Here is a 55206-nt window from a genome sequence, read left to right as displayed (position 1 = left end):
TGAGCGTAGCGTTGTGCAATGAGGTTGCGACCAGTGCCGCGGCGACGCCCATGGCGGACAAGGCCCTGATGTCGTTCTCGTCGCGGACACCGCCGGCCGCAATGACAGCGCGATTTCCGGCCTTGGCCTTGACCTCCTGCAACCGCCCGAAGTCGGGACCGGCGGCCGCACCGACCTTGGCCAGCGTCATGACAATCACCTTTTGCGGCCAAAGCTCGGGCTCATCGAGAAGAGAACGCGGCCCGCAAAAACTATCGCCGACGAAATCAAGGGACAGGATGAGATCGGGATGATCGCGAAAACGCCGCAGCAACATGTCGTCTCGCTGCGATTCAGAGCCCAGAACAGGAGACAGCGAGCGTTCGGCAAGCGCCGCCAAAAGTGTCTTTTCGTCGGCCACGCCGGCATCGACCCAAAGTTTCGGCGGCTCCGCCATCGTCCTCAGCCGGGCGAGTGCGTCGCTGTTTGGCGCTCCGCCTTCGATAGCGTCCAGATCTGCGATGTAGAAGGTGGAAAAAGGATAAAGCCCACGCAGTCCTTCAGCGACCGCGACCACATCAGGGCTTCGGCTGAGCGGCGTAACGATCGGCCTGTAGCGATCGCGTTTTCCCTGCTGGGCGCGAACCACCACGCCGTCTTTCAGGTCGAGAACCGGAATGATACGCAACGCTTTTTCACCGACCAATTGCCCCCGTCATGAAAGCTTGAAGCGTGGAAAAAAGAAAGGGCATCATTGCCGGTTTCGACATTGGCGGCGCGCATCTGAAGGTGACCCGCGCACAAGACGGTCGCATCGTCGAGGCGGTAACGATCGCAACGCCGCTCTGGCAAGGGCTGGACAAGCTGGCTTCAGCCCTCGACGAAACGGCTCCGATCTACGCGGGTGCGGATCTCAACGCATTCACCATGACGGGCGAACTGTCGGACATCTTTCCGTCCCGCGATGCCGGCGTGGCGGCTCTGCTGGGTCAGATTTCCACCCATTTCCCCGCAGACAAAAAGCTGGTCTATGCCGGACCATCCGGTTTCGTCGGAGTCGAACGGGCAGCGCAGCTGACCGCCGATGTGGCTTCCGCCAATTGGCACGCGACAGCCTTGTTGGTGGCAAAACTCGCCGGCGATGCCCTGTTCGTCGACATGGGCTCCACCACCACCGATATTATCGCCATCAAGAACGGCGCCGTGGCCAATGACGGCTACACCGATGCCGGACGGCTTCTAACCGGCGAATTGGTCTATACCGGCTTTACCAGGACATTCCTGTTCGGCGTAGCCTCGTCGGCTCCCGTCCGTGGCAGGCTAACGCCGCTGATGAACGAATATTTCGCCTCGATCGCCGACGCTCACCGCATCCTGGGCGTGCTCGACGAGGACGACGACAGGCACCCTCCCGCCGACGGCAAGGAAAAGACTGTGGACGGCTCGATCGCGCGGCTGGCGCGCATGGTGGGGCGCGACGCCACCGACCTCACCCCGCCGGAATGGGGTGACGTCGCGCGCTGGTTCAGCGAGCAGCAACTGCGCAAAGTGCACGATGCAGCGGCGCTGGTTGCCGGAACCCTGTCTCGGGATATCCCGATCGTCGGCGCCGGAAGCGGTCGCTGGCAGATCAGGCGGCTGGCCGAACGCATGGAACGCAGTTATATCGATTTCGCCGACATCATCCCCGCCGATGACACTGTTCGCGGGCAAGCGAGCAGCGCGGCACCCGCGTCCGCAGTGGCGCTTTTGGCGGGATATCCTTCGTAAGCAGGTTGCGGCGCTCGCGCCTATGCTCGCGGGTCCTCGCTATCCGAACCTTTGGCGGTCAAGTGATCGCTGACACGCTGCATCAGCCAGCCCCAGGCTTCCTTTTCACCGTCGCCTGCCGTCTTTTCGATGGCGATCGAAAGGTAGGCGATTTCCGCCTCGATCTTGTTGCGCGGCAGCATGCCGAGCCGGCTGACCAGGATGGCCAGCTCAAGCACCGCCGCCTTGGCTCGGTTGAGGCCGGTGAACGGCGCGAGCGTTTCCTCCCGCACCACGCGGCAGAAATGGCGGGGGCGCACACCATTGTCATCGACCGCCTGGACTTCGAGGCCCGAATACGCCAGCGCCGCCTCGAGCCTCGGCACCGGGAACCCGTCAACCGGAACGGTTGGCCAATGCTTGCGGCCTGTCAGGCAGCCGGCAAAGACACGCACGTCGTCAGTATAATTGGCGATGGCAAACGGCACTTCGGCGAGATTGTCGAGCGTGACCGACGGCCGGAACGGCGCGATAACCCAACCGTCATTCTCGGCAATGATGCCGATCGGCGCGATGTGGACGTTGCCTGCCTTGTTGACCGTCGTGATGATCGATTCGCGAATATAGGGCATGGTCCTAGTGCTCTTTCCTTGCGCGGAGCGTCTTGCCCGGCTCGGCAAGACGGGTACGGTCGGTTTCGGGTGCCGGCGCGGCAACGCCCCATGCGAGCGGCTCGTCCTGCACATAACGCTTGCCGAGGCGCCACGCGATCTCCGCCTTCATCAGTTCCGCGCCGAGGTAAAAAGCGTGTGCGCCATCGGCGTTGACGTCCAGCCCGGCAAAAAGTTCGAACGCATCCGTGGCAACCGCATGCCCTTTGCTATTGAAAACATGGATGCCGTCCTCCGCTACCGCGATCCGGAAGTTGGCATCGCGCACCTGGGCCGCCAATGCCTCGATATCGTCGGTTGAGGCTGTGAAAGGCTTGCGATCGTGGACCTGCAACAGGCCTGGGTGATAGCCGCGCGGCAACGCGCCGTCCGTGCAAGCAGCCAACATGACGCGGCGGGCGATATCGTGCTCCTCGATCGTGCGCACCGTGTGTGGGCTGACATGCACCGCCAGCACGTTCCGGATCCGGAGTTCCGAGCAGAGCCCCGCTAGCACGGCTGTAACGCCGGAACTGTCGGCGTCGGTCAATTCGGTGAGATTGCCGGTGCCCATCAGCAATTCGACGTCCGGCCAACGGCGCCGCGCCTCGATGAAGCGCCCGAGTGAAACGGCGAAGCCGAAATGGATCGGGTCGAGCACGGGATCGGCAATGAAGGCGACGCCGGCCTTTTGTGCCGCGGTAATCGCCCGGCCGAGCGAATCCAGATCGCCGGGGATGGAGGGTATCAACACTGCCGTAGCCCGATGGTCGAAGATCAACGGCAGCGTGTTCTCATCGAGGCTGAGAAGATAGTCCGCGCCGGCGTGCGCACCGATCGACAGTTCGTCTGCGCTGGCCGAATCGACGCTGACCACAAACCCCTGTGCCTTGAGTGCCCGCACTGCCTCAGCCAGCAACGGAAACGGCGTCTCCGGCAGGCAGCCCAGATCGATGACATCCGCGCCGGTCGCAGCCAGCATCGAGGCCCTCGCCATCAGGGCCTCGACCGACAGCATCGGCGCATCGACGATCTCGGCGAAGATGCGCATATCGTGACGCGTCAGATCCGGCGGTTTGCCCACCCGGCCAAGGAAGGCCGGAAGGTCGGCGATCTCGTCGGGGCCGCGCACAAAGGGCACGCCGAAATGCTCCGACAGGTGTTCGATGTTTCCCCGATAGCGTCCGGGCAGGATGACGCGGTCGACGTCTCCTGTCAGAGTGAGCCGACGCTTCACGATGTCCTCGCTCATCAGCGCGGCGACCTTGACGCCGACGTCGACGATTTCCCACGCGAATTCGGTTCTGCCCAGCCCGGTCAGCAGCCGTTCCAGCCGCGCCTTGGCCAGATGGCCGGTAAGAAAAACCAGCCGCTCAGCCATCGCTTGCGAGTTCGGCCTGGCGCCGTGTGAGCGAGGCTTCGAGATCAGCGAGCGACTCGACCACCAGGGTCCGCTCGAAACTCTTCAACTGTTTGGTATTTTCCAGGTCGATCCTGCGCGGATAGACCTTGACCAGCCCGTGCGGTGCCTGGGTTTCGAGTTCCGGCGCGGTGTCGCAAGCAAAGACGATGGCTGGCACACGGCACTTTCCCGCTTGAGCAAAGACATTGGTGGCGAGCGTGTCGGAAATGCCATGCACGCATTTGGCGACCGTGTTGGAAGTGGCCGGCGCCACCACGACCGTGTGATAGACACCGTGGTAGAATTCGCCGACCGGGATCGCGCTTGCGGTCTTGTCGTGCAGCACGCGCGTCGTCTCCGGGAAATCAAGTTTAAGCTTGTACATGCGCAGGACTTCGTTGGCGGCCTTAGACACGAAGACATCGCAATGTTCGAGCTGGCGAACAAGTGCGAAGCTCTCCGTAAAAAAATGCCCGGAACCCGTCAAAACCCACGCCCAGCGCGGCACATGCAGCTTCACCATCGGCTATCCCGCCTTCTTTGCCGACGACCCTGTTGAAGCCACTATCCGGATGCCGGGCAGCTTGCCCGACGCGAGCATCGCGCCGGCCCCGGCAGCATCCTTCGGACCGGCGAGATGGAAATCGATGCCGTCGGGCAGCATGGCGGCAAAGCCTGGGTCGACAATGCCTCGGGCCCTCAGGCTGTCAGCGGTATCGCTGTCGAAGAATGCACCGGTCTGCTTGACAAGCAACAGCGCGTTTGCGCCAAGCTTGCCGGCAAGCCAGGCGGACAGAGAATCGGAGGTAATGTCCCAGGAGGCCGGAACATCCAGCGCCGCCAGTGCCAGTGACGACGGCAGCCACACCGGAATCTTCCCCGCCTCCAACACTCGCCCGATCTCGTCCAGCGACCGTGCCGGCGCCAGCCTTTCGTCCCGGTCGAGGATGACATGGCCGAACTGCTCCATGGCCAGGATCGCCATGGCATGAGCGGCGGTGTCGGAAAACTCCATGCTGGTCTGCGTCTCGCGCACATGATCGGCAAAGAGCCCGCCGCCGGGCACGATGACGATCGGCAGCCTGGAACCCGCCAGCGCTGCGATCCAGCTCTTCATCTCCGCCGCATGGGCCGTGCTGCCGCCAAGCTTGACGATGGCCCGTCGAAGCATTTCGGGGCGCTCCTGGCGCGGCCGGAAAACAACGCTTCGGTCTTTTCGGCCAGCAATGCCGGAGGCAGCACCGCGTCCCGCCGATTGGCGCTTGCGTTCGATCTCAACGCCGACGCCGCCAGGGCCGAGCTCGAGCTTTTCGACCCTAACCGTGACGCGCACGACACGCTGGTTCTCCAGCACGTGCGCTGCCACCTGCTCGGCCAAAGCCTCGCTGAGCTGGATATGGCCCCGCGCGACGATGGTGCGAATGCCGTCCATGATGATGTCGTAGGAGAACACATGGCGCATGTCCTCGGGATGGTCGGTGATTTGCAGCACGTCGGCGATCACATCAAAGCGCACTTTTTGAGTATGGCCATGCTCGAAGCTGTAGGCACCGATCTGGACCGGCAGAACAAAATCCCGCACAAAAATCCTGTCCGTGCCCAGTGTCGGGTCGGTGTCCGGCGAATAGCCTCTCGCTGCCAACAGGCGATAGTCGATACTCGATTGATCGCCGGTCCCGGATTCCGCTGGGATCAACTCGCGAATCCGCGAGACCGCCTCGGCGCTGATCGAACTCGTGCGACCGGAATGGCCACACAGCGCCCCCCGAAAGCCGAGAAAATCGGGAGCGAAAGGCAATAGGCGCGGAATGTCCGGAGCTTCCAGCGATCCACTCAGGCCGACCATCAGACCGAGCGATTTCGTTCGATCGACGAATCCCGGAATACGCTCCGGCGGCAGATGATCGAGCAGCCGGCCCTTCCCCTTTTGCGCGGTATCAACCATCACGCCGTGGAAGCGATGCCTGGCGAACATCGGCAGAAGCTCGAAGTCCGGCGCCAGATCGGCAAACAGCACGGCAATCAGCTTCGTTCGTGCGGCGAGCGGTTCAAGCGCCTGTGCGCAGGCAGAGATATTTGCCGAAGGAAAAAATCCGATCTTCACATAGTCGACGCCGGTCGCCGCGATCTCTTCGGCCTTGATGCGGATCGTTTCGGGTTCCATCGGCAGGTCGCCGCAGACAGCGCTGACCGGAGCCCGACCCGCGATGAAAGAGATCGTTCGGAGCATGGTTTCCATGGACACCGCGCCCAGGGCTCCCGCCTTCGGGTCCTTCAGGTCGACGATATCGACACCTCCAGAAAGAGCGATCTCCGCCTCTTCGATGCCGGTGACGCTTGCCAGCATTCTGGTCATTTGAACAGTTTCTCCAGTTTGGAGGACAAGACGCTTTTATAGAGGCGGTCGATCCCCCTGCGCCACGTCTCGCCGGTGTTGCCATGCGAATCGACGCTGGCGACCTTCCGCACCGTTCTGGCAGGCGCGAAAAGTCGTCCTATAGGGTTTGATAAATTTTGCGGGTCGGCTAAGTTGATCATGGGCACCTTGACTTGGCGCGGGTCCGGCAACCGTCGAACCTCTGCGCAAGAATGGGTAATTACTATCGATGACGAGCGCGGTGCCAGGCACTCTCGCTGCCTTTTTGTGCTTTTTTTCCCTGACCGTCAACGTTTCCGACGCGACAGGCCAGGAAACGGTGGCGAAGCCGGAAAAAAAGATAACTGAAATCAAGATAGGCTATTTGCGGGCCTACGCACCGCAATTGACGCTTTCCATGCTCGACCTGCCGCCACGTGACGAAGGTGTCGCCGGTGCCGAGGTAGCGATCGGCGACAACAACACGACGGGAAAGTTCACCGACCAGAAATTCAGCCTCGACGTGACCGAGGTCAAGCCCGACGGCGACGCGGTTCAGGCATTCGAAGGCATGATCGCCAAGGGCGACCGCTATGTGGTCGCCGATCTTTCAGCCAAACAATTGCTGTCGATCGCCGACATCGCCCGCGACAAAGGCGTGCTGATCTTCAACGTCGGCGCCACCGACGACAGCCTTCGCGAGGAGGACTGCCGCATCAACGTTTTCCATATCGCGCCGACGCGCAGCATGCTGGCCGACGCGCTGGCGCAGTATCTCATGGTGAAGAAGTGGCCGAATTGGGTGCTGCTCTATGGATCACATGAGCAGGACCATCTCTACGCCGATGCGCTGCGCCGCGCGGCAACCCGCTTCGGCGGCCAGATCGTCGCCGAGAAGGAATTCAAGGATACCGGCACAGCCAGGCGCACCGACACCGGCGCCACGCAGATACAGCAGCAGATTTCCGTGTTCACGCAAGACCTCCCGGAGCACGACGTGGTGCTTGTCGCCGACGAAAGCGAGGTTTTCGGCACCTACGTGCCCTACCGCACCTGGACGCCGCGGCTGGTCGCCGGCACGGCCGGTCTGGTTGCATCGTCATGGCATCCCGCCAGCGAACAATGGGGCGGCATCCAGATGCAGAGCCGCTTCCTGAAGACGACGAGCCGGCGGATGCTCTCCAAAGACATGTCGGCCTGGACCGCGGTGCGTGCGGTCGGCGAGGCCACCACGCGCACCAAGGGCGACGATGCGAAAAGGATCAGCGACTATATACGCTCTGACGATTTTTCGGTTGCTGCTTTCAAGGGGCAGAAGCTGACCTTCCGCAAATGGAACCTCCAGCTTCGCCAGCCGATCTTGCTTGGCGACACCAAGTCGGTCGTCTCGACATCGCCACAGGAGGGCTATCTTCACCAGGTCTCCGAACTCGACACTCTCGGTGTCGATCAGCCGGAAACGAAATGCGCTCTCAAGTAGAGTCAATCGGGAGGAATTTGCGTGCAGAAACGAGCTTGCGCATTCGCCATTCTCGCGGCCGGCTTCACGGCCAGCCCGGCATCGGCCTATACGGCTTACGTGTCCAACGAGAAGGACAACACGATGACCGTCGTCGACACGGCGACGATGCAGGTGGTGAAGACCGTCGAAGTCGGCCAGAGACCTCGCGGCATCACCATCTCGCATGACGGCAAATTCGTCTATCTATGCGCCAGCGATGACGACACGATCCAAATCATCGACACCGCGACACTTGAAATCATCGGTACGCTGCCTTCCGGCCCCGATCCCGAATTGTTCGTCCTCTCGCCCGACGGCAAGACGCTTTATGTCGCCAATGAGGACGACAATCTCGTCACCGCCATCGACGTCGAAAGCAAGCAGGTCCTGGCCGAGATACCAGTCGGCGTGGAGCCGGAAGGCATGGGTGTCAGCCCCGACGGCAAGACCATGGTCAACACCTCGGAAACCACCAGCATGGCGCATTTCATCGACACCGGCACGCATGAGGTGACGGACAATGTGCTGGTCGACACGCGCCCTCGCTTCGCCGAATTCAAGCCCGACGGCTCGCAGGTCTGGGTCAGCGCCGAGGTCGGCGGCACCGTCAGCGTCATCGACAACGCCAAACGCGAAGTGGTGAAGAAGATCCAGTTCGCGATTCAGGGACTGCGGGCCGAAACCATCCAGCCGGTAGGCATCGCCATCAGCGCCGATGGCAAGAAAGCCTATGTCGCGCTCGGCCCGGCGAACCATGTCGCGGTGATCAATACCGACACTTATGAGGTGGAAAAATACATCCTCGTCGGCCAGCGCGTCTGGCATCTGGCCTTCACGCCCGACCAGAAAACGCTGATCACCACGAATGGCAATTCCAACGATATCACCTTCATCGACACGGCCACCGACGAGCCGGTCCAATCGCTCACTGTGGGCCAGCAGCCCTGGGGTGTGGTCATTTCGCCCAAATAGCAGACATTGATCATCGGGAGGCTCAAGACATGAAACTTTGCCGTAGGTTTTTCTTCGCCGCGCTCGCCGGATTTGTCCTTGCTCCGATCGTAGCAAACGCCGACGATGCGACGTCAAAACCGTCGCGTGCCAGCAAGAACCTGCCGGAATTGATTATCGGTTCGGCCGATTCCACCTATGCGGTCAATCAGAAGGACTTCGAGCTGATCGCCGGCCAGGGCTATCGCTGGAAGATCACGTCCAAGGGCGGTTTCGAGTACAAGTTCGTGACCGATCTCTTCCGCAATGTCTGGATGGACCAGATCGTCATCAACGATTTGGAAGTGCATATGGACGGCGGACCGGCCTGGCTGGAATTCGACGACGCGGGAACGATCCAGGTGCAGTTCCATACCGTTCGCCCGGGCGAATATACCTGGTCGGTTCCCGACCTTGCCGACAAGGGACTGAAGGGCAAGATTACGATCAAGTAAGACAAAAGGCGATCAGGGGCGCCAATAGGCCAACGCGTCCTGAAGGAGCGATCCGGTATGCAGCATATGAGGACAAGCGGACCGGGAGACGAGGTGGCGGCGCTCGATGTCCGAGCCGTCAGCCATTCCTATGGCCAGAAGCGGGCGCTCAACGACGTCTCCTTCTCGATCGCGCCGGCGACTTTCACCGTTCTGCTCGGCCTCAACGGGGCCGGCAAGACGACGCTGTTCTCACTGATAAGCCACCTCTACGACACGCGTCACGGATCGATCCGCATCTTCAGCCATGACATTCGCCGCGCGTCCGGCGAAGCACTCAGGCGGGTCGGCATCGTGTTCCAGGCACGCACGCTCGATCTCGACCTCAGCGTCTACCAGAATCTCTCCTACCATGCCTCGTTGCATGGCATTGGCGGACGCGAAGCTCGCCAGCGCATTGCCGCGCTGCTGGAAACGGTCGACATGCAGGGCCGCCAGCATGACAAGGCACGCAGCCTCTCCGGCGGTCAGATGCGGCGCATCGAAATCGCCAGGGCGCTGCTGCACCGACCTTCCCTGCTCCTGCTTGACGAGGCGACCGTCGGCCTGGATATCGAATCTCGTGCGGGCATCCTCGCCACCATCCGCAAGCTCGTCCAAGCAGAGGGCATCGGCGTGCTCTGGGCTACGCATCTGATCGACGAAGTCGAAGACGCCGACCATGTCGTCATACTGCGGCGGGGTGACCTGGTCGCCAGCGGCAAGGTGTCGGATGTGATCCGTGCGAACGGCGGAAGTTCGATTCGCGAAACCTTTTCGAAGCTCAGCCGCGTCGATGCGGCGGGCATGACGGAGACGTCGCCATGAGCGCTCCTGCGATGCCCGGAAAAGTCGCCGGCATCATGCCGGTGCGGTCCGAGCCATTCGGCCTGCGCCACTATCTCATTTGCCTGAAAGGCGTCGTCCTGCGCGAGTGCCTGCGCTTCCTGCACCAGCGCGAACGCTTCATTTCCTCGCTGGTCCGGCCGCTGGTCTGGCTGTTCATCTTCGCGGCCGGCTTTCGCCAGGTGCTTGGCGTGTCGATCATCCCGCCCTACAAGACCTATGTGCTCTACGAGGTCTATATCACGCCGGGCCTTTGCGGCATGATCCTGCTGTTTTCCGGCATGCAGTCTTCACTGTCGATGGTCTACGACCGCGAGATGGGCAACATGCGCATCCTGCTGGTCAGCCCGTTTCCGCGCTGGTTCCTGCTGGTGTCGAAGATGCTGGCCGGTGTGGCCGTATCGATCGTGCAGGTCTACGCGTTCCTGATCGTTGCCTGGTTGTGGGGCGTCAAAGCGCCGCCACTCGGCTATCTCTATGTTCTGCCGGCACTGTTCCTGTCGGGCATGATGCTTTGCGCGCTCGGCATGCTCTTGTCTTCGCTGATCAAGCAGCTTGAAAACTTCGCCGGCATCATGAACTTCGTCATCTTTCCCGGCTATTTCGCGTCTCCGGCGCTGTATCCCTTGTGGCGCATCCAGGAGGCGAGCCCCCTGCTCTACAAGATCTGCCTCTGCAACCCGTTCACCTATGCCGTCGAACTGATCCGTTTTGCCTTCTACGGGCAGATCGAATGGCTGTCGCTGGGCGTCGTCGCCGGCTGCACGCTGCTGTTCCTGGGCGGCGCCATCATCGCATACGACCCTTCGCGCGGTTTGGTGATCCGCAAACAGGACATGGGAGGAAACGCCTGATGGCGCGAATGAGACTTGTTCACACTCTGGTTCTGGTCACCACGCTTGCGTCGATGGAGGGCGCCGCCGCGGCAAACACCGATCCCGACTGGCCCTGCATGCAGCGTAAGGTGCCACAGCTCTCGCTTGGCCAGATCTGGAATGGGCCGGAGCTTCCGGCGACCGCGAAGGATTGGGCGAAGGATCCAGGCGTGTCGGCGCTTGTCGATGCTGTGGCGGCCCGGCGGACGCCGATTGCACAAGCCCAGAAGGAGATCAAGGATTTCGCGACTTCCCTACCGCCCGAGCAGGTCGCAACCAAAATGACGATGCTGGTGCAGGGAATGTTCGATCACATGGACGCCGAGCGTTCGCACGTGATCTCCGGCATCTCCCGCTATGCCCACAAACAGCTGGAAATGGCGGCACAGTTGCGCAAGGAAGCATCCGAAGTGGACGCGCTGCGCGCCAAGGCCGATGCGGATCCGGACGAAGTAGAACGGCGAACCGATCAACTGAATTTCGCGACGCGAATTTTCAACGAACGCGTCCAGTCGCTGACTTATGTCTGCGATGTGCCGACGATAATCGAGCAGCGGCTTTACCAGTTGTCGAAGACTGTCTCGGAAACGCTCATCGTGAAGAAATAGACCTTGGCCGCCTGTCTCACGACTCTCTGCCAGGCAGCACACGCCAGCGCTGCACGAAATAACCGGGATGCGTCTCGATCCACCTTGCCACCAGCGGCTGCGCCTGCATGAAGGCAGTCCCGGGATTCATCGCCAGACCGTCTACCATTTCCTCGCGTTGTTCGCAGGTCCGCGGTCCATCCGTCAGGCAGACCATCATAACGAGTGTGTAAAGCATTACCCCTTTTCCCCATCGAATTCCCGAACCCATACCCGGGAGAGTTCCGAACAGTCTGCAGGGGTTGCACATACAGATCGCTTACGGTGTGAAAGGACGTGGCCCCCGCTCTTTCGCACTGCAACATAACATATCGCTTATATAATACCAACGAGCGCGGGCGTTCTCCACCGGACTTTCATCCGTTGCGCTCGTGCAGTGTCATCCAGCCTTGTCTGGATACAGCTTTCCGAAAAGGGGCAGGTACATTGCGCCCTTGCGCATCAGGAAATCGTTGAATGTGGCCATCGCCGGCGAGATTGCGTGATCGGTTCGCATCACCGAGAACCATTGTCGGCGGATCGGCATGCCGACAACGTCGAGGATGACAAGCCGGCCTGCCTCGGTTTCCGCAGCGATGGTGTGAGCAGAGATGAAGGCGATGCCCAGACCAGCCATCACCGCCTGCTTGATCGTTTCGTTCGAGGCCATCTCGACACCGAGGTCGTCGATGCGCCCAGGCACGTCGCTCAGGAATATTTCCAACGAGATACGGGTTCCGGAGCCGGGCTCGCGAATAAGGAAATGCTCCTCGGCAATCCGCTCCTTGGAGATATCGCGCGCCGCCACCAAGGGATGGTCGGGCGGCGCGATGATGACCAGCGGGTGATCACCGAAGACCGAAGCACGCACCGGAACCTCTTTCGCCGGACGCCCCATCAGCGCGATATCGATGTCGTGGTTCCTGAGGTTGTCGATCGTCTGGGCACGATTGCCGATGGCAAGCCGCATGTCGATGTCGGGATGGTCCTTCATGAACGCAGCCATCAGCCGCGGCGCGAAATATTTGGCTGTGGAAACGACGCCGAGCCTCAAGCTGCCGGTGCGTACGCCCTTGATGGCATCCATCTTGTCTTCGAGCAAACCGAGATGCTCCTCGATAACCTGCGCTGTCTCGACGAAAGCCAGACCTGCGGCAGTGGGACGCATGCCGTCCGACGTTCGGTCGAACAGAGCCAGCTGGAATTCTTCCTCCACTTGTCGCAGTTGGATTGTCAGCGCTGGAGGAGACAGGCCTAACATCTTGGCTGCGCTGACAATTTTGCCGCACTTGATGATTGCCTGGACGGTCTTGAAATGCTTGAGCGTGAGGTTTCTCATGTCGCATACTAAATTGTTTTTACTGACTAGGTAAAGTTATTGAATTTTACTTATCGTGCGACGTTTGTTTCCATTCCTCCAGTCCAGCCGCTCCGAGGAGATGCGGCGGGAGGGGAGGTTACGATGCCAGCGGCAACGCTCGACGCTTTTCTGAACTCCTATCTCGGCCAGCCAGACGAATTCCGCTCGGCCGTTGTGACGACCGTTCGTCAGTTGACACAGGCCGCCATCAAGGTCCGCAACACCATCAACCAAGGGGTGCTCGGCGCCGCCTTTGCCGAGACCCGTGGCGCCAATGCCGACGGCGACGTCCAGAAGGATCTCGACGTCTTCTCCGACGACATCTTCCTCGACGCCATGCGCCGTGCGCCGGTGGCGCTTTACGCCTCCGAGGAGCTGGAGCAGCCAGTCCTGCTCGACAGGCAAGCGCCACTCGCCATTGCGATCGACCCGCTCGACGGCTCTTCCAACATCGACACCAACGTGTCGATCGGAACGATCTTCTCGCTCCTGACCGCAACTGGCGCGCCGGACGCTGATCCGGCCGCCTCTTTCTTGCAGGCGGGCGTGAACCAGCTAGGCGCCGGTTTCTTCATCTATGGGCCGCAGTTGGCACTCGTCCTGTCGCTCGGCAGCGGCACGCATGTCTTCGTCTTCTCGACAAGGCTCGGCACCTTCGTCCAGGCCTATGAAAGCCGGATCATTCCGCAACGCACTCAGGAGTTCGCCATCAACGCCGCCAACTACCGGCACTGGGACGAGGCTGTGCGGCTCTATGTCGACGACTGCCTGGAGGGCACCGAGGGACCGCGCGAGAAGGATTTCAACATGCGCTGGATCGCCTCTCTGGTCGCCGACTGTTACCGCATATTGATGCGCGGCGGCGTTTTTCTCTACCCCGGCGATCGGCGCAAGGGCTATGGTCAGGGACGGCTGCGCCTCGTCTACGAGGCCAACCCGATCGCCTATCTCATAGAGCAGGCTGGCGGTGCCGCCACCGACGCGATCACCCGCATCCTAGAAATCGAGCCGGAGAGCCTGCATCAGCGCGTGCCGATGATCTTCGGGTCGGCGCGGGAAGTCGCGCGCATCACGCGCTACCACACAGAGCCGAGCAACATCGGTGAGCGTGCGCCGCTGTTCAGCCGCCGCGGCCTGTTCAGAGCCTGAGCAGCACCATGTCAGCCAAGCACCCCATCATCACCATCACCGGGTCGTCGGGCGCCGGCACGACCTCGGTCAAGCGCATCTTCGAGCTGATTTTCCGGCGCGAGAACATCGAGGCCGCTTTCATCGAAGGCGACGCATTTCACCGCTACGACCGCGCGGCGATGAAGGCAAAGGTGGCCGAGGAGGAAAAGGCCGGCAACCCGAACTTCACCCATTTCAATGCCGCGGCCAACGAACTCGGAATTCTCGAAGAGGTGTTCGCGGAATATGGCCGCCGCGGAACCGGCAAGACCCGCACCTACATTCATGATGAGGAAGAGGAAAAGCAGCACGGCACGCCACCGGGAACCTTTACCGAATGGCGCGAATTCGCTCCCAGCGACCTGCTCTTCTACGAGGGGCTGCACGGCTGTGTCGTCACCGACACGATCAATCTGGCCAAGCATGCGGATCTCAAGATCGGCGTCGTGCCGGTCATCAATCTCGAATGGATCCAGAAGATCCATCGCGACCGTTCGACACGCGGCTATTCCACCGAGGCGGTGATGGACGTGATCCTGCGCCGGATGCCCGACTATGTCCGCTACATTGTCCCGCAATTCTCGCAGACCGCCATCAACTTCCAGCGCGTGCCGATCGTCGATACGTCCAACCCGTTCATCGCGCGCTGGATTCCGACACCCGACGAATCGATGCTGGTTATCCGCTTCGCCAATCCGCGCGGCATCGATTTTCCGTATCTGCTGTCGATGATCCACGACTCGTTCATGTCGCGGCCAAATTCCATCGTGGTGCCAGGCAACAAGCTCGATCTTGCCATGCAGCTGATCCTGACGCCGCTCATCCTGCAATTGGTTGAACGCAAGAGCCGTGTGTCGTGAGGAGGATGCAATGACCAGCCAAACAGCACTGAAGCCCGTCACCACAACCGCTCCCGTCTCGGAGCGCGACATGGCGAACGCCATTCGCGCGCTGGCGATGGACAGCGTCCAAAAGGCGAATTCGGGTCATCCTGGCATGCCGATGGGCATGGCCGATGTCGCAACGGTGCTGTTCAACCGCTTCATCAATATCGATCCGTCGAGACCGGACTGGCCCGACCGTGACCGTTTCGTGCTTTCAGCCGGCCACGGCTCGATGCTGCAATACGCACTGCATCATCTGCTCGGCTACGAAGACATGCAGGTCGAGGAATTGCAGCGATTTCGGCAGCTGGGCAGCCGCACCGCCGGACATCCGGAATACGGCCATGCGCTTGGCGTGGAGACCACCACCGGACCGCTTGGACAGGGCATTTCCACGGCGGTCGGCATGGCGCTGGCGGAACGCATGCTTGCCGCCCGCTACGGTGCCGATCTGGTCGATCATCATACCTATGTGATTGCGGGCGACGGCTGCCTTCAGGAGGGAATCAGTCACGAGGCGATAGACCTCGCTGGTCACCTGAAGCTTTCCCGCCTGATTGTCTTCTGGGACGACAATGCGATTTCCATTGACGGGCCGACCTCCCTCTCCACGTCGATGGACCAGCCGGCGCGCTTCAAGGCCGCCGGCTGGGATGTCCAAAGTGTCGCCGGGCACGACATGGCAGCAGTCGCCGCGGCAATCGAGGCGGCGCGACGGTCGGATCGGCCATCGCTGATTGCCTGCCGCACAGTGATCGGCATGGGTGCCCCCAATCTCGGCGGTTCGGAAAAGACGCACGGCGCACCGCTGGGTGAAGCAGAGATCGCCGCGACACGCGAAAACATCGGCTGGGCCCACGCGCCGTTCGAGGTGCCGGATGATATCCTTTTCGCCTGGCGCGAGATTGCCGGTCGCGGCGAAGCGATGCGGCGCGCCTGGGAGCAGCGGCTTGCCGCCTCGCCGCGACGCGAGGCTTTTGAAAACGCCGTCGCCGCCGAACTGGCCGACACGGTCTTCGACGCGCTCGAAGCCTTTCGTCGCGAACATGTCGAGAAGGCAACCAAGGTGGCGACGCGAAAAGCCTCCGAAATGGCGCTGGAGGCCATCAACGGCGCAACGGAATTGACCGTCGGCGGCTCGGCCGATCTGACGCACTCGAATCTGACGATCACCAAGGGCATGAACCGCATTGCGCCGAGTGACTATGCCGGCCGCTACATTCACTACGGCATTCGTGAGCACGGCATGGCGGCCGCCATGAACGGCATCGCGCTGCATGGAGGTTTCGTGCCCTATGGCGGTACGTTCCTGTGCTTCGCCGATTATGCGCGCGGCGCGATGCGGCTCTCGGCGCTCATGGGCCAGCGCGTCATCTATGTGATGACACACGATTCCATCGGCCTCGGCGAGGACGGCCCGACGCACCAGCCGGTCGAGCACCTTGCGATGCTGCGTGCGACGCCTAATCTCAACGTCTTCCGTCCGGCGGATGTCATCGAAACGGCGGAGTGCTGGGAACTCGCGCTGAAGAGCAAGGATCGGCCGAGCGTCCTGGTGCTGTCGCGCCAGAACCTGCCGATGCTGCGTCGGTCGCACAGTGACGAGAACCGCTCCCGCCAAGGTGGCTACGTCCTGCGCGAACCAGCCGAGCACCGTGCCGTCACCCTGATCGCCACCGGCTCGGAGGTCGAGATCGCGGTTGCTGCCGCCGAAAGGCTGGAGACCGAGCATGGTGTCGCCGCCGCCGTCGTGTCGATGCCGTGCTGGGAGCTTTTCGAGGAGCAGGAAAGCGCCACCCGCAAGGCCGTCCTCGGCTCGGCGCCGCGCGTCGCGGTCGAAGCGGCAGCCCGGCTGGGCTGGGACCGCTGGATCGGCGAGACCGGCGCTTTCGTCGGCATGACCGGCTTCGGCGCCAGCGCCCCTGCCCCCGACCTCTACCGGCATTTCAACATCACGTCCGAAGCGGTTGCTGCAGCGGCGCTGAAGCTCATCATCTAGGAGGATTCACAATGGCTCGCATCACCCTTCGCCAGCTTCTCGACCATGCCGCCGAGCACGGCTACGGCGTACCGGCATTCAACATCAACAACATGGAACAGGGCCTCGCCATCATGGAAGCGGCCAAGGCCTGCGACGCGCCTGTCATCATCCAGGCTTCGCGTGGCGCCCGATCCTATGCCAACGACATCATGCTGGCCAAGATGATGGAGGCGCTGACCGAAATCCACCCAACCATCCCGCTATGCATCCATCAAGACCACGGCAACAGCGAGGCCACCTGCCTTTCCGCGATCCGCCACGGCTTCACCTCGGTGATGATGGACGGATCCTTGATGGCGGACGCCAAGACGCCGGCAAGCTACGACTACAACGTCGCCATAACCGAACGCGTCGCACGTATGGCGCATTGGGTCGGCGCTTCCGTCGAAGGCGAACTGGGCGTGCTCGGCTCGCTGGAAACCGGCCAAGGCGAGGCCGAGGATGGCCACGGCGCCGAGGGCGCGCTCTCCCACGACCAGCTCCTGACCGATCCCGATCAGGCGGTCGACTTCGTGACCGCAACCCAGGTCGACGCGCTGGCGATTGCCTGCGGCACCTCGCACGGTGCCTACAAATTCACCCGCAAGCCGGACGGCGACATCCTGGCCATGCAGGTGATCGAGGCGATCCACGAGAAGCTGCCCAACACGCATCTGGTCATGCACGGCTCTTCCTCTGTGCCGCAGGAGTTGCAGGACATCATCAACAGATACGGCGGCGAGATGCCCCAGACTTTTGGCGTCCCGGTCGAGGAGATCGAGCGCGGCATCCGCTACGGCGTGCGCAAGGTCAATATCGACACCGATTGCCGCATGGCCATGGCCGGGCAGTTCCGCCGCGTCGCGACGGAAGACCCGCGCGAGTTCGATCCCCGCAAATTCCTGAAGCCCGCCATGGATGCCTTGCGCGACCTTTGCCGGGACCGCTTCGAGCGTTTCGGTACGGCGTCCAACGCCTCGAAGATCAAGGTCATCGCCATGGACGAGATGGCGAAACGTTACGCCGCGGGAAAACTCGACCCCCAAATCGCAACCGCGAAAGCCGCCTGAGCAACAAACAGGAGACCTGTCATGAACAAGATCGACATACTGCCAGCGGGGACGCTCAAGGAAGGCAAGGAGCGCTACAAGTCAGGGGTCATCCCCTACAAGAAGATGGGCTACTGGGAGCCTGACTACAGGCCCAAGGAAACCGATCTGATCGCCATGTTCCGGATCACGCCGCAACCCGGTGTCGACCACGAGGAGGCGGCAGCCGCCATCGCCGGTGAATCCTCCACCGCGACGTGGACCGTGGTGTGGACCGACCGGCTGACAGCTTGCGAGCTCTATCGCGCCAAGGCGTTCAGATCCGAGCCGGTGCCGAACACCGGTCCCGGAACCAAGACCGAGCAACAGTACTTCGCCTACATGGCCTACGACCTCGACCTGTTCGAGCCGGGCTCGATCGCCAACCTGACCGCATCGATCATCGGCAATGTGTTCGGCTTCAAGGCAGTCAAGGCGTTGCGGCTGGAAGACATGCGTATCCCGGTGGCGTATCTCAAAACTTTCCAGGGGCCGGCGACCGGCATCGTGGTGGAGCGTGAGCGGCTCGACAAGTTCGGCCGGCCGCTGCTCGGCGCAACGACGAAGCCGAAGCTCGGCCTGTCGGGACGCAATTACGGGCGCGTCGTTTATGAAGCGCTGAAGGGCGGCCTCGACTTCGTCAAGGACGACGAGAACATCAACTCGCAGCCCTTCATGCATTGGCGCGACCGCTTCCTCTACTGCATGGAGGCCGTGAACAAGGCGTCGGCCGCCACCGGCGAGGTCAAAGGCCATTATCTCAACGTCACCGCCGGCACGATGGAGGAGATGTACGAGCGCGCCGAATTCGCCAAGCAACTTGGCTCCTGCATCGTCATGATCGACCTCGTCATCGGCTACACGGCGATCCAGTCGATGGCCAAGTGGGCACGCCGCAACGACATGATCCTGCACCTGCACCGTGCCGGCAACTCGACCTATTCGCGCCAGAAGAACCACGGCATGAATTTCCGCGTCATCTGCAAATGGATGCGCATGGCCGGCGTCGACCATATCCATGCCGGCACGGTGGTCGGCAAGCTGGAAGGCGACCCGCTCATGATCAAGGGATTTTATGACACGCTGCGCGAGGAGCGCACGCCTCAGAACCTCGAAACCGGGCTGTTCTTCGATCAGGAATGGGCCTCGCTCAACAAGGTGATGCCCGTTGCCTCGGGCGGCATCCATGCCGGCCAGATGCACCAGTTGATCCACTATCTCGGCGAGGACGTCATCCTGCAGTTCGGCGGCGGCACGATCGGCCATCCGGACGGTATCCAGGCAGGCGCGACGGCCAATCGCGTCGCCTTGGAAGCGATGATCCTGGCCCGCAACGAGGGGCGCGATTATTTGCGCGAAGGGACCAAGATCCTCGAACAGGCGGCCAGATGGTGCACGCCGCTGAAGGCTGCCCTGGAGACCTGGAAGGACGTCACCTTCAACTACGAATCGACCGACACGGCCGACTTCGTGCCAACCGCAACGCCCAGCTTCTAGACGAAAGGAACCGTCGTCATGATGACCAATCCGGGAAACAAGGTCACACAGGGGCAGTTCTCGTTCCTGCCCGACCTGACCGACGAGCAGATTTCGGCGCAGATCAAATACGCGCTGAAGAACCATTGGGCGGTCAGCGTCGAGTACACGGACGATCCGCATCCGCGAAATACCTATTGGGAAATGTACGGCAACCCGATGTTCGACTTGAAAGATCCGGCGGGCATACTGCTCGAGGTCAATGCTTGCCGGAAAGCCTGTCCGAACATGTATGTGCGGGTGACCGCCTTCGATTCGACCAAGGGCTGGGAAGCGCCGCGCATGTCGTTCATTGTCAACCGGCCGCCCAGCGAACCCGGGTTCCGGCTGCTGCGCCAGGAGCGTGACGGCCGCAGCCAGGGTTATTCGATCGTGCCTTATGCGACCGACAGGCCCGAGGGCGAGCGGAGCTAGCCGAACCATGCTGAACGCGATGACAAAGGACGCTGCCGCACAGGACGCGACGGTCGATCTGCAGGCCGAGTTCGAGGCGTCCAACATCGACGAGGTGATGGACAAGCTCGACCGAGAACTCGTTGGCCTGAAGCCGGTCAAGACCCGCATCCGCGAGATCGCCGCCCTCCTCCTGGTCGACCGGCTTCGCCGCAGGTTCGGACTGACATCGGGCGCGCCGACGCTGCACATGAATTTCACGGGAAATCCTGGCACCGGAAAGACCACGGTGGCGCTGAGGATGGCCGAAATCCTGCATCGTCTGGGTTATGTCCGCGAAGGCCACATGGTCGCCGTGACTCGCGACGATCTCGTCGGCCAGTATGTGGGCCACACCGCGCCCAAGACCCGCGAGGTGATCAAGCGTGCCATGGGCGGCGTGCTTTTCATCGACGAGGCCTACTATCTCTACAAGCCAGAGAACGAACGCGACTACGGCCAGGAATCGATCGAAATCCTGCTGCAGTGCATGGAGAACAACCGTGACGATCTGGTTGTGATCCTTGCCGGCTACAAGAACAAGATGGACCGCTTCTTCGACAGCAATCCCGGCATGCGTTCGCGCATCGCCCACCACCTCGACTTCCCCGACTATGGCGTCAGCGAACTGAAATCGATCGCCGAGATTATGCTCGCGGAGCAGAATTATCGCCTCAGCGAGGCGGCGTCCCAGGCGCTCGAAGAGTATCTTCCGATCCGCATGAGGCTGCCGCATTTCTCCAACGCGCGTTCGGTTCGCAATGGGCTTGACCGGGCGCGGCTGCGGCAGGCTAACCGGCTTTTCGCATCGCGCAGCCGGGTGTTGACCAAGGCCGATCTTATCACCATCGAGGAATCCGACATTCGCGGCAGCCGCGTGTTCGCGGAAGGGAAACTGGAAGGCGAACCGGAGACGAAGATGCGCTGACAGGACGAAGCGGCCGGCGCAGCGACCAACACCGCAGACAGAATTGGAGACGACGACCATGGTCACCGGGACAATCATCGCACCCTCCGTGCTTTCCGCGGATTTCTCGCGGCTCGGCGACGAGGTCGAAGCTGTCGTGCGGGCGGGTGCCGACTGGATCCATCTCGACGTGATGGACGGCCACTTCGTGCCCAACATCACCTTCGGTCCGCCGGTGATCAAGGCGATCCGCGACCGAACGGACAAAATCTTCGACTGCCATCTGATGATCGCGCCGGCCGACCCCTATCTGGCCGCCTTCGCCGACGCCGGTTGCGACATCATCACGGTGCATGCAGAGGCCGGGCCGCATCTCGATCGTTCCCTGCAGGCGATCAAAAATCTCGGCAAGAAGGCCGGCGTATCGCTGAATCCTTCGACGCCGGAGAGCGTCATCGAGTATGTGCTCGACAGGCTCGATCTGGTGCTTCTGATGACGGTCAATCCAGGCTTCGGCGGCCAGGCCTTCATTTCCGCGGTCATCGAGAAGATCAGGCGAATCAAGGCATTGGTTGGCCACCGCCCGATTGACATCGAAATCGATGGCGGCGTCACGGCCGAAACCGCCCCGCTGGTCGCCGCGGCCGGCGCCAATGTGCTGGTCGCCGGGTCGGCCGTGTTCAAGGGAGGCGCCGAGGCGGCCTACCGCGCCAACATTGGAACCATCCGACAGGCGGCCGACGGTGCGATCCGGAAAGCCGCGTAAACCATTTCATCGGAGGCAAGCATGGCGGCCGTTCCCCCTGTCTGCGATTTCGGCTGGCGCGCGATCGATGCCGTTTTGCCCGGCGTCGACGGCAGGTCGCATTCGATCCTCAGCCAGGCCGGCCCGAATGGCCTGGTCGTGGCCTTCATCTGCAATCACTGCCCTTATGTGAAGGCGGTGATTTCACGTATCGTGCGCGATGCCAACGACCTCAAGGCCGAAGGTATCGGCTTTGTCGCAATCAACTCGAACGATGCCGACACCTACCCGGAGGATTCCTTCGAGCAAATGAAGCTCTTCGCCACGACGAACGGCTTCAGCTTCCCTTACCTGCACGACCAGCGCCAAACTGTAGCGCGCGATTACGTGGCGGTGTGTACTCCCGATTTCTTCGGGTTCAACAGCGAGTTGGGATTGCAATATCGCGGTCGGCTGGACGCCTCGCGACGAGAAGCCGGAGCGCCCGGGCTGAGACGCGATCTGTTCAAGGCGATGAAGCAGGTTGCCCGAACCGGCGACGGGCCGCTGGACCAGGTCGCCTCGATCGGCTGCTCGATCAAGTGGAAGGATGACGCATGAACGTCGGCGCAGGTAGGCCGCTTCGATCGCCGAAGGCGATCCTGTTCGACCTCGACGGCACGCTGGTCGACTCGGCACCGGACATAGCGGCCGCCGTCAACGAATTGCTGGCCAGCCGCGATCTGCCGCCGCTGCGCCTGGACCGGGTCAAGGCCATGATCGGCGGCGGTGTCAGGAAACTGATCGAGCGAGCCTTCGCGGCATCGGGAGCGCCACTGCTCGGCAACGCTCTCGATGAGGCAAACCGCGTCATGGCGCCTATCTACCGCCGGCACCTGACCGGCCTGACAAGGCTGATGCCTGGCGTCAGGGAGGCCCTCACCCACTTTCATTTGGGCGGAGTAGGCATGGGGGTGGCAACCAACAAACCGCAGTTGGCGACCCGCGAAATCCTGCTTCATTTCGGATTGACGGAATATTTCGGTGCGATCGTCGGCGGAGACGCGGTGACATACCTGAAACCGGCGCCCGATGCCCTGCTGCTGGCGTTGGCACAGCTAGGCGTCGACCCGGGTGACGCGCTGCTGGTCGGAGACAGTGGCGCTGACCTGGGCGCCGCACGCGCCGCCGGCATGCCCGTCATTCTGCTGCGTGGCGGCTACAGCCACATTCCGGTGGAAGAGCTTGGCGCCGATCTTGTTTGCGACAGCCTTTTCGATCTGCCTTCGGCAATGCAGGGGCTGCAAGCCGATGCGTAGGCGAACGCCGGCCGAACGCAAGTTCGAACGGCCGGCGGCGCGCTATTTCGAGAATTGCTTCAGATAGGCGATGACATTGGCGATGTCTTCGTCCTGTTTGAGGCCGACAAACGCCATCTTTGTTCCTTTGACCATGGCCTTGGGATCGTGAAGGTAAGTCTTCAGCGTGGGTTCATCCCATTTGACGCCGGACTTGCCTGCCGCGACCATCGCCTGAGAATAGCTGAACCCCGGGTGCGTGCCGGCTGTTCGGCCGATGACGCCGTTCAACGACGGGCCGACCTTGTTCTTGTCCTGGTCGGCGACATGGCAGACCTTGCATTTGGCGAAGACCTTCTCACCCGCCGCCGCATCCTGTGCCTGGGATTGGCTCGCGATGAAGGGCACAACGGACATGACTGCGAAAAATGCGATTGCGCGCATGGTATTTCCTCATTGATCGTCTGGGTGCCCTGGACGATTTGCGCATGCCGATCCTTTGATCCGTCGGCATGCGCCTTACGCGGTGGCGTGGAAATTCCGCTTCTCCCGTGGAGCCGCGCCGCGTCACCTGGAAGCTAATCGGCATGTTGTGAAAGTCAATCGTACAAAGGTTTAGAGGCCTGGGTGCTCAAGGATTCTGCCCATTCGTCTTTGTTGACGACTATCGGGCGAGCGCGTAGCTTGACCTCATTCCGGTTTCTCCATTGGCACCTTGAGAAATCCGGCAAGTGGCGGTTTTGTCCTGGCTCCTGGTTGGGCTGGACTCGCCGAGATGGGCGTTTGGGAACGCGCAAGAGGTGCTGAATGGACATGGTCGATCTCATATTGACGGTTTGCCTCAGCGCCAATCCGAGCAATTGCCGAGACGAACATCTCTATTTCGAGAGCCGCGGCACCCTGTTCCAATGCATGTTCCTTGCCCCCAGCGAAATCGCGAAATGGTCTCAAGAACACCCGACCCTCAAGGTCATGCGCTGGAAATGCGCATTTCCGAGCAAGGAACGAGCCATCTGATTTGGCAGCGCGGAACCCTGGGGAGGAGGTGTCATGATGGTTTCACGGCGCATGACGTTGCGTCTGGCGGTTCTCGGGACAGCCGCTGTTCTTGCTACCAGGCCAGCCGTTGCGGCAGCCAGGATTCGCCTCGGTGTGCTGAAGTTTGGAACCGTGAGTTGGGAACTCGATACGCTACGGCAGCACAAGTTCGATGCCGCGAACGGGATCGATCTGGAGATCATCGACTTCGCCGGCGAGGATGCAACCAGCGTCGCGATGCAGGCTGGCGCGATCGACATGATCGTCTCCGACTGGCTGTGGGTCTCGCGCCAGCGCTCCGAAGGCGGCGACCTCACATTGTTCCCCTATTCCACCGCCGTGGGCGCGATCATGGTGAAGGAGGGTTCACCGATCCGGACGGTCGCCGATCTCAAGGACAAGAAGATCGGCGTCGCCGGCGGCCCGCTCGACAAGAGTTGGCTGCTGATACAAGCGCTGACCAGACGCGATCTCGGCGTCGACCTGTCGGCAACCAGCGACATCGTCTTTGGCGCGCCGCCGCTGATTTCGGAAAAGGCGATACAGGGCGAACTCGATGCAGTGCTGAATTTCTGGCATTTTTGCGCCCGTCTCGAGGCCAATGGCTTCCGTCGATTGATCGGCGTGAATGACGCGGCAAAGACGCTTGGGGCTCTGGGACCCGTGTCGGCGCTCGGTTACGTCTTCCATGACCAATGGGCGAACGAGAACCCCGATGCCGTCAGGGGGTTCGTAAGGGCGTCCGCGCAAGCCAAGGACTTGCTGGCCAGATCCGATGACGAATGGCTGCGCCTGGCGCCGATCATTCGCGCGGAAGGCAAGGAACTGGAAAAACTGCGCGATCGCTATCGTCAGGGCATTCCCAGACGGTCGGTCGCCGAGGAAGCGGCTGACGCCGGCAGGCTATACCATGTGCTGGCGGCGATCGGCGGCGCGAAGCTGGTCGGCAGCGCGCCGGAGATGGCGCCCGGCACATTCTGGCAGGAACCCTGGAAATGACCGCATCGGAAACCGACGGCACGCGTGATGCCCCGCCGAGCATGTCCGGCCGACGCAGCCTGGCGACGGCACTGGCGCCCGCGCTGACCGTAGCGGTTTCCCTGCTCGGGCTTTGCCTGCTGTGGAACCTTGCGGCAGGCGTCTGGCCAAGCCGTGCCTTTCCAGGACCTGGGCAGGTCTGGCAGGTGCTTCTCAGGGAGGCTGCGAGCGGCGACCTCTTTTACCATCTCGGCGTGACCCTCGGCCGGGTCGCCGCAGCATATATCGTCGCAATGATCATCGGATCCGTCATCGGCGTTTTGCTCGGCAGCTATCGTCGCGTCGACCGTTTTTTCAACCCGTGGGTGATCCTGTTCCTCAACATCCCGGCGCTGGTGGTCATCGTCCTCGGCTACATCTGGTTCGGCCTCAACGAGGCGGCGGCGATCGGCGCGGTGGCAGTGAACAAGATCCCGAATGTCGTGGTGACGATGCGTGAAGGCGCCAGGACGCTTGATCCAAGCTACGCCGAAATGGCCACCGTCTATCGCTTCGGCCGCCTTGATCGCATCCGCCATATCCTGCTGCCGCAATTGCAGCCCTATCTTGCCGCCGCGTCGCGATCCGGCATCGCCCTCATCTGGAAGATCGTCCTGGTCGTCGAACTGCTCGGCCGCTCGAACGGTGTCGGCTTCCAGATCCATCTCTATTTCCAGCTTTTCGATGTCGCCGCCATTCTTGCCTACACGCTGGCTTTCGTGGCGGTGATGCTTGTCATTGAACTTCTCCTGGTGCAGCCCGTTGAACGACATGCAACCCGTTGGCGCCGTCGTCCCGCTTAAGGTCGACATCGCCGAAAAGACCTTCAGGTCCGCGCGAGGCGTCTCGATCACGGCGCTTCAGGACCTTTCCTTCGAGGTCCGGCAAGGCGAATTCGCCTGCTTGCTTGGACCGTCGGGCTGCGGCAAGACCACGACGCTGCGTATCCTGCTTGGCTTGGACAAAGACTTTTCCGGCTCCTTCCAGTTGCCGCAAGGAGGTTCGAACCGCATCGCCGCCGTATTCCAGGAACCGACCCTGCTGCCGTGGCGAACGGTGGAGCAGAATGTCAGGCTGGCGTTGCCGAAAAGCTTGAGGGCGAAAAATCTCGACGGGCTGTTCGACACGCTCGGCCTCGCGGCCATGCGCTCGCTCTATCCTGCCGAACTGTCGCTCGGCCTTGCGCGCAGGGCAGCACTTGCCAGGGCTTTCGCCACGGAGCCGGCGGTGCTTTTCCTGGACGAACCCTTTGTCTCGCTCGACGAACAGACCGCCGAGCGGCTTCGGCATCTGCTTTTGACCGTGTGGTCGGAACGGCCCACGACCGCCTTGATGGTGACGCACAATCTACGCGAGGCACTGATGCTCTCGGACCGCATCATCGTGCTCGCGCCGCGGCCAACCCATGTGCTCGGCGTGTTCGACGTACGGTTGCCACGGCAACATCGCAATTCGCAGGTGATGAGCGACCTTCTGCGGTCGTTCCATCATAGATTTCCGGACGTCACCTGATCGCCTGCAGGTGAAATGCATATCGGAGGCCTTCATGTCGATCGATCGGCTAAGACGCAGGCTTGTGCGTGGCTTCGCCTGTACCGCCGCCAGCGCCGCCTTGATGCCGTGCTGCCTCGGACGAGCCGCGGCTGGCAACCTGGGATTCTCGCTCAGGCAGATCGCCGACGGCGTCTTCGCCTTCCAGGGCACGGATGAATTGATGACCGCCGCCAACGACGGTGCGATCTGCAATCTGGGCGCCGTCATCGGTACCGATGCGGTTGCCGTCATCGACAGCGGTGGCAGCCTGATCGAGGCGCACGCCTTTCTCGCCGCGATCGGAAAGGTAACCGCAAAGCCGGTTCGCTTCCTGGTCAACACCCACATGCACCCCGACCACATCTTCGGCAATGCGGCATTCCGGGAGATCGGCGCGACCATCGTCGGTCACCGCAATCTGCCGCGCGCCCTCGACGCGCGTGGCGCGTTCTATCTGCACAACTATCGCGAACAGCTTGGCGAGGCGCTGATGGAGGGGGTCGAGATCGTGTCGCCGACCAGGCTGGTCGACGATCACCTGCAACTCGACCTCGGCGGGCGCACGATCGAACTGCGGGCATGGAAGGCGGCGCACACCGACAACGACCTGACCGTATTCGATACCACGACCAGAACGCTCTTTGCCGGCGATCTGGTGTTCATGGGCTCCTTGCCGACGCTCGACGGATCACTGCTTGGATGGCTCCGCCAGATGGATGCACTCACCGCGATCGACGCCGCGCGCGTCGTTCCAGGTCATGGTCCTGTAACGGCCGACTGGCCACAGGCACTGGCGGGGGAGCGACGCTATTTCGAGGTTCTGGCGCGCGATATCCGCAAGGCGATCGCCGACGGAACGCCGCTGCGCGAAGCAGTCAAAACCGCAGGCGGAAGCGAACGGGACAATTGGCACCTGTTCGACGATTACAACGAGCGCAACGCAACGGCCGCATTTGCCGAACTCGAATGGGAATAGACGACGCCGACATGCGCTAGGCGGCCGCAAAGCACGGCGATTTGCCAAGGCGTCGCCAAAGGCTTATCCTCAACGCCAGCCTGGGCACCACCTCTCTTGCATTGGTGGAGGCATCGAAATGCAAAATCAAGCTTACTCGAGCCGGCAGCTCGCCTTGCCGCTCGCATCCGTTTTCGCCGCGATCATCTTGACCATCGGCACGTTGCTCGGCTCCTCGGGAGCCGCCAACGCACAGCAAACAACCGCGTCCTCGGATAGAATCTGGCATGACTTGAAGGGCGACGTGTTCGGCGATCGGGCAATTCTGGTCGATACCGGCGTCGTCAGGATCGAAGCACCAAAGCGGGCGCAGGATGCCGCCATCGTGCCCGTCGACATCTATCTCGATCCAGCCAAGGCGCCAGACGGCATCAAATCCGTTACCTTGATCATCGACGCGAACCCTGCACCGGTGGCGGCAACGTTCCAGCTCGGCAAGGATGCCGGCGTGACGCATCTGTCGACGCGCGTGCGCGTCAACGACTATTCCTATCTGCGTGCCATCGCTGAGACGCAGGGTGGTCAACTCCATATGGTACAGACCTTCGTCAAGGCGTCAGGTGGCTGCTCCGCCCCTGCGGTCAAGAACCAGGACGAGGCCAACGCGACAATGGGTCAGATGAAGCTGCGCCAGTTCCCGCCCAAAGAGACGATGACCAAGACCGAGGAACTGCAGTTGATGATCCGGCACCCTAACAATTCGGGGCTGCAGCGGGATCCGCTGACCCAATATTTCATACCGGCGCATTTTGTCCAGAAACTGTCGATCTCCCAAGCCGGCCGGCCGATCCTCTCCATGGAAGGTGGAATATCGATTTCGGAAGATCCCAACTTCCGATTCGATTTCACCGTGCACGGCAAGGGCGAAATCCAGGTTGAAGCGATCGATACGGACGGCAAAACATTTCGCAATCAGTGGCCGCTCGAGACAGCGGGACTCTGAAGTCTCGATATCTTGCGCTGGACTGCCGGTGCTTGCCACTTGATCCCGAAAATGGAGCTCGTTCGGGAAGATCACGCCCAGGCAGAGGACGAAGCTCCATCCGGCTTCCGGATGGAGCAGGCTCTAAAAGCAGCGCACGTCGGCTTCCGACTGCGCGCGCTTCAATTCGGTACGGGCTGCCTTCGCCGGTGCGCTTTCGCGAAACAGCCCCGCGCTTTCGCCTGTGGTCAAAGACATGCTCTTGAAAGTCTCGGCTCTCTCATAGTGGTCGTAGGGAAGGATCGAGGCGATGACGTCGATCGAGCAGGAACAGCTTTCCAGCGCCTGACGTGTCTGGCCGTTCGTCTGCATGCAGCCGAGCACGTAGTCGGCGATCGTTGCTGTCGGGTAATCACCCGCGGCGCCCGCCGGGTTTGCGAAGGCCAGCGGCCCGGCAAGGAGCAGCGGCAAAGTCGAAAATCCAACATATCTGATCACGGGAAAACCTCCGGTTAGCCTAGGCGCGATGCGCCCAGTCGGGATCACCGTGGCAGTTGGCAACGTGCAGCAGAGTCAGTCAAGCGCCCATGGCTTCCGTATGCGACCAAAGGAGGAATGCGGGGCTTGTCGACCGTGGTTCCGCATGGCGGCTCCGTGGCCTGCTCCACGCCCCGACTCCAACGATCATCTCATGCTTGGCCCACTATCGATTCCCAATGGAGCACGCGCATGACCATGCCGAGACATCGAAGCGAATACCTCCAAATAAAATCAAAGCTTAGGCGAAATGTAAAAATCAACAAATAACTAAATTTTATGTGCCCCATCGTTATTTCGCGGTCATAAATACTTTATCTAACAAATACCGTCCTGCTTATTTTCTTATATTGCACCGCATCATTTACGATATTGCGGTGCAAAAACACCAGCAGGCTTTTTTGCTTGCCTAGCCTTTTACGATGACATAGCCTCACCCTGTTTCCGGCTTCAAGGGCGTCACCGTCATTAGGGAGCGGCGACAGTCTTTCGTAGGCCAAGGTGAGGTGGGCAGTAACGGTGCCCTCTGCACATCTGGCTTAGGTCGTGACACGCTGCCGGAAATATTTCCCCCCCGTGAATCGCTTGGGCAAGCCCTTGTGGGCTCAGCAAATGATTCATCACTATGAACCTCGGGAGGAATTCGGATGCGTGTACTTACGAAAGCTACCTATATTCTAACCACTGCGGCGTTTCTGTCGCTCGGCGCGGCCTATACGGCGTCGGCTAACGAGGACCTTGCAAAGCTGGCTTCGGATTCGAAGAACTGGGCAATGCAGACGGGTGACTACGCCAACACCCGCTATTCCAAACTCAACCAGATTACTGCGGACAATGTGAAGAACCTGCAGGTCAAGTGGACCTTTTCCACCGGCGTGCTACGAGGCCACGAGGGTGGACCGCTTATCATCGGCGATGTGATGTATGTCCACACGCCTTTCCCGAACAATGTCTTTGCGCTCGATCTCAAGAATGACGGGAAGATCCTTTGGAAGTACGAACCCAAGCAGGATCCCAACGTCATTCCGATCATGTGTTGCGATACGGTCAACCGTGGCGTTGCCTATGGTGACGGCAAGATCATTCTCAATCAGGCCGACACCACAGTCGTCGCCCTCGACGCGAAGACTGGCAAGGTCGTCTGGTCGGTCAAGAACGGCGACCAGACCGATGGCGGCAAAGGCGAATCCGGTACGGCTGCCCCCGTCGTCGTCAAGGACAAGGTGCTCATCGGCGTCTCCGGCGCCGAATTCGGCGTTCGCGGCTGGCTGGCCGCCTACAATCTGAAAGATGGCAAACTCGCCTGGAAAGCCTATTCGGAAGGTCCGGACGCAGACACCCTGATCGATCCCGAGAAGACCACGCAACTCGGCAAGCCGGTTGGCAAGGATTCCGGCACGAACACCTGGGAAGGCGAGCAGTGGAAGACCGGCGGCGGCACGACATGGGGATGGTATTCCTATGATCCCAAGCTGAACCTGGTCTATTATGGCACCGGCAATCCCTCGACGTGGAACCCGGTCCAACGCCCCGGCGACAATCGCTGGTCGATGACGATCATGGCCCGCGATGCGGATACTGGTGTTGCCAAATGGCTCTACCAGATGACCCCGCATGACGAATGGGACTATGACGGCATCAACGAGATGATCCTCGTCGATGGCATGGAGGTCAACGGCGCCAAGCACGACGTGCTGGTGCATTTCGATCGCAATGGTTTTGCCTACACCATGGATCGCGCCACCGGCGACCTTCTCGTCGCCAAGAAATACGATCCGGCCGTGAACTGGGCGACCGAAGTCGTCATGGACCCCAAGAGCGAACAGTATGGTCGCCCGCAGGTCGTGGCGAAATATTCGACCCAGCAGAACGGCGAAGACACCAACTCGACGGGCATCTGCCCGGCGGCGCTTGGAACGAAGGACCAGCAGCCGGCGGCCTATTCGCCGAAGACCGGGCTGTTCTATGTCCCGACCAACCATGTCTGCATGGACTATGAGCCTTACAAGGTGAGCTACACCGCCGGTCAGCCTTATGTTGGCGCCACCGTGTCGATGTATCCCGCACCTGGCGGCGACGGCAACATGGGCAACTTCATTGCCTGGGATGCGGCCAAGGGCGAGATCGTCTGGTCGAAGCCCGAGCAGTTCTCGGTGTGGTCGGGCGCGTTGGCGACAGATGGCGACGTCGTCTTCTACGGTACACTCGAAGGCTACATCAAGGCGGTCGATAAGGACGGCAAGGAACTCTACAAGTTCAAGACCCCGTCCGGCATCATCGGCAACATCACGACCTACGAGCAGGGCGGCAAGCAGTATATCGCCGTTCTGTCGGGCGTCGGTGGATGGGCTGGTATCGGCCTGGCAGGCGGCCTGCTTTCGCCTGACAACGCCGCTGCCTGGCATGGCGCCGTCGATCAGGGCCGCGCGCAAGGCGACCAAGCCGCTGTCGTTGGTACAGCTGGCCTGGGTGCCGTCGGCGGCTACGCGGCACTTGCCGACTACACGACGCTGGGCGGTCAGCTCACCGTCTTCGGTCTCCCGGATTGATGCGCTGGGAACCTTGAGCATGCCTCAGGTCTTGTGAGACCAAAGGCTTGAAGAACGAGAGCCCGGACATCCGGAAGCCATGGCCGGGCTCTCGATTCGGTTACGCACCCAAAAACACCGATCAATGCCGGTCGCGACAGCAAAACCGTGTCCATTGGCAAATGAAGGAAGCGTTTGAATGTCCGTTCGCATTGTAATTTCGGCTTTCGTGCTGGCTCTGTTGCCTCTGGCAAGCTCGAGCCTCGCCCGGGCCGACGACAGCATGGAAAAAGCCAAGGCGGTAAAGGAAGAAGGCGGCAAGTATTTGGATGCGGATGGAAATCCGACCTACAAGATCGAAAACGGAACCGTCGATTGGTACACGTTCAGCGGCTACCGCCGGTATCATTCCGATTGCCATGTCTGCCACGGACAGGACGCGACAGGTTCGAGCTATGCGCCGGCTTTGGTCAACAGCCTGAAAACCATGGATTACGCCACATTCCTCTCGATCGTCGCCGAAGGCCGCAAGAATGTCGGCGGCGGCAAGGAAAACGTCATGCCTGCCTTTGGCGACAACAAGAACGTCTATTGCTACCTGGACGATCTCTACGTCTATCTGCGCGCGCGCGCGGATGGCGCGGCGCCCCGCGGAAGGCCGCCCAAGCACGAAGACAAGGCCCAGGCGGCGAAGGATGCCGAAGCATCCTGCATGGGTGGATGACATGATCGGCCGCGATGCATTGAAGCTGCGCGTCGTTCTGCCGATCCTCGGCACACTCGCCTTGCTGCCGTCGAACGCGCATGCGCAAAGCGCCGGCCTTGGCGCGGCGGGAGAACTGGTCGACCCTGACATTCTGCGCGTCTGCGCCGATCCCTCGAATATGCCCTTCACCGACAAGAGCGGCGAAGGCTTCGAAAACAAGCTGGCCGAACTGGTTGCCGCGAAAACCGGGCGCAAGTCCGTCTCCTACACCTGGTTTCCCACGATCACCGGCTTCGTGCGCAATACGTTGGGGGCCAACCGATGCGACATCATCATGGGCTATGCCCAAGGCGATGAGCTGGTGCAGAACACCAACGCCTACTATCGCTCCGCCTATGTGCTGGTGCATCCGAAAAGCCACGATATGGAAGGCGTGGAAACGATCGAGGATCCCAGACTCACAGGCAAAACGATCGGCGTCGTTGAAAGCACGCCGCCAACCGCCAACATGGCCGCCAACAAGCTTCTACGGACCGCCAAGATCTATCCGCTTGCGGTGGATACGCGCGTCACCCCATCAATGGGGGAGGTCATGATCAAGGACATGCTGGCACACAAGATCGATGCGGCGGTGCTGTGGGGACCGATGGCAGGTTACTACGCCAAGGAACTCGGAGCTGATGTGACGATCGTTCCACTGGTGAAGGAAAAAACCGGCTCGCGCATGTCTTACCGCATCACCATGGGCGTACGTCCGTCGGACCAGGAATGGAAGCGGACGCTCAACCGGGTGATCAGGGAAAACCAGGCGGAGATCACCAGGATCCTGCTGAGCTACAACGTGCCGCTGATCGACGAACACGACAACCTGATTACCCAATGAATGGAAGGGAGACTATTTTCGTGCTGGTCGCCGCGAGCCTTCTGGGTCTGGCCGAGCCGACATGGGCTGGCGACATCGCCGAACCCAGCGGTTTCCGGATGGACGACTATCGGGCGCCGGTGCCGCGGACGCTGCAAGGCGCGAGGGTGGTGACGACGGTGGAAGCGGAAGCGCTGTGGCGAGCGAAAAAGGCGATCTTCTTCGACGTGATGCCGGACACGCCCAAACCGGCCAATTTGCCGGCAGGGACGATATGGAGAGACAAGGTCAGAAAGGACATTCCAGGCAGCATATGGCTGGCCAATGTGGGATACGGCGCTATTTCGCAGGAGACCGCCAGCTATTTTCGCCAAGGCCTCGCGGCCAAGGCCGGGACGGACAAGTCGCGCGCGATTCTGTTCTACTGCATGACGAATTGCTGGATGTCGTGGAATGCGGCGAAACGGGCCGTCCAGTGGGGCTACAGTTCAGTAATCTGGTATCCGCTCGGCGCCGATGGGTGGGAAGATGCAAACCTTCCACTGGAGGAGAAGAAACCCTACGCAACGAACAATTGAAATAAGGACTGCAATTATTCTCGATAGTTTGTTTTCAATTTTTCAAAACCTATTGTTTCATTTGTCCATTTTGAAACTTGATGGACGAGCCATTGCGTCGGTGCCCTGCAATGGTTGGCTAACGACAGGATCGGTCCCTTCGGGCTGGTATAAGAGGAGAAATGTCATGAAGAAGAACTGGAAAAAACCGACCATGTGTCAGGTTGCCGCTGGCTTCGAAATTTCACGGTATCTGCCTGCTGAAATTACTCCCAAGAAGTAGGCCGCAGAGGTGCGCGTCCCTGGCGACAGGGGCGCGCATCCCCTCCCCGCATGGGATTTTCGTGAAAGATTTTGACGCACGCAAAGCGCGCGGAGTGTTGTTTGTGACTGCAAATTGCCTGCAGGTCAGAGAAGCCGGCGCGCGGGCATTTTCATGCATTTGAGGATCATCGGATCGGCGGCGGGCGGCGGCTTTCCGCAATGGAACTGCAACTACCGTCTCAGTCGTGCGGCTCGCAACGGCATGGCAAGCGTGCATCCACGAACCCAGTCAAGTGTCGCCGCCTCGGCGGACGGGTTGGGCTGGGTTCTTTTCAATGCCTCGCCCGACATTCGCCAGCAAATCGCTGCAACACCTGAATTGCAACCTGCGGGCGATGCGCCGCTGCGCTCGACACCTATTCGCGCTGTGGTGCTGACCAATGCCGACGTCGATCATATCGCCGGACTGCTCAGCCTGCGCGAGCGGCAGCCTTTCGCCATCTATGCAACGGCGCAGGTTCTGGCGACGCTGGAGGCGAATTCGATTTTCAACGTTCTCGATCCAGCGCTTGTGCCGCGGCGCATCCTGCCGCCGGCGAAAGAGTTGGCCATCTGCGACGCAGAAGGCCGCGATACCGGCGTAATGATCGAGCCCTTTGCCGTGCCCGGGAAGATAGCACTCTATCTGGAGGATAGAGACCATCCGGATGCCAATTTCAGCTCCGACGCAGGTGACACGATCGGAGTCCGAATTGCCGGCATCGGCAGCCGCGGCTCCGTCTTCTATATCCCAGGCTGCGCGCGCATCGATGCGCGGCTACGCGCGCGTCTCACCGATGCCGCCTGTCTTTTGTTCGACGGCACGGTCTACACCGACGACGAGATGATCGTCGCCGGCGTCGGTCAGAAAACCGGCGCGCGCATGGGGCATCTGGCGATCTCGGGAGAATTGGGTTCGATTGCAGGCTTGGCCAATGTGAAGGTCGGCCGTCGCGTCTTCGTCCACATCAACAACACCAACCCCATCCTTGACGAGAGTTCCGCCGAACACGCGGCGGTCAAGGCGGCAGGCTGGGAAATCGCAAACGACGGTATGGAGATGGAATTTTGAGCGACTTCCGCGATGCAGCCAAAGGCGGACTCTCCACGAGCGCTCTCGAAGCCGTGCTGAGGCAGGTTGGCGCCGAGCGCTATCACAATCGCCATCCCTTTCACCACAGGATGACCAGCGGCGCGTTGTCGAAGGCCGAGATGAAGGCCTGGGCGCTGAACCGCTATTGCTATCAGGCGGTCATCCCACGCAAGGATGCCATGATACTCGTACATGCCGAGGATCCAGCGTTTCGTGCCGCGTGGCGCAAGCGGATCGAGGATCATGACGGCGAGGACGGCTGGAGCGGCGGCATCGCGCGCTGGCTGCATCTGGCAACTTCGCTCGGCCTGGACGCCGAGGCCGTGAAGAGCGAAAGGCTGGCACTGCCGGCGACACGCTTCGCGGTGGGCGCTTACCTTTCCTTTTGCACAAACCGGACGCTGTTCGAGGCGGTCGCGTCCTCGCTGACCGAGATGTTCTCGCCACTCATCATCGGCGAGCGGGTGCCGGCAATGCTGGCCAAATACGACTACATCACCGAGGATACGCTGGCCTATTTCAAGCAACGGCCCGAACAGGCCTCGCGTGACGCCGACTTCGCCCTTGCCTACGTGCTCAGCCACGCCGATACGGCGGAGCGCCAGCAGCAGGCAATCGATGCACTGGTGTTCAAATGCGATATACTCTGGGCCATGCTTGACGCGCTTCAACACGCCTATGGCGAGCAGGGAAACATACCGCCCGGCGCCTTCCAGCCCGAGGCAGCCCTATGATGGCGCTGCGCGAAAGAGCTGTGGTGTCGTTGCGATCGGTACCTTCGCTGCCGAAGCACGTGCGCATACAATACGATCCCTTGCGGCAGGCATTCGCCGTGCTTTCACCGGAAAAGATATTCTGGCCGAACGATGTCAGTCTCGACATATTGCGACGCTGCGATGGACGGTCCACGGTCGGCGACATCATTGCCGGCCTTGCCGCCGATTATGAGGCCGAACAGGAGGCCGTGGCGACCGACGTCATCGCCTTCCTGCAGGAATGGTCGGACAAGCTGCTGGTGAGGCTATGAGCACGCCCCTCCTCCCTCCAATCGGCATGCTGGCGGAACTGACGCATCGCTGCCCGCTGCAATGCCCTTATTGCTCCAATCCGCTCGAACTGCTCAAGGCCAATCGCGAACTCGACACAGAGACCTGGCTCGCCCTGTTCTCGGAGGCCGCCGATCTCGGCGTGCTCCAGGTGCATCTGTCCGGTGGCGAGCCGACACTGCGCCGCGACCTCGCGCAATTGATCGCCGGGCTTGCGGGGCGCGGCGTCTACACCAATCTGATTACCGCGGGCGTTGGCATCGTCGAGGGCCGTATCGAGGCATTTGCCGAAGCCGGTCTAGACCATCTGCAACTGAGCTTTCAGGGCGCGCGGCCGGCGACCACGGATCGCATCGGCAACCACAAGGGTGCCCACGAAAAGAAGCTGGAGACGGCACGCCGCGCGCGCGCGGCCGGTCTGCCTCTAACCATCAACGCGCCGATCCATCGCCATAACATCGAGGAGGTGCCGGAATTCATCGATCTCGCCCTTTCGTTGGGCGCGGAGAGGCTCGAGATCGCCAATGTGCAATATGCCGGCTGGGCGTTGACCAATCGCGATCAACTGATGCCGGAGCGTGAAGCGGTCGATAGGCAGGCGGAGATCGTCGCGGAGGCACAGGAGCGGTTGGCCGGCATCATCAACATCGATTTTGTGACGCCGGACTATTTCGCGATCTATCCCAAGCCGTGCATGGGCGGCTGGGCGCGGGACGCCTTCATGGTGACGCCTGACGGCACCGTACTGCCCTGCCATGCCGCACAGACGATCCCGTCGCTCAGCTTCGAGCGTTTCGAACCACGCAGGCTGTCCTCAATCTGGGCCGATTCGCCGGCGTTCAATGCCTTTCGCGGTACGGACTGGATGCAGGAGCCATGCCGCGGCTGTGAGCGGCGCGAGATCGACTGGGGCGGCTGCCGCTGCCAGGCGATGGCGATCGCCGGCGATGCCGCTGCAACGGACCCGGCTTGCGCGAAATCGCCGATCCATGCTCGCATGGCAATGCTGATCGACGAAGCCAAGCGCATTGCCACAGTTCCTTCGAGAGAAGAAGCATTCGTCTACCGGCGGATCGGTGCGGTGACCGAATCCGCCTGACCTGGCGAGAAAGCGCTTCTCACCCCCTCGGCAAGACGCGTAGCGTCTGCTCGTCAAACAATGGCTCGTCCTGGCCGATGCGCACAAAAAGCAGGCTGTACCCCTCACCCGCGGGCACCTCGAAATACTGCATGCCGTCAGGCATTTCACCCCAGTCGCCGCAGGGCGGTTCGGGAATCTCGTCGGAGCTGGCAAGTGCTTTCAGCTCTTTCGCATAGGCGGCGTCGGGGCTGAATGTGTAGCGTTTGACGCCGGCGGGTACCGTGCCCTCGGTGTAAGGCGCCAGCACACAGCGGGCGCTGACGGCCTTGTCGGTCTTTTCCAGGAACAGGCGCTGCAACGCAGCCTCGGCGGTTTCGCCAGGCTTGATGTCAAAGACCTCGACAAGAGGGTCAGCCGCGCCGCCGTCGCTGTATTTGATGGCGAGCGCTTTGCCGGCGAATTCGAAATGGATCTGGCGGAAGCCGAAATCGCAGCGCTGCGTCCAGGCGGCCAGCCCGACAGTTTTGTCAGACAATTTTTCCCAGGCGCATTTGTCGATGGGCGGGCGCGACGGCGCCGGCTCGTCCGCCATGGCTGGTATCGTCGCGGATGCAAGCAGGGCACTGGCCCAGATGGTCGATCGCACGCTATTCATCGCTGCATCCTGTTAAAATGAAGGCGTCCCAGGCCGAACCGCCTGGATTGGCATTGGCGAAATCGGCTCCTTCGGTGAAAGCCACGCCGAAACCGGGCAAGAGCAGCCCTCTCGGCGCCGGTGTCGCTTCGCGCGAATTCAACTGCTCGGCGCCGCCGCCGGTCAAGGCATAGACCTGGCCCTCCCATAGCCTGCACAATCCGCTACCGTCCTGCAGGCCGCCTTCCCGGTCGTCGTCGGTGCAGGCGTGGCGAATGGTGCCGAGCGGGAAGGAATTCTTGCCGTTGGTCCAGGTGATGTCGGCGGGCAGGCTCGTGCCGGCTTTGGGCACGGCCAGCGAAAACACTTCGGCCGTCAGCGCCGCCGGCTCGTTGGCGAGCGGCCGGAATTGCACGACGGCACCCGAGCGCGGCTCCTGATAGGTGGCGTGACTCAGGAGGCATTCTTTTGCCAAGGCCGCCTGCATCGGGCCGAGCAGGCCCAGGAGGAAAAAGGCCAGTATGCGGGTGATCATCCAATGTCTCTGGGAAAGCGTTGAGTCGGCCCGCACAGTCGCATCATCCGCGCAAAAGCATAGCAAAATCCGGAACGGCGGCGTTTGTCCGCTCCTGGACAAAACTTGTCCACGCAAAATCCCACCAGCCTGTATGGTCGAGCGCACTGATCGAAGGAGTGGTGATGCGGCGTTTGGTGATGACGACGGCAATATCCGCATTCGCCGGTGGCTCCGCGCTGGCGGCGCCGCCTTATGTTGGGACATGGTCTAGCGACAGGCTGAACTGCCACGCGGCTCCCGACATCCAACGCGAGACTGTGTTCACAGTGGACCAGGCGTCGCTGTCGTTCCCCGATCTCGGCTGCGAGCAGGCGACATTTCGCAAAAGCTCGACCGGTTGGGTGGTGCATGCCAGCCAATGCTACGGTTCCGACCCGTCGATCGAGGAGCCGTTCGCGCGTGTCATCCATATCGTCAGGCATGGGGCCACGCTGCGGTTCACCTGGCCTGGCTTCGACAGCGGACCGCTCGTCCGCTGTTGAAGGCGTCCGGCGCCTCAGACCAGGCCGACCAGAAAGGCGGCGCCACCGAGAAAGCCTGCCGAGCAGATCCATAACAGCCAGAGCCCCCGTACCCGGCATTCCAGCACCGCCGAGCCGGGGTTGGCGGGGTCATAGTGGACGTCGACCTTGCTGCCTTCGACATACTGCCGTGCCTGGCCGCCGACGAGGCCGGGCAACGAAGCCGTCACGGTTCCGCCGAAGGTCACACGATCGGCGCTGTAGCGCAGGCCGGCGACGTCATAGGAGTAGACGATGCGGGATTTGAAGACGGTGCGCCAGCGACCATGGCCAGAATGGTTTCGGAGCGCCTGCAGGCCCGAGTTATCGATGCGGCCGGCAGTGACCGGCCATTTTGCCGCCTGCTCGGCCAGCGATTTCTGGACGAAGCCCATGCGCAAGGCAAACAGGCCCATGAACAGCAGCAGCGCTCCCGCGCCGAGGTTCTGCGGCTTGGGCAAATGCGGCCTGATCGCCTCCAGGACGCCGCCGACGGAAAACACCAGAACCAGCGCGCCGACCACCAGCCCGGCCGAGAGCTGGATCATGAACTTGAAGGCGCCTTCGGGCATGGTGCGCTCGATCACGGCTTTGCTCGGATCGGCCGGATTGTAGAAGACAGTCACCTCCGCGCCGCGGGGAAACTGGGCAAGGGTTTCGGTGACTTCGAAATTCCCCAAATTCTCCTTCACGCTGTAGCGCGAGCTTTGAAATTTCTTGCCGCCAACCTTGTATTCGAAGGTGATCGCCGGAAAATTGCGCATTTCGGTGGTATCAGTGCTGTCCGAACCAACGCCCGAGCTTCTGACCTCGCGTGCCTCGACGCGCGACGAGATGATCTTTCCCGGCGTCGGCAGCCAGCGGCTGAGTGCCTTCACCTCTCGCCATTTCATGAAGGTGATGAACGACAGCGCGCCCGCGACCACGCAGGCAAAGCCGACAAGCATGATCTTGAGTTCCAACTCGTCTCCCCCCAGGAGTGCAGGAACCCGCACATAGACAGCATGGCGGCGGCAATGTCTTGTATTTTCGCAAATCTGAAAAGGCTGAGCAGCGCAAACGGCAACAGCCCACGCCGCGTTATGCAGGCTTCACGGCCAGGAACGTGTTCCATTCTTCGCTATTGCGGCCGACGTTGAAATCGTCCCTGATGAGGACCAGCCCGGCGCCTTCGAGACGGGCGGCGAAGTCGTCCCTGCGCCAGTAGACCATGTGATATTCGCCTGATGTCTCGCCATCGCCATTGCGCATCGAGACGAGGAAGGCGCCGCCCGGGCGCAGCGACCCGGCTATCTTGGCAAGCACCTGGTCGGTCTGGTCGCGAGGCACGTGGATCAGGACGCATAGGGCAAGGACCGCGTCGTAGGGGCCGCCGAGATCATCGGTGATGAGATCGAGCAACTCGCCATGCTTACCACGCGCGGCCTGCAGCTCGAGAAACCGCTTGGTGGCGTCGGTGCGCCGAACCTTGACGCCCAAATTTTCCAGAAAATCCGCATCGTATCCGGCTCCGGACCCGACTTCCAAAATCCGGCCACCTGTGCCGGCGATTGCCACCAGGCGCTTGAGCGATGCCTGCTCCCTCTCGTTGGGAACATGGCGCACGATGGCATCATATTGTTCCGCATAATCCTCGTAAGCGCTGATCGTTTGACGGCTCTGTGCCAGAGCCTCCGATGACACACCCATCTTTTCCTCCCATGCGTCCTTGTTGGTCAAAGAGCCAGACACTTTCCTCAGCGAATGCTGCCAGCGGAAGCGTGTCCATCGAGCAGTCCGATATCGCGCTTGAAATGGTCCGACAGCGCACGCTGGTCAAGCAGGCCGCGTGAGCGGGTCCTGAAGGGAGCGGCGAAGAGGTCGAGGATCGGCGGACACCCGAGAAAGCGAACGACGCCAAGCCTGATAGCTTGTCTCAGTTGGCGTCGGCTACCGTCTGCCGGCCGCCGGCCCAGGCGCGCCATTGCCGTTCGTCGCCATGGAAGACATTGAGGTCTATGCGGCCAGTGACGCCGTGCGACAGGCCGGAGCCGGAATACTGCCAGAACAGCCATTTGCGGCCGGGATAGACCTTTGACGGATGCTGGGCGACCGCACGCAGCCAAAACGGATAGTCGAGGAATTCGCCCCTGAGATTGTCGCGGTAGAAATCGGGCGCGGTGTAGATGATGGGCCGCTGGCCGTAATAGCGCTCCAGCTTGTCCATGAACACCTGCATCTTTTCCAGCACCTTTTCGCGCGACGGCCGCCGCTTGCAGCTGGACTCGCCGTTCCACTCGACGTCGATCACCGGCGGCAGCGCGCCTTCGACCCTGGGCACGTTGCGGATGAACCAGTCCGCCTGCTCGCCCGCCGTGCGGCACCAGTAGAAGAAATGGTAGGCGCCGCGCTTCAAGCCGGCGGCGTCGGCGTTGCGCCAGTTTTTCATGAACATCGGATCGAGGTGGTCGCCACCGTCGGTCGCCTTGATGTAGGCGAAGTTGGCGCCCTGCGCCCGCAGCTTGTCCCAGTTGACGTTGCCTTGCCAACGCGAGACGTCGACGCCGTGCACTGCAAGGCGGCGAGGCGAACCCTTGCCGAAATTGATCGGCTTGGCGTCGCGAAAACCGTAACGGGTGAGCGGCCCGGCAAGCATGGCCGGTGCCGCGCGCGTCAACAGCTTGGGCGGCGACACCAAGGCTGCCGGCTCGACCGGCAGCCCGCCGACATCAGGCACTTGGGGATCAGGCGCATCAGGTGCGGCAAACACCCCCGTCTCTTCCTCCTCCGCCAAGCCGAACGGGCGCGTTTTTTCCCCCGGACCGTTGTCAGACATGGGAGCCAGTCCGGCCCTTGCCGCCCTGTTGCCCCTTGCCGCCGAAGCAGCGGCGATCGGTGCCGGCGGCCGGATCACGGAACTGGTGGTCTCGTTGGAGGGTTTCTGCAAATCCAGCGCATCGACGCCGGCCGTTGACGAGCAGCCGGCAAGGCATAGCGATGCTATCAAAAAACTGACGACGCCCGGAATCCGCATCTGGACCTGTACTCAAAACACAACAGACCGAGGGCGAAACGACAGCCGACGGACAAACCGGATCAGTTATGAATGAGAAATTACCAATAAAGTTTGAATCAAGTTTTTTTCGCCATACCGCATGCGGGTAAGCGCGGTGGAAACTGGCTCAGGATTTCCTGAAGACGCCGATCATCGGCCCGAGATTCCAGTAGTCGTCTTTGCGGCCGATGGCAGGCGCAAACAGGCTGGATATCGTGCCGTCGAGGAACAGCGCGTTATCGCAACCGAGCGCGTCGCGGAAAAGCCGGGCGAAGGCATGGAAGGTCACCGTGCCATTCGAAATCGCAAAGACCGCGACGCCATCCTTTCGCACCCCGACACCGTCGCGGGTTTTCCGCGAAGTGCCGTCGGCCTGGAATTTCGGATGCAGCTTGCCGTCGATCACCAGCATCGGCCCCGATTGCGTCGCATAGTCGACGGTCGGGCGCCTCTTCACGAAGTCCCTGGTGGCGCGGACCGCGGCCCTGCCGTCGCGTATGTAGAAAATGCCGTTCGGCTGCAGGGAAAAGTTGCCGCTTCCCGAACCCGTTTTCACCGACGCCATCTCCTGGCCGCGCTCGACATAGAGACCGACCGGCGCGAGGTTCGGGTGATACATGCCGGCATTGATGCCGAACAGCATCGTGCGCCCGATCGCCTGTTGCGCGGCATGCAGATTGTGCAGCGACTGAAACGGCTTGCCCGCCGCATCCTTCCAGAACAGCTCGAGCTGATATCGTTTCGGATCGACCTCGCAAACGAGATAGCTGGTCGCCTCGAAGGTGAAGTCCCGGCATGGCGGCAGCGAGACAACCCACTGGCCGAACGACGCGCCAAGCGCCGCCACCGACGGCAGCGCCCCCTTGGCCATCGCCAGCAACAGTGGCACCGATTGCAGGAGGGTCAAAAAATCCATGTGCGTACCGGAATCGAAGTTCGAGGTCCGGTACGGATATAGCCCGTTTCAAGCGATACTGTGGAACTGCCTCAGACGAGCCATCCCATGGCGACGCTCGACAACAAGACGATGCCGAGCAGGCCGCGATAGATGACGAACGGCCAAGCCGAGAAACGCTCCAGCACGCGCATCAGCCCCCATATGGCGAAGAAGGCGGAGATCGACGCGACGACCAGCCCGACAGCAAGCACCGACCAGCCATGGGCGTCGAGATGGACCTTGTGCAGTTCCCAGAGTTCCTTGAGGCCGGCGAGCGCGATGGCAGGCAGCCCGAGCAGGAACGAGAAGCGCGCCGCTTCGGCCCGCTTGAAACCGAGCCCCAGTGCCGCTGTCAGGGTCGAGCCCGAGCGCGAGACGCCGGGGACAAGCGCGCCGATCTGGGCGATACCGACGAGCAGCGCATCGGTCAGTGACGCATCGCCCATGCTGCGCCGGTGACGGGCGAAGATCTCGGCCAGCGCCAGCAGGATAGCCATGGCGATGCAGGCCCAGCCGATCACCGTCAGGCTACGCAGCGGCGAATTGCAGGCGTTGAGCAGGCCCGACAGCGCAACGCCGGCGATGACGATGGGGATCGTCGCCAGCACGATCCAGAGCGCCAGCTTGAAATGCCGGTCGGCGAAATCGCGTCGCGCCAGAGCGTCGAGCGATCCAAACAGGATATCCCTGACGTCGCTCCAGAAATAGCTGACCACCGCGGCAAGGGCCGCAAGCTGCATGGCGGCGGAGAAGGCGGAGCCAGGATCCTGCCAGCCGAGCACGGCCGGCACGATGCGCATATGGGCAGTCGAGGAAATTGGCAGCAGTTCCGTGATGCCTTGCACCACGCCGAGGAACGCCACCTTGGCGAACCCCAGGCCGACGAAGCCCGTGTCGAGGCCTTGGGTGCAGATATCGGCCAAAATCGAATTCCATGCATGAGAGATCGGAGTTGGGTGGACCGACCCAAGGTCAATCCCGGGCAAGCCTTATCGTCATGGGCCGGATAATCAATTTACGGATTTGTAAGCTGGCACGCCGAGGTGCACGCCGTTCGAAACCGGCCCACCTTGGGGCCGGCTTGAGGCACACAGGGAAAATCGCAAAGCGACTACGGGCAGAGCCAGAGTTTCTGGCATGTCCTGGCGATCACATGCGCCGGCGGCACTTCGGGCTCATCGGTCGAAGGCCGGCGAGCCCGTTCGAGCAGCATGCGCACCTGTTCGGGACGCACACGATCGCGCTCCATCACAAGCAGGACCATCGGATCGCTCAAAAGCTCGTCCAGGGTGCTGATGCTGTCGTTCATCCGTCGTCTCCTCGAATGCCGTACCCGCGACCCTTAAATAGGACGACAAAGATGGCTCGCCAATGACGCTTTGCCGGCTATCTCGTGTCGATTTGGATTAAATTTTGGCCATGCTTGCGCTCTTCCCTTCCCCTGGCGCTGCGCGTCGATCCACCTTCTTCCACAACAAGGGGAGAAGGGAAAAATTAGCCTGGCGGAGGGGCGCCTTCGTATTTCGGCAGGCCGTCATCAAGCACCAGCCAAGGCTGCTTCGAGGCCGTGAAAATATGCATTTGCGGCTTGAAAACCGTGGGATCGTCGAGCGAACCGGTGGTGATGCCGATAATGCCTGCGGAATCACGTCGGGAGAACAGCGTTGTGCCGCAGCTCGGGCAAAAGCCGCGCTTGAGATCCGGTGAAGAGCCTATAGTCGCCAGCGGCCCATCGATCGTCACGTCCTCGATGCGAAACAGCACGCGTGCGTTGAAGGCGGCGCCGATCGCCTTCTGGCAAAGCCGGCAGTGGCAGACGCGTTCGTTGATGGGAGCCGCGTCCGCGCGGTAGCGCACCGCCTTGCACAGGCATCCGCCCTCATATCTTGCCATTGTCTGGATCCACTGGTGGGAGAGAATAGGCGCGCAACGTATCGGCGGGGCCGATTGGGTCAATTGAAAAGCTTTGATGCAATGTCATCGCTTGTGCTGATGCGAGTTGGGATGAAGCCATGACGCCGAAAGCCGTCATGGAGCCACGGAATGCCGGCTGCCCGCCAACAGCCGGCAGTTTTGGCGTTCACTCCATTTCGCCGACGACCTCGTCCCAGGTCTTGACCTTGGTCTGGCCGTTTAGGAACGGCAGCGCGGCGGCCGTCAGCTCCGGGGCGAAGAAGACATCGTAGTGGGTGCGGTTGGGCAGGATCGCCAGGCGGTTCTGCGACAAGTTCTCGCGCATCCAGCCGGCGTCCTTCAGTCCGCCGCCGAGCATCTGATAGAACTTGATCTCGTGTTCGGGCTTATACATATCGCTGTCGCCATAGACCAGCATGACAGGCATCTTCAGCTTGGCGACATCGGCCGAGTAATCGCGGTTCTGACGCATGAAGCCGCCCAGCGCATCGAGGAGCTTCGGGAACTCCTCCGGATGCGGCGCCACCGCGACGTAGGATTTGTACATCGGCGTGTCCTTCATGAACTCAGCCGCGGCTGCGCTCACCTGTGCCTGCTGCGGACGCATCTCGTCATAGAAGCCGTCCGTGGCGTAGCCGGTCGATACCAGGACGAGGCGGCGCACCGCTTCGGGATGCTGGACGGCCATGCGGAAGGCGACGCCGCCGCCCAGCGAATAGCCCATGACATCGACCTGGCTGTAACCGAGCGCCTTGACGATGGCGGCCATGTCGTCGCCCATCGCCTCCACGGTGAATGGTCGGTCACCCAGCGCGGTGCGGCCGTGACCCTGCAGGTCGACGCCGATGACGGTGCGGTTTTCGGCAAGTTTCGGCAGGATCGGCGCGAACATATCCGTGGTGCCAAGACCACCATGCAGCAGAAGCAGCGGCTCGCCCTTGCCATAGATCGCATAGTAGTAGTTCAGGCCGTTGATCGTCAGAAGGCCGGACTTTTCCGGCTTCGGCAGTGCATTCGTTTCAGTCGTCATGGCAGGTTTTGTCTCCTCTGCATTGGTGATGCCCGGGCAGGCAAGCAGTGCTGCGGCCGAAGCAAAAATGGCGAAAAACAGGGTTTTGAACATATCGATCTCCTCTCCTGTCGATATCAAGGCGTTATGCGGATCAAAGCGTTTTGGCGAGTTCTTCGAGCTGGTCGGCGCACTGTCCCCAGCCCTCGTGGAACCCCATCTTCTCATGCTGTTCGCGGTCGGCGACGCTCCAGTGCCTGACCCGAGCGATGTAGCGGGTCTTGCCGTTGCCCTCGTCCTCGAAGGTCAGCGCGACGGTCATGAACGGCTTTTCCGAAGGCTGCCAAGCCTCAGTGTAGGCGTCGGTGAGGACGATCTTCCTGCCGGCAACGACTTCGAGGAAGACACCTGGGTTGGGGAACTCGTTGCCGTCCGGGCTGGCCATGACGACAAGGCTCGAGCCACCGGCGCGCACATCCATCTCCGCGCGCGGCGTCGTCCACGGTTTTGGAGAGAACCAGCGCGTGATCAGTTTCGGATCGGTCCAGCAGCGATAGACGTTCTCGCGCGGCGCATCGATGATGCGGGCGAGAACCAGTTCGCGGTCGTTGGTGGGGGCGATGTCGAGCTTGGTGGTCATGATGGCGTCCTGCGTTTGATCTGGCTTCCGTCCCAAGGACGAGCCGATGAACCGCAAGCCGACATCGGCCAGCGAAAATTTTGCGACACCGTTTCGATTGACCCGAGGCGTCACTCACCTTCGTCATCCACGGGCGGAGCAGGAACGCAGCTCCGTCGCGGAGACCCGAGGATGACAAAGTGATCGATGGGCCAAAGCCTCAGTGGCGCTTGGCTTGCACCAGATAGGCCTCGATCTCGGTCTCGCCGAGCCACTTTGCCGCTTCCAGCCGGTGCAGGCCCTCGACGAGGATGTGGCGCTTGCCGTCATGGCGGACCTGGATCGGCGTCTTCATGCCGTTTTCCAGAATGTCCTCGGCGAGATGGCGGACGGTCTCGGGATGCAGCGTCTTCTTGCGCGCCGTCGGCACGTAGATCTCGTCGACCTTGACCTTTTGCACTCTGAGCATGCCGACCCCCGTGGCGGAAACGCCGCCACCCCTGAGATAGTCCGTTTGATGGAGGTGGCCAAGGGTGCGGCTAACGAATACGAAGTCCGAAGGCCATTCTCGGTTCGAAGATGCCAGGGACAGCAGATCGTTTGCCTGTCGTCGCGCGTTTCGATATTGCGTCTGCGCGATCGTCGAAGGCCACGGAGCAAATCCCCATGAGCAAATCTCTCGTCACCTTTGTCGGCGTCGCCCATCCCTGGATGTGCGACGTGATGGGGCACGTGAATGTGCGTCACTACGCGGCGATGTTCGATGATGCCAGCTTCCAGCTTCTCGGCCATATCGCCGGACAGGACGACAACCAGGCGTCGCAGATCGGATGGGCCGACGTGCGCACCGAAATCGACTATCGGCATGAAACGAAAGCCGGTGCGCTCATCACCATCCGCTCGCATGTCGTGAAGATCGGCCGCACCTCCATCACCTTCGAACAGGTGATGTTGGGCTCGCTCGACGGCATTGTCCGCGCATCGAGCCGGACGACAAGCGTGCGCTTCGACCTTGCCGCGCGCGCCTCGGTCGCTCTGGACGAGCCGATGCGCGACCGCTCTTCGGCCTTCCTGATCGAATAAGCCTGTCTCCGCCCGTCAGCCTATGTAGATGCGGTCCTCGAGGGGCGTGTCGGCAATCAGCGTCTGCAGCCCTGACAGCAGCGCCTTCTCGGCGCGGTTCATCACCTTGTCCGGATTGACCAGCAGGAAGATGTCGATGGCCGGCGGCGCGTCATAGGGCGGCAGCCGCCACAGCATTCCATCCGCCACGTCCCGCCGCGCGACGTGCAGCGGCAGCGGCCCAATGCCCAACCCGGCGACGATCATGCGCCGCACCTCTTCCAGGCTCGAGGACACGCCGACGACATCGGCGTTGAGCCGGGCCTCGCTGCGCAACAGCGCGACCGGCCGCAACGCATCCGAGATGTGGTCGGTCTGGAACGATACCGAGGGCTCGCCCCGGAGATCGGTCAGCGTCAGCCCGGTTTGCCCGTAAAGCCTGTGCTGCGGCCCACAGAAGAAGCCGAAGAACTCGCGGTAGACCATCGCATATTCCAGCGCCGGATCGCGCTGGCTGACCAGGCAGATGCCGAAGGAAGCACGCCGGTCCCTCACCTGCTTGGCGACTTCGGTGCTTGCTGCGACTGAAATGGTGATGCTGGCGTGAGGGTAGTTGCTGTGGAACTCGGACAGCGCCTGATCAAAGAGCGGCGAGACGACATGGCTTGCCGTCGCGATCATCACATGGCCGGTAACATCGTCGCTGATGCCGCGCATCAGCAGCGGCAACTGCGATATGGTGCCGAACACCTCGACGCTCTGCTCGTAGAGAAGCCGCCCGACCTCGGTCAGTTCGAAGCGCGTCGCGTCGCGCTCGACCAGACGCCGGCCCACCCGGTCCTCCAGCCGCCGCAGAGCATTGCTGACGCTGGGTTGCTTGAGGTTCAGTCGCTCCGCAGCTCGCGTGATGCCCTTCACCTCCGCGATGACGACGAATGTCCGCAGAAGGTTCCAGTCGAGATCCCAGACCAGTCGTTCGGGGCGTGGAAGTACCATTCCTGATATCTATGCTCTCTATTCCCATTATCTATTTGCGCAATGATACCGCAAAGGCAATCATTGATGACAGGAAAGCGTCTGCACGCCTCCCAAGAACAAACCTTGCGCGCCATCCAGAGGAGAGGAAATCAGATGAACAGAGTATTTTCCGGCATCGCCGTTGCGGCCCTGCTGCTTGCGTCGACCTTCACTGCCGTTTCGGCCAGGGCCGACGACCTCGAAAAGATCAAGGCGGCGGGCGAGCTGAAGATTTCCATGAGCGGTCAGTATCCGCCCTTCAACTTCGTCAACGACCAGAATGAAGTCGTCGGTTTCGACGCCGATATCGGCAAGGCCATCGCCGAGCGCATCGGTGTCAAGGGCACCATCATCACCACGGCCTGGGACGGCATCATTGCCGGCCTGCTCGCCAACAAATACGACACCGTCGTTGGCTCGATGACGATCACGCCTGAGCGTGAAAAGGTGGTCGATTTCGTCGGGCCTTACTACCACGCCGGCCGCGCCGTTTTCGTCAGCGAGCAGTCGAAAGTGCAGAGCCTCGACGACCTCAAGGGCAAGACCATTGGCGTGACGCTGGGCGAGACGCATGAGAAATGGGCGCGCGAAAAGGGCGGCTGGGATATCCGTACCTACAAGGGCCTGCCGGAACTGCTGCTGGAGCTGAGGGCCGGCCGCGTCGACGCGATAGTCGTCGACAACATTCCGGTCATGGTTGCCGTCAAGGAGACGGGCGAGAAGGTCCGCAAGCTCAACACGCCCGATATCGAAGGCGGCGCTGTTGCCATCGGCATCGCCATCCGCAAGGACAATCCGGAGCTCAAGGCTGCGATGCAGAAGGCGCTGGACGACATGCTGGCGGACGGCAGCTACGAAAAGATCTCGATGAAGTGGGTCGGCAGCGACATCCGCTGATCTCTCCTGGCTTCAGGCGACCAAAGCCGCCTGAAGCCGAGCGTTACTCCTGCTGGACCCTTTCATGGATTTCTCCTTGATGCAGCGCGTCTTCCCGTTCTTCGTGGAGGCCGCCTTGGTGACGATCGAGATCACGGTGTTGGCCCTGATCCTGGGCCTCGCGGCTGCTTCATTGGCCGCGGCCGCCAAGATGTCGAAATCGGCAATCCTGCGGACCATCGGCACGCTCTATGTCAGCCTGTTTCGCGGCACGCCGTGCCTGATCCAGCTCTTCGTGCTCTATTTCGGCGGCCCGCAGATCGGCATCAATCTGGAGCCGTTCGCCGCCGGCGTTATCGGCCTCGGTCTCAACATCGGCGCCTATATGGCGGAATCGATCCGTGGTGCGCTGGTCGCGGTCGACAGGGGCCAGACGGAGGCCGCCCGCACAATAGGCTTCAGCCGTTTCCAGACCTTGCGCAAGGTCGTGCTGCCGCAGGCCGCACGGCTGATGATCCGGCCGCTCGGGGTCAATACGGTTGCTTTGTTGAAGGGATCAGCACTTGTGTCGACCATTTCAGTCGTCGAACTGACCTACACCGCCCAGCGCTTCATCGGCTCCACCTACAAGCCGTTCGAGATATTCGGCGTTGCAGCCCTGCTCTACATGATCATGGTCTACGCGGTTGCGCGGTTCGTCGACCTGCTCGACAAACGCTTCGCCATCGTCTGACCGGAGAGCACGATGCAAGGTTTGGATTTCACCGTCGTCGCGCCCTACTGGGACCTTCTGTTGATTGGTGCCTGGTGGACGGCGGTGCTGACGGTCTCGGCGGGCGCACTCAGCTTCGTCGGCGGCATCCTGTTCGCGGTCATCGTGCTCTACGCTCCGAAGATCGTCGCCTATCCCGTGCGCGCCCTCATGTGGGTGTTCATGGGTACGCCGCTGCTGTTGCAGCTGTTCCTGATCTATTTTGGCTTGGTGCAGATCGGCATCGACATTCCTGCCCTTGCCGCCGGCATTGTTGGGCTCGGCCTGCACTTTGCCGTCTACAATGCCGACATCATCCGCGCCGGCATCGTGGCCGTCGATGTCGGCCAGACGGAGGGTGCGCGCAGCATCGGCTTCGGCAAGTGGCAGACGCTGCGCCATGTCGTGATACCGCAAGCCATCCGCAACACGGCACCACCGATCGGCGGCAATCTGATCGCGCTGTTGAAGGAATCCTCGATCGTCTCGGTCATCGGCATCGCCGAGTTGGTCCATTCGGCCCAGCTGGCGATCAGCGAAACGTTCCGCCCGTTCGAGTTCTACATCACCGCAGCGGCGCTTTATTACATTCTCAATCTTGTGCTCGAGGCGGCCTTGCGTCGGTCTGAAAGACATGTGGAGGTTTCCCGATGAGCACGCAGCGGCCAATGGTCGAGGTTCGCGGCGCGCGCAAATCGTTTGGCGCCGTCGAGGTCCTCAAAGGCATAGGCCTGTCGGTCGATCGCGGGCAGATCGTCGCCATCATCGGCCCGAGTGGCTCCGGCAAGAGCACGCTGCTGCGCTCCATCAACCATTTGGAATCCCTGGACTCCGGTGAAGTCTGGCTCAACGGCGTGCAGGTCAACCAGAAGCTGCACGGCCATGCCTTCGAGCGGCACATCAACAAGGTGCGCCAGCAGATGGGCATGGTGTTTCAGCACTTCAATCTGTTCCCGCATCTGACTGTGATCGAGAACATTTCCATGGGACCGATCATCCTAAAAGGCATGACCAAAAGTGACGCGCATGCGCTGGCGCATAGCCTCTTGTCCAAGGTCGGGCTCGCCGACAAGATCGACGCCTACCCCTCGCGGCTTTCGGGCGGCCAGAAGCAGCGTGTGGCCATTGCCCGTGCGCTGGCGATGCAGCCCAAGGTGATGCTGTTCGACGAAGCCACCTCGGCGCTCGATCCGGAACTGGTCGACGAGGTCAACGCGGTGATGAAACAGCTTGCCGCCGAACACATGACCATGCTCATCGTAACGCATGAGATGCGCTTTGCCGGCGAAGTAGCCGACAGGGTGCTGTTCATGGATGGCGGCGTGATCGTCGAGGAAGGCCCGCCCGGCGACATGTTCCGCGCGCCGCAGAAGGACCGCACGCGCAGCTTCCTCAAGAAATATCTTTCCGCCTGAGGATGACCATGAACAGCCCAAACACGGAATTCCCCGATTTCGGACTGACGCCGGAGCAGCGCCGCCACGCGGTGCGTGGCCATTACTACGAATGGCCTGGCATGGATGGCGAGCGCGGCGAGATCTGGTGCTACAGCGACCGGTTTTCCTATCGCGCCGGCGAAACGGTGGCTTTGCATGTCAGTTCGACAGCTGCGACGTTCGGCATCACAATCACCCGAGATGGCGGCAGCGAAAACAAAGTATTCGAGAAATCGGGCATCGCGGCACGCTGGCAGGACACACCCGACCAGTGTTCGGCTGAAGGCTGCGGTTGGGACCCATCCTTCGAATTTCGCGTCGGAGCGGGCTGGCCGTCCGGCGCCTATCGGGTCACGCTGACCGCCGATGGGCTCGACGGCAAGCCGATCCAATGCCACCATATTTTCATCGTCTGCCCGCAGCCGGGCCGCAAACCTGGCCGCGTGCTCCAGGTGGCGGCGACAGGCACATGGCTGGCCTACAACACCTGGGGCGGCTCCAACCACTATCAGGGCATCACCGGGCCGGATCGCAACCAGTATTCGCCCATCGTCTCGACGCAGCGCCCCTGGTGCCGTGGCTTCGTCGTGCTGCCCAAGGATGCGCCGCGTGTGCCGCTGGAGGTCGCTGTGCCGCCGAAGACCGTGCCGCGCTATCCGCACATGGAGTGGGCGCTCGCCACCGGCCATTCGAAGAAATACGCTTCGTCCGGCTGGGCCAGCTACGACAGCCATTTTTTCCGCTTCGCCGAGCGGGCCGGCTATCAAGTCGATCTCGCCAGCCAGCATGATCTGCATTTTTCGCCGGAAATTCTCGACGGCTATGACTGCGCCGTGTTCGTCGGCCATGACGAATACTGGACCTGGGAAATGCGCGATGCCGTCGACGCCTATGTGACCCGCGGCGGCCATGCGGCGCGCTTTGCCGGCAATTTCATGTGGCAGACGCGGTTCGAAGACGAGGGCCGCCGGCAGGTCTGCTACAAATATCGCTCGCGTGCCGAAGATCCGGCCTATCTTCCAGACGGCGACGTCACCCGTGCCACCAATTCCTGGGAGGCGCCGGAAATCGGCCGGCCGGGTTCGGCGACCTTCGGGCTCAACGCGACGCGCGGTGTCTATGCCGGCTGGGGCGGCTGTGCACCGCGCGGCGTGCGTGGTTTCCCGGTCTACCGGCCCGAGCATTGGGCCTTCGCCGGCACCGGCATCTACTATGGCGACCTGCTGGGCGCCGACAGCCATGTCTATGGCTATGAGGTCGACGGGCTCGACTTCGAGATACGCGGCGGCCTGCCCTACCCGACTGCGACCAGCGGCGCGCCAGACGGCCTGCAGGTTCTCGCCGTCGGCATGGCATCCCAGGTCGAGGAAAGCGCCGATATCCCGATCGAGGACCAGTTCCTCACCGACGAAGACGGCCGCTTCACCGCCGAAACGCTGTTTGGCGAGGCGAGCGACGCCAATCTGGAAAAGGTCAAACGCGGCAACGGCATGATCGTCAATTTCCCGCGCGGCAAGGGCGAGGTGTTCCATGCCGGAAGCTGCGAATGGGTCGCCGGCCTGCTAAGACAGGACCCGATGGTCGAACGCGTCACGAAAAATGTCCTCGATCGTTACCTCGGAAAGCCCTGACATGTCGAAAGTCCAATCCGCCGTTCAAGAAACCGAAGCCCGGCGAGACTCGCATCTGTTCTATCTGTCCAGCCTGCGCCGGCCGCTGATCGACCGCGCCGAAGGCATCTACATGTGGACGCAGGACGGCCGCCGCTTCATCGATGGCTCGAGCGGCCCGATGGTGGCCAATATCGGCCATTCCAATCGCAATGTGCTCGACGCCATGAAGCGGCAGATGGACCGCGCCACCTTCGCCTATCGGCTGCATTTCGAGAACGAGCCGGCGGAGGAGTTGGCGCGGGAGTTGGCCGGCAAGCTGCCGGAGGGCATGGACCGCATCTTCTTCGTCTCCGGTGGCTCGGAGGCGACGGAATCCTGCATCAAGCTGGCGCGGCAATGGGCGGTCGCCACCGGCCAGGCCAGCCGCTGGAAGGTGATCACGCGTTTCCCCTCCTATCATGGCGGCACGTTGGGTTCGCTCTCGATCACCGGCGACGATGCGCTGGCCGAAACGTTCGAGCCGATGATGCGGGTGATGCCAACCGTGCCGGCGCCGAATGCCTGGCGCGACCGCGACAATCTCTCGATTGAGCAGCGCGGCATCCGCTATGCCGACATGCTGGAGGAGAAGATTCTTGCGGAAGGTCCAGACAGCGTGGTTGCCTTCATCATGGAGCCGATCGGCGGTGCGGCGACCGCGGCGCTGGTGGCGCCGGACAGTTATTATCCACGCATCCGCGAGATCTGCGACCGCTACGGCATCCTGCTCATCCACGACGAAGTCATGAGCGGTGCCGGCCGCACCGGCAAATTCCTCGGCGGCGATCACTGGAACTGCAAGCCCGACATCGTCGCCCTGTCGAAGGGGCTGGGCTCCGGATATGCGCCGCTTGGCGCACTCGCCGCACCGATGCGGCTGGTGCAGCCGTTGCTCGCCTCCGGCGGCTTCCAGCACGGCCACACCTATGCCGGCAATCCGCTGGCCTGTGCCGCCGGCCTGGCTGTGCTCGGCGAAATGGACCGGCTCGACCTGATCGCCAATGCGGCAGCCATGGGCGATGTGCTGATGGACGGGCTTAAAGGCCTGGCGAAGCGGTTTCCGTTCCTTGCCGACGTGCGTGGCAAGGGCCTGCTCACCGGCGCCCAGATGGTCGCCGATCCCGAGACCCTAAAACCGATCGACCAGAACAAGAAAGCCACGCAGCGGCTGCTCGACCTCGCCTATGAACGCGGGCTGATCATCTATGGCCGCAGGGTCAAGGGCGGCGTCGACGGCGACAATTTCATGGTCGCGCCACCGATGATCGTCACGGCCGAGCAGGTCGGCGAGATCATCTCCATCATCGGTGACTCGCTGGAGGTTCTGGCCGCCGAGCTCGACCTGCCGGTCGGAGGCCAGGGGTAAGAAATGGCACCGCGAAAAGTCATCATCACCTGCGCCGTCACCGGCTCGGTGCACACGCCGTCCATGTCGCCCTATCTGCCGGTGACGCCGGACCAGATCGCCGCAGACGCGATCGCGGCGGCGGAAGCCGGCGCCTCGATCCTGCATCTGCACGCCCGCGACCCCAGAGATGGCCGCCCGACCGCCGATCCGGACGTCTACATGCAGTTCCTGCCGCGCATCAAGCAGGCGACCGATGCGGTGATCAACATCACCACCGGCGGCTCGTCGCTGATGACGCTGGACCAGCGGCTGGCAGCCCCTTTGCGGGCCGAACCCGAAATGTGCTCGCTCAACATGGGTTCGATGAATTTCGCGCTGTTTCCGATGCTCGACAAGCCACGGGAATGGCAGCACGAATGGGAACCCAAACTGCTGGAAGCCACGCGCGACACCATATTCAAGAACACCTTCGCCGACATGGAGAGTGTGCTTGAGAGGTTGGGTAAGGGCTGCGGCACGCGCTTCGAATTCGAATGCTATGATGTCGGCCATCTCTATTCGCTGGCGCATTTTCGCGATCGGGGGTTGGTGTCGGGACCGCTGTTCATCCAATTCGTCCTTGGCATATTGGGCGGCATCGGCGCCGACCCGGACAATCTCGTCCACATGAAGCGGATCGCCGACAAATTGTTCGGCGACAGCTACCAGTTCTCGGTGCTCGCCGCCGGCCGCCAGC

Annotated in this window: 63 protein-coding genes (1 of these 63 only partly in view); 41 read left to right on the top strand and 22 right to left on the bottom strand. The window is 61.7% G+C overall.

Annotation, left to right across the window (positions count from 1 at the left end; genetic code table 11):
* A protein-coding gene (locus EN990_RS05435) for a HisA/HisF-related TIM barrel protein (protein ID WP_063173658.1) crosses the window boundary here: on the bottom strand, positions 1 to 667 show its 5' portion. 32 nt of this gene lie to the left of the window's left edge; only the first 667 of its 699 coding nucleotides appear in the window; the start codon lies at positions 665 to 667; the stop codon falls past the left edge of the window.
* A 44-nt stretch (positions 668 to 711) separates the two neighbouring features.
* Between EN990_RS05435 and EN990_RS05430 the strand changes: the two genes are divergently transcribed.
* The gene (locus tag EN990_RS05430) at positions 712 to 1749 is read left to right on the top strand and encodes a hydantoinase/oxoprolinase family protein (protein WP_127369510.1); all 1038 of its coding nucleotides are present in this window, start codon (positions 712 to 714) and stop codon (positions 1747 to 1749) included.
* A 20-nt stretch (positions 1750 to 1769) separates the two neighbouring features.
* Here EN990_RS05430 and EN990_RS05425 read toward each other — a convergent pair whose 3' ends face one another.
* The 4 genes from EN990_RS05425 to EN990_RS36010 are packed head-to-tail and all read right to left on the bottom strand — an operon-like array spanning position 1770 to position 6136.
* Entirely contained in the window at positions 1770 to 2360 is a 591-nt protein-coding gene (locus EN990_RS05425) for a DUF447 domain-containing protein (protein ID WP_024504386.1), read from the bottom strand.
* Between the two features lie 4 nt (positions 2361 to 2364).
* Complete coding sequence (locus EN990_RS05420) at positions 2365 to 3759, bottom strand: DUF6513 domain-containing protein (RefSeq protein ID WP_127369511.1); 1395 nt, start codon at positions 3757 to 3759, stop codon at positions 2365 to 2367.
* Positions 3752 to 4303: a flavoprotein gene (locus EN990_RS05415; protein ID WP_013532041.1), complete on the bottom strand. Its 552-nt coding sequence runs from the start codon at positions 4301 to 4303 to the stop codon at positions 3752 to 3754. The genes EN990_RS05420 and EN990_RS05415 overlap by 8 nt, the downstream gene beginning before the upstream one ends.
* A 3-nt stretch (positions 4304 to 4306) precedes the next feature.
* Positions 4307 to 6136 carry a (5-formylfuran-3-yl)methyl phosphate synthase gene (locus EN990_RS36010; protein ID WP_127385712.1) on the bottom strand — a complete coding sequence of 610 codons (1830 nt, stop codon included), beginning with the start codon at positions 6134 to 6136 and terminating at the stop codon, positions 4307 to 4309.
* Between the two features lie 250 nt (positions 6137 to 6386).
* Here EN990_RS36010 and EN990_RS05400 point away from each other — a divergent pair, with 250 nt between their 5' ends.
* The 6 genes from EN990_RS05400 to EN990_RS05375 are packed head-to-tail and all read left to right on the top strand — an operon-like array spanning position 6387 to position 11429.
* Positions 6387 to 7616: an ABC transporter substrate-binding protein gene (locus EN990_RS05400; RefSeq protein ID WP_127369913.1), complete on the top strand. Its 1230-nt coding sequence runs from the start codon at positions 6387 to 6389 to the stop codon at positions 7614 to 7616.
* 21 nt (positions 7617 to 7637) lie between these two features.
* Positions 7638 to 8609, top strand: a complete 972-nt coding sequence (locus EN990_RS05395) for a YVTN family beta-propeller repeat protein (RefSeq protein ID WP_127369912.1) — start codon at positions 7638 to 7640, stop codon at positions 8607 to 8609.
* Between the two features lie 29 nt (positions 8610 to 8638).
* Entirely contained in the window at positions 8639 to 9082 is a 444-nt protein-coding gene (locus tag EN990_RS05390) for a hypothetical protein (RefSeq protein WP_013532046.1), read from the top strand.
* Between the two features lie 57 nt (positions 9083 to 9139).
* Positions 9140 to 9928 (top strand): ATP-binding cassette domain-containing protein, encoded by a 789-nt coding sequence (locus EN990_RS05385; RefSeq protein ID WP_024504382.1) that lies wholly within the window; start codon positions 9140 to 9142, stop codon positions 9926 to 9928.
* A gap of 35 nt (positions 9929 to 9963) precedes the next feature.
* A complete protein-coding gene (locus EN990_RS05380; protein WP_050580490.1) occupies positions 9964 to 10800 on the top strand; it encodes an ABC transporter permease in 837 nt (278 codons plus the stop codon).
* A gap of 53 nt (positions 10801 to 10853) precedes the next feature.
* Positions 10854 to 11429, top strand: coding sequence for a hypothetical protein (locus tag EN990_RS05375; protein WP_244514294.1), 576 nt, complete (start codon positions 10854 to 10856; stop codon positions 11427 to 11429).
* 16 nt (positions 11430 to 11445) lie between these two features.
* Here the strand turns inward: EN990_RS05375 and EN990_RS05370 are convergent, their stop codons facing one another.
* Positions 11446 to 11646: a hypothetical protein gene (locus EN990_RS05370; RefSeq protein ID WP_013532050.1), complete on the bottom strand. Its 201-nt coding sequence runs from the start codon at positions 11644 to 11646 to the stop codon at positions 11446 to 11448.
* Between the two features lie 201 nt (positions 11647 to 11847).
* Entirely contained in the window at positions 11848 to 12786 is a 939-nt protein-coding gene (locus EN990_RS05365) for a LysR family transcriptional regulator (RefSeq protein WP_013532051.1), read from the bottom strand.
* Between the two features lie 123 nt (positions 12787 to 12909).
* On the opposite strand from EN990_RS05365, the gene EN990_RS05360 reads away from it, so the two are divergent.
* Genes EN990_RS05360 through gph form a run of 10 tightly spaced genes read left to right on the top strand, consistent with a single transcriptional unit; the run spans position 12910 to position 22887 of the window.
* The gene (locus EN990_RS05360) at positions 12910 to 13956 is read left to right on the top strand and encodes a class 1 fructose-bisphosphatase (RefSeq protein WP_013532052.1); all 1047 of its coding nucleotides are present in this window, start codon (positions 12910 to 12912) and stop codon (positions 13954 to 13956) included.
* A gap of 8 nt (positions 13957 to 13964) precedes the next feature.
* On the top strand, positions 13965 to 14837 hold the full coding sequence (locus EN990_RS05355; RefSeq protein WP_013532053.1) for a phosphoribulokinase: 873 nt from the start codon (positions 13965 to 13967) through the stop codon (positions 14835 to 14837).
* A gap of 10 nt (positions 14838 to 14847) precedes the next feature.
* Positions 14848 to 16860: a transketolase gene (tkt, locus tag EN990_RS05350; protein ID WP_013532054.1), complete on the top strand. Its 2013-nt coding sequence runs from the start codon at positions 14848 to 14850 to the stop codon at positions 16858 to 16860.
* An 11-nt stretch (positions 16861 to 16871) separates the two neighbouring features.
* Positions 16872 to 17951: a class II fructose-bisphosphate aldolase gene (gene fba / locus EN990_RS05345; protein WP_013532055.1), complete on the top strand. Its 1080-nt coding sequence runs from the start codon at positions 16872 to 16874 to the stop codon at positions 17949 to 17951.
* Between the two features lie 21 nt (positions 17952 to 17972).
* Positions 17973 to 19466 carry a ribulose-bisphosphate carboxylase large subunit gene (locus EN990_RS05340; RefSeq protein WP_127388253.1) on the top strand — a complete coding sequence of 498 codons (1494 nt, stop codon included), beginning with the start codon at positions 17973 to 17975 and terminating at the stop codon, positions 19464 to 19466.
* Between the two features lie 18 nt (positions 19467 to 19484).
* The gene (locus EN990_RS05335) at positions 19485 to 19919 is read left to right on the top strand and encodes a ribulose bisphosphate carboxylase small subunit (RefSeq protein ID WP_013532057.1); all 435 of its coding nucleotides are present in this window, start codon (positions 19485 to 19487) and stop codon (positions 19917 to 19919) included.
* 7 nt (positions 19920 to 19926) lie between these two features.
* Positions 19927 to 20865, top strand: coding sequence for a CbbX protein (gene cbbX, locus EN990_RS05330; RefSeq protein ID WP_013532058.1), 939 nt, complete (start codon positions 19927 to 19929; stop codon positions 20863 to 20865).
* 58 nt (positions 20866 to 20923) lie between these two features.
* Positions 20924 to 21610, top strand: a complete 687-nt coding sequence (rpe, locus tag EN990_RS05325; RefSeq protein ID WP_013532059.1) for a ribulose-phosphate 3-epimerase — start codon at positions 20924 to 20926, stop codon at positions 21608 to 21610.
* 21 nt (positions 21611 to 21631) lie between these two features.
* Positions 21632 to 22189: a thioredoxin family protein gene (locus EN990_RS05320; RefSeq protein WP_127370566.1), complete on the top strand. Its 558-nt coding sequence runs from the start codon at positions 21632 to 21634 to the stop codon at positions 22187 to 22189.
* Positions 22186 to 22887, top strand: a complete 702-nt coding sequence (gene gph / locus EN990_RS05315) for a phosphoglycolate phosphatase (protein ID WP_127384920.1) — start codon at positions 22186 to 22188, stop codon at positions 22885 to 22887. Before EN990_RS05320 ends, gph begins: the two co-directional genes overlap by 4 nt.
* A gap of 42 nt (positions 22888 to 22929) precedes the next feature.
* Here gph and EN990_RS05310 read toward each other — a convergent pair whose 3' ends face one another.
* Positions 22930 to 23310, bottom strand: a complete 381-nt coding sequence (locus EN990_RS05310; RefSeq protein WP_024504374.1) for a cytochrome c family protein — start codon at positions 23308 to 23310, stop codon at positions 22930 to 22932.
* 363 nt (positions 23311 to 23673) lie between these two features.
* Here EN990_RS05310 and EN990_RS05305 point away from each other — a divergent pair, with 363 nt between their 5' ends.
* From EN990_RS05305 to EN990_RS05280, 6 genes are all read left to right on the top strand, one after another.
* The gene (locus tag EN990_RS05305; protein ID WP_013532063.1) at positions 23674 to 23883 is read left to right on the top strand and encodes a hypothetical protein; all 210 of its coding nucleotides are present in this window, start codon (positions 23674 to 23676) and stop codon (positions 23881 to 23883) included.
* A 33-nt stretch (positions 23884 to 23916) separates the two neighbouring features.
* Positions 23917 to 24903, top strand: a complete 987-nt coding sequence (locus EN990_RS05300; protein ID WP_127384921.1) for an ABC transporter substrate-binding protein — start codon at positions 23917 to 23919, stop codon at positions 24901 to 24903.
* On the top strand, positions 24900 to 25724 hold the full coding sequence (locus EN990_RS05295) for an ABC transporter permease (RefSeq protein ID WP_027162619.1): 825 nt from the start codon (positions 24900 to 24902) through the stop codon (positions 25722 to 25724). Before EN990_RS05300 ends, EN990_RS05295 begins: the two co-directional genes overlap by 4 nt.
* Positions 25693 to 26433 carry an ATP-binding cassette domain-containing protein gene (locus EN990_RS05290; protein ID WP_064995363.1) on the top strand — a complete coding sequence of 247 codons (741 nt, stop codon included), beginning with the start codon at positions 25693 to 25695 and terminating at the stop codon, positions 26431 to 26433. The genes EN990_RS05295 and EN990_RS05290 overlap by 32 nt, the downstream gene beginning before the upstream one ends.
* Positions 26434 to 26467: 34 nt before the next feature.
* The gene (locus tag EN990_RS05285; RefSeq protein WP_127368064.1) at positions 26468 to 27430 is read left to right on the top strand and encodes a quinoprotein relay system zinc metallohydrolase 2; all 963 of its coding nucleotides are present in this window, start codon (positions 26468 to 26470) and stop codon (positions 27428 to 27430) included.
* Positions 27431 to 27548: 118 nt separating this feature from the next.
* Complete coding sequence (locus tag EN990_RS05280; protein WP_013532068.1) at positions 27549 to 28412, top strand: quinoprotein dehydrogenase-associated SoxYZ-like carrier; 864 nt, start codon at positions 27549 to 27551, stop codon at positions 28410 to 28412.
* Between the two features lie 123 nt (positions 28413 to 28535).
* Here EN990_RS05280 and EN990_RS05275 read toward each other — a convergent pair whose 3' ends face one another.
* The gene (locus tag EN990_RS05275; RefSeq protein ID WP_127368065.1) at positions 28536 to 28889 is read right to left on the bottom strand and encodes a hypothetical protein; all 354 of its coding nucleotides are present in this window, start codon (positions 28887 to 28889) and stop codon (positions 28536 to 28538) included.
* Between the two features lie 686 nt (positions 28890 to 29575).
* Between EN990_RS05275 and EN990_RS05270 the strand changes: the two genes are divergently transcribed.
* The 8 genes from EN990_RS05270 (at position 29576) to pqqE (ending at position 37122) form a co-directional block, all read left to right on the top strand.
* Positions 29576 to 31477 carry a methanol/ethanol family PQQ-dependent dehydrogenase gene (locus EN990_RS05270; RefSeq protein WP_013532070.1) on the top strand — a complete coding sequence of 634 codons (1902 nt, stop codon included), beginning with the start codon at positions 29576 to 29578 and terminating at the stop codon, positions 31475 to 31477.
* A gap of 178 nt (positions 31478 to 31655) precedes the next feature.
* Positions 31656 to 32180 carry a c-type cytochrome, methanol metabolism-related gene (locus EN990_RS05265; protein WP_013532071.1) on the top strand — a complete coding sequence of 175 codons (525 nt, stop codon included), beginning with the start codon at positions 31656 to 31658 and terminating at the stop codon, positions 32178 to 32180.
* Positions 32152 to 33045 (top strand): quinoprotein dehydrogenase-associated putative ABC transporter substrate-binding protein, encoded by an 894-nt coding sequence (locus EN990_RS05260; RefSeq protein WP_013532072.1) that lies wholly within the window; start codon positions 32152 to 32154, stop codon positions 33043 to 33045. Before EN990_RS05265 ends, EN990_RS05260 begins: the two co-directional genes overlap by 29 nt.
* A 20-nt stretch (positions 33046 to 33065) precedes the next feature.
* Positions 33066 to 33602 (top strand): PQQ-dependent catabolism-associated CXXCW motif protein, encoded by a 537-nt coding sequence (locus EN990_RS05255; protein ID WP_338048481.1) that lies wholly within the window; start codon positions 33066 to 33068, stop codon positions 33600 to 33602.
* Between the two features lie 415 nt (positions 33603 to 34017).
* Complete coding sequence (gene pqqB / locus EN990_RS05245; protein WP_013532075.1) at positions 34018 to 34956, top strand: pyrroloquinoline quinone biosynthesis protein PqqB; 939 nt, start codon at positions 34018 to 34020, stop codon at positions 34954 to 34956.
* The gene (gene pqqC, locus EN990_RS05240; protein WP_013532076.1) at positions 34953 to 35711 is read left to right on the top strand and encodes a pyrroloquinoline-quinone synthase PqqC; all 759 of its coding nucleotides are present in this window, start codon (positions 34953 to 34955) and stop codon (positions 35709 to 35711) included. Before pqqB ends, pqqC begins: the two co-directional genes overlap by 4 nt.
* Positions 35711 to 36004, top strand: a complete 294-nt coding sequence (gene pqqD, locus EN990_RS05235) for a pyrroloquinoline quinone biosynthesis peptide chaperone PqqD (protein ID WP_032808964.1) — start codon at positions 35711 to 35713, stop codon at positions 36002 to 36004. The genes pqqC and pqqD overlap by 1 nt, the downstream gene beginning before the upstream one ends.
* Entirely contained in the window at positions 36001 to 37122 is a 1122-nt protein-coding gene (gene pqqE, locus EN990_RS05230; RefSeq protein ID WP_127368066.1) for a pyrroloquinoline quinone biosynthesis protein PqqE, read from the top strand. The genes pqqD and pqqE overlap by 4 nt, the downstream gene beginning before the upstream one ends.
* Positions 37123 to 37141: 19 nt before the next feature.
* On the opposite strand, the gene EN990_RS05225 is transcribed toward pqqE, so the two are convergent.
* Both EN990_RS05225 and EN990_RS05220 read right to left on the bottom strand, forming a co-directional pair.
* Positions 37142 to 37759, bottom strand: coding sequence for a hypothetical protein (locus EN990_RS05225; protein WP_063167841.1), 618 nt, complete (start codon positions 37757 to 37759; stop codon positions 37142 to 37144).
* On the bottom strand, positions 37752 to 38273 hold the full coding sequence (locus tag EN990_RS05220) for a hypothetical protein (RefSeq protein WP_013532080.1): 522 nt from the start codon (positions 38271 to 38273) through the stop codon (positions 37752 to 37754). Before EN990_RS05220 ends, EN990_RS05225 begins: the two co-directional genes overlap by 8 nt.
* A 164-nt stretch (positions 38274 to 38437) precedes the next feature.
* On the opposite strand from EN990_RS05220, the gene EN990_RS05215 reads away from it, so the two are divergent.
* Complete coding sequence (locus tag EN990_RS05215) at positions 38438 to 38797, top strand: hypothetical protein (protein WP_013532081.1); 360 nt, start codon at positions 38438 to 38440, stop codon at positions 38795 to 38797.
* A 14-nt stretch (positions 38798 to 38811) separates the two neighbouring features.
* Here the strand turns inward: EN990_RS05215 and EN990_RS05210 are convergent, their stop codons facing one another.
* The 3 genes from EN990_RS05210 to EN990_RS05195 form a co-directional block, all read right to left on the bottom strand.
* A complete protein-coding gene (locus EN990_RS05210; RefSeq protein ID WP_245268559.1) occupies positions 38812 to 39777 on the bottom strand; it encodes a DUF3592 domain-containing protein in 966 nt (321 codons plus the stop codon).
* Between the two features lie 118 nt (positions 39778 to 39895).
* A complete protein-coding gene (locus EN990_RS05205) occupies positions 39896 to 40504 on the bottom strand; it encodes a class I SAM-dependent methyltransferase (protein ID WP_013532083.1) in 609 nt (202 codons plus the stop codon).
* A 226-nt stretch (positions 40505 to 40730) separates the two neighbouring features.
* Complete coding sequence (locus EN990_RS05195; protein WP_224672924.1) at positions 40731 to 41630, bottom strand: GH25 family lysozyme; 900 nt, start codon at positions 41628 to 41630, stop codon at positions 40731 to 40733.
* Here EN990_RS05195 and EN990_RS36005 point away from each other — a divergent pair.
* A complete protein-coding gene (locus EN990_RS36005; protein ID WP_245268560.1) occupies positions 41629 to 41904 on the top strand; it encodes a hypothetical protein in 276 nt (91 codons plus the stop codon). The two genes, EN990_RS05195 and EN990_RS36005, sit on opposite strands and share 2 nt — an antisense overlap.
* A 72-nt stretch (positions 41905 to 41976) precedes the next feature.
* Here EN990_RS36005 and EN990_RS05190 read toward each other — a convergent pair whose 3' ends face one another.
* From EN990_RS05190 to EN990_RS05160, 7 genes are all read right to left on the bottom strand, one after another.
* Entirely contained in the window at positions 41977 to 42765 is a 789-nt protein-coding gene (locus EN990_RS05190) for a phosphodiester glycosidase family protein (RefSeq protein ID WP_013532085.1), read from the bottom strand.
* A gap of 71 nt (positions 42766 to 42836) precedes the next feature.
* The gene (locus EN990_RS05185; RefSeq protein WP_013532086.1) at positions 42837 to 43709 is read right to left on the bottom strand and encodes an undecaprenyl-diphosphate phosphatase; all 873 of its coding nucleotides are present in this window, start codon (positions 43707 to 43709) and stop codon (positions 42837 to 42839) included.
* A 188-nt stretch (positions 43710 to 43897) separates the two neighbouring features.
* Positions 43898 to 44095, bottom strand: coding sequence for a hypothetical protein (locus EN990_RS05180; RefSeq protein ID WP_013532087.1), 198 nt, complete (start codon positions 44093 to 44095; stop codon positions 43898 to 43900).
* 185 nt (positions 44096 to 44280) lie between these two features.
* Positions 44281 to 44679 carry a GFA family protein gene (locus EN990_RS05175; RefSeq protein WP_013532088.1) on the bottom strand — a complete coding sequence of 133 codons (399 nt, stop codon included), beginning with the start codon at positions 44677 to 44679 and terminating at the stop codon, positions 44281 to 44283.
* A gap of 187 nt (positions 44680 to 44866) precedes the next feature.
* Positions 44867 to 45823: an alpha/beta hydrolase gene (locus EN990_RS05170; RefSeq protein ID WP_127384924.1), complete on the bottom strand. Its 957-nt coding sequence runs from the start codon at positions 45821 to 45823 to the stop codon at positions 44867 to 44869.
* 40 nt (positions 45824 to 45863) lie between these two features.
* Positions 45864 to 46349 (bottom strand): SRPBCC family protein, encoded by a 486-nt coding sequence (locus EN990_RS05165; protein WP_024504356.1) that lies wholly within the window; start codon positions 46347 to 46349, stop codon positions 45864 to 45866.
* A gap of 199 nt (positions 46350 to 46548) precedes the next feature.
* Positions 46549 to 46797 (bottom strand): ParB N-terminal domain-containing protein, encoded by a 249-nt coding sequence (locus EN990_RS05160; protein WP_013532091.1) that lies wholly within the window; start codon positions 46795 to 46797, stop codon positions 46549 to 46551.
* A 197-nt stretch (positions 46798 to 46994) separates the two neighbouring features.
* Here EN990_RS05160 and EN990_RS05155 point away from each other — a divergent pair, with 197 nt between their 5' ends.
* The gene (locus tag EN990_RS05155; RefSeq protein ID WP_024504355.1) at positions 46995 to 47411 is read left to right on the top strand and encodes an acyl-CoA thioesterase; all 417 of its coding nucleotides are present in this window, start codon (positions 46995 to 46997) and stop codon (positions 47409 to 47411) included.
* Positions 47412 to 47426: 15 nt separating this feature from the next.
* On the opposite strand, the gene EN990_RS05150 is transcribed toward EN990_RS05155, so the two are convergent.
* Positions 47427 to 48386, bottom strand: coding sequence for a LysR family transcriptional regulator (locus EN990_RS05150; protein WP_127369329.1), 960 nt, complete (start codon positions 48384 to 48386; stop codon positions 47427 to 47429).
* Positions 48387 to 48521: 135 nt separating this feature from the next.
* On the opposite strand from EN990_RS05150, the gene EN990_RS05145 reads away from it, so the two are divergent.
* The 7 genes from EN990_RS05145 to EN990_RS05115 all read left to right on the top strand — a co-directional run.
* Positions 48522 to 49304: an ABC transporter substrate-binding protein gene (locus EN990_RS05145; RefSeq protein WP_024504354.1), complete on the top strand. Its 783-nt coding sequence runs from the start codon at positions 48522 to 48524 to the stop codon at positions 49302 to 49304.
* A 64-nt stretch (positions 49305 to 49368) separates the two neighbouring features.
* The gene (locus EN990_RS05140; RefSeq protein ID WP_127384925.1) at positions 49369 to 50016 is read left to right on the top strand and encodes an amino acid ABC transporter permease; all 648 of its coding nucleotides are present in this window, start codon (positions 49369 to 49371) and stop codon (positions 50014 to 50016) included.
* Between the two features lie 12 nt (positions 50017 to 50028).
* Positions 50029 to 50688: an amino acid ABC transporter permease gene (locus tag EN990_RS05135; protein WP_127369330.1), complete on the top strand. Its 660-nt coding sequence runs from the start codon at positions 50029 to 50031 to the stop codon at positions 50686 to 50688.
* Positions 50685 to 51449: an amino acid ABC transporter ATP-binding protein gene (locus EN990_RS05130; RefSeq protein WP_127369331.1), complete on the top strand. Its 765-nt coding sequence runs from the start codon at positions 50685 to 50687 to the stop codon at positions 51447 to 51449. Before EN990_RS05135 ends, EN990_RS05130 begins: the two co-directional genes overlap by 4 nt.
* A gap of 8 nt (positions 51450 to 51457) precedes the next feature.
* Positions 51458 to 53101, top strand: coding sequence for a N,N-dimethylformamidase beta subunit family domain-containing protein (locus EN990_RS05125; RefSeq protein WP_127388252.1), 1644 nt, complete (start codon positions 51458 to 51460; stop codon positions 53099 to 53101).
* Position 53102: 1 nt separating this feature from the next.
* Positions 53103 to 54488: an aspartate aminotransferase family protein gene (locus EN990_RS05120; RefSeq protein ID WP_127369607.1), complete on the top strand. Its 1386-nt coding sequence runs from the start codon at positions 53103 to 53105 to the stop codon at positions 54486 to 54488.
* A gap of 3 nt (positions 54489 to 54491) precedes the next feature.
* Positions 54492 to 55206, top strand: a 715-nt coding sequence (locus tag EN990_RS05115) for a 3-keto-5-aminohexanoate cleavage protein (RefSeq protein ID WP_164766084.1), incomplete at its 3' end; no start/stop codon positions are given.

This window comes from Mesorhizobium sp. M7A.F.Ca.US.005.03.1.1 (assembly GCF_003997975.1).
GTDB lineage: Bacteria > Pseudomonadota > Alphaproteobacteria > Rhizobiales > Rhizobiaceae > Mesorhizobium > Mesorhizobium ciceri.
This window is presented reverse-complemented; position numbering and strand designations above follow the sequence as displayed.

Bases quoted from the DNA above. Each gene is read 5' to 3' on its own strand.
- EN990_RS05425 (WP_024504386.1), bottom strand. From the start codon at position 2,360: ATGCCCTATATTCGCGAATCGATCATCACGACGGTCAACAAGGCAGGC.
- EN990_RS05420 (WP_127369511.1), bottom strand. From the start codon at position 3,759: ATGGCTGAGCGGCTGGTTTTTCTTACCGGCCATCTGGCCAAGGCGCGG.
- EN990_RS05415 (WP_013532041.1), bottom strand. From the start codon at position 4,303: ATGGTGAAGCTGCATGTGCCGCGCTGGGCGTGGGTTTTGACGGGTTCC.
- EN990_RS36010 (WP_127385712.1), bottom strand. From the start codon at position 6,136: ATGACCAGAATGCTGGCAAGCGTCACCGGCATCGAAGAGGCGGAGATC.
- EN990_RS05400 (WP_127369913.1), top strand. From the start codon at position 6,387: ATGACGAGCGCGGTGCCAGGCACTCTCGCTGCCTTTTTGTGCTTTTTT.
- EN990_RS05390 (WP_013532046.1), top strand. From the start codon at position 8,639: ATGAAACTTTGCCGTAGGTTTTTCTTCGCCGCGCTCGCCGGATTTGTC.
- EN990_RS05385 (WP_024504382.1), top strand. From the start codon at position 9,140: ATGCAGCATATGAGGACAAGCGGACCGGGAGACGAGGTGGCGGCGCTC.
- EN990_RS05380 (WP_050580490.1), top strand. From the start codon at position 9,964: ATGCCGGTGCGGTCCGAGCCATTCGGCCTGCGCCACTATCTCATTTGC.
- EN990_RS05375 (WP_244514294.1), top strand. From the start codon at position 10,854: ATGGAGGGCGCCGCCGCGGCAAACACCGATCCCGACTGGCCCTGCATG.
- EN990_RS05370 (WP_013532050.1), bottom strand. From the start codon at position 11,646: ATGCTTTACACACTCGTTATGATGGTCTGCCTGACGGATGGACCGCGG.
- EN990_RS05365 (WP_013532051.1), bottom strand. From the start codon at position 12,786: ATGAGAAACCTCACGCTCAAGCATTTCAAGACCGTCCAGGCAATCATC.
- EN990_RS05360 (WP_013532052.1), top strand. From the start codon at position 12,910: ATGCCAGCGGCAACGCTCGACGCTTTTCTGAACTCCTATCTCGGCCAG.
- EN990_RS05355 (WP_013532053.1), top strand. From the start codon at position 13,965: ATGTCAGCCAAGCACCCCATCATCACCATCACCGGGTCGTCGGGCGCC.
- tkt (WP_013532054.1), top strand. From the start codon at position 14,848: ATGACCAGCCAAACAGCACTGAAGCCCGTCACCACAACCGCTCCCGTC.
- fba (WP_013532055.1), top strand. From the start codon at position 16,872: ATGGCTCGCATCACCCTTCGCCAGCTTCTCGACCATGCCGCCGAGCAC.
- EN990_RS05340 (WP_127388253.1), top strand. From the start codon at position 17,973: ATGAACAAGATCGACATACTGCCAGCGGGGACGCTCAAGGAAGGCAAG.
- EN990_RS05335 (WP_013532057.1), top strand. From the start codon at position 19,485: ATGATGACCAATCCGGGAAACAAGGTCACACAGGGGCAGTTCTCGTTC.
- cbbX (WP_013532058.1), top strand. From the start codon at position 19,927: ATGCTGAACGCGATGACAAAGGACGCTGCCGCACAGGACGCGACGGTC.
- rpe (WP_013532059.1), top strand. From the start codon at position 20,924: ATGGTCACCGGGACAATCATCGCACCCTCCGTGCTTTCCGCGGATTTC.
- EN990_RS05320 (WP_127370566.1), top strand. From the start codon at position 21,632: ATGGCGGCCGTTCCCCCTGTCTGCGATTTCGGCTGGCGCGCGATCGAT.
- gph (WP_127384920.1), top strand. From the start codon at position 22,186: ATGAACGTCGGCGCAGGTAGGCCGCTTCGATCGCCGAAGGCGATCCTG.
- EN990_RS05310 (WP_024504374.1), bottom strand. From the start codon at position 23,310: ATGCGCGCAATCGCATTTTTCGCAGTCATGTCCGTTGTGCCCTTCATC.
- EN990_RS05305 (WP_013532063.1), top strand. From the start codon at position 23,674: ATGGACATGGTCGATCTCATATTGACGGTTTGCCTCAGCGCCAATCCG.
- EN990_RS05300 (WP_127384921.1), top strand. From the start codon at position 23,917: ATGATGGTTTCACGGCGCATGACGTTGCGTCTGGCGGTTCTCGGGACA.
- EN990_RS05295 (WP_027162619.1), top strand. From the start codon at position 24,900: ATGACCGCATCGGAAACCGACGGCACGCGTGATGCCCCGCCGAGCATG.
- EN990_RS05290 (WP_064995363.1), top strand. From the start codon at position 25,693: ATGCAACCCGTTGGCGCCGTCGTCCCGCTTAAGGTCGACATCGCCGAA.
- EN990_RS05285 (WP_127368064.1), top strand. From the start codon at position 26,468: ATGTCGATCGATCGGCTAAGACGCAGGCTTGTGCGTGGCTTCGCCTGT.
- EN990_RS05280 (WP_013532068.1), top strand. From the start codon at position 27,549: ATGCAAAATCAAGCTTACTCGAGCCGGCAGCTCGCCTTGCCGCTCGCA.
- EN990_RS05270 (WP_013532070.1), top strand. From the start codon at position 29,576: ATGCGTGTACTTACGAAAGCTACCTATATTCTAACCACTGCGGCGTTT.
- EN990_RS05265 (WP_013532071.1), top strand. From the start codon at position 31,656: ATGTCCGTTCGCATTGTAATTTCGGCTTTCGTGCTGGCTCTGTTGCCT.
- EN990_RS05260 (WP_013532072.1), top strand. From the start codon at position 32,152: ATGCCGAAGCATCCTGCATGGGTGGATGACATGATCGGCCGCGATGCA.
- pqqB (WP_013532075.1), top strand. From the start codon at position 34,018: ATGCATTTGAGGATCATCGGATCGGCGGCGGGCGGCGGCTTTCCGCAA.
- pqqD (WP_032808964.1), top strand. From the start codon at position 35,711: ATGGCGCTGCGCGAAAGAGCTGTGGTGTCGTTGCGATCGGTACCTTCG.
- pqqE (WP_127368066.1), top strand. From the start codon at position 36,001: ATGAGCACGCCCCTCCTCCCTCCAATCGGCATGCTGGCGGAACTGACG.
- EN990_RS05225 (WP_063167841.1), bottom strand. From the start codon at position 37,759: ATGAATAGCGTGCGATCGACCATCTGGGCCAGTGCCCTGCTTGCATCC.
- EN990_RS05220 (WP_013532080.1), bottom strand. From the start codon at position 38,273: ATGATCACCCGCATACTGGCCTTTTTCCTCCTGGGCCTGCTCGGCCCG.
- EN990_RS05215 (WP_013532081.1), top strand. From the start codon at position 38,438: ATGCGGCGTTTGGTGATGACGACGGCAATATCCGCATTCGCCGGTGGC.
- EN990_RS05205 (WP_013532083.1), bottom strand. From the start codon at position 40,504: ATGGGTGTGTCATCGGAGGCTCTGGCACAGAGCCGTCAAACGATCAGC.
- EN990_RS36005 (WP_245268560.1), top strand. From the start codon at position 41,629: ATGGGAGCCAGTCCGGCCCTTGCCGCCCTGTTGCCCCTTGCCGCCGAA.
- EN990_RS05195 (WP_224672924.1), bottom strand. From the start codon at position 41,630: ATGTCTGACAACGGTCCGGGGGAAAAAACGCGCCCGTTCGGCTTGGCG.
- EN990_RS05190 (WP_013532085.1), bottom strand. From the start codon at position 42,765: ATGGATTTTTTGACCCTCCTGCAATCGGTGCCACTGTTGCTGGCGATG.
- EN990_RS05180 (WP_013532087.1), bottom strand. From the start codon at position 44,095: ATGAACGACAGCATCAGCACCCTGGACGAGCTTTTGAGCGATCCGATG.
- EN990_RS05175 (WP_013532088.1), bottom strand. From the start codon at position 44,679: ATGGCAAGATATGAGGGCGGATGCCTGTGCAAGGCGGTGCGCTACCGC.
- EN990_RS05170 (WP_127384924.1), bottom strand. From the start codon at position 45,823: ATGTTCAAAACCCTGTTTTTCGCCATTTTTGCTTCGGCCGCAGCACTG.
- EN990_RS05165 (WP_024504356.1), bottom strand. From the start codon at position 46,349: ATGACCACCAAGCTCGACATCGCCCCCACCAACGACCGCGAACTGGTT.
- EN990_RS05160 (WP_013532091.1), bottom strand. From the start codon at position 46,797: ATGCTCAGAGTGCAAAAGGTCAAGGTCGACGAGATCTACGTGCCGACG.
- EN990_RS05155 (WP_024504355.1), top strand. From the start codon at position 46,995: ATGAGCAAATCTCTCGTCACCTTTGTCGGCGTCGCCCATCCCTGGATG.
- EN990_RS05150 (WP_127369329.1), bottom strand. From the start codon at position 48,386: ATGGTACTTCCACGCCCCGAACGACTGGTCTGGGATCTCGACTGGAAC.
- EN990_RS05145 (WP_024504354.1), top strand. From the start codon at position 48,522: ATGAACAGAGTATTTTCCGGCATCGCCGTTGCGGCCCTGCTGCTTGCG.
- EN990_RS05140 (WP_127384925.1), top strand. From the start codon at position 49,369: ATGGATTTCTCCTTGATGCAGCGCGTCTTCCCGTTCTTCGTGGAGGCC.
- EN990_RS05135 (WP_127369330.1), top strand. From the start codon at position 50,029: ATGCAAGGTTTGGATTTCACCGTCGTCGCGCCCTACTGGGACCTTCTG.
- EN990_RS05130 (WP_127369331.1), top strand. From the start codon at position 50,685: ATGAGCACGCAGCGGCCAATGGTCGAGGTTCGCGGCGCGCGCAAATCG.
- EN990_RS05125 (WP_127388252.1), top strand. From the start codon at position 51,458: ATGAACAGCCCAAACACGGAATTCCCCGATTTCGGACTGACGCCGGAG.
- EN990_RS05120 (WP_127369607.1), top strand. From the start codon at position 53,103: ATGTCGAAAGTCCAATCCGCCGTTCAAGAAACCGAAGCCCGGCGAGAC.